Below are 55951 nucleotides of genomic sequence, written 5' to 3'. Positions count from 1 at the left end.
CTGGGGATCAAGACCGAGCACTTTCGTGAAGTGCTCGGTTCACAACCGGACATCGGTTTCTTCGAAGTCCACGCCGAAAACTACATGGTGGCCGGTGGCCCGTTTCATCATTACCTGGGGTTGATTCGCGAGCAGTATCCACTCTCACTGCATGGCGTGGGTCTGTCGATTGGCGGCGACGGTCCGCTGGACACTCAGCACCTCAAGCGCCTCGCCGCACTTATCGAGCGCTACCAACCCTGCGCCTTTTCCGAACACCTGGCCTGGTCAAGCCATGGTCCGGTGTTCCTGAATGACCTGTTGCCTCTGGCCTATGACAACGCAACGCTGAACCGCGTCTGCGAACACATCGATCAAGCTCAAAACACCCTTAAACGCCCAATGTTGCTAGAGAACCCGGCCACCTACCTGGCGTTCGAGCGCTCGACCATTGATGAAGCAGACTTCATCAGCGAAGTCATCCAGCGCACAGGCTGCGGGCTATTGCTGGATGTGAACAACGTCTATGTATCGTGCACCAATCATCGTCGTGATCCAGAAGCCTACATCGACGCCCTGCCCCTTCATGCCGTCGGCGAGATTCATCTGGCGGGTTTTTCCGAAGACACCGACAGCCTCGGTGACCGTCTGCTGATTGATGATCACGGCGCCCCCATCGATACCGCCGTCTGGTCGTTGTACCAGCGCGTGCTGGAGCGAACAGGCCCGATAGCCACCCTGATCGAACGCGACAATCAGTTGCCGGCCTTCAGCGTCTTGCAGGCCGAGGCGCGTCAGGCCGATGAGTTGCTACTTTTTCCGGGAGGTCGTCCTTGAGCACGCAAGCCGCTTTTTCCGCCGCCCTGCTTGATCCCCGATCGAGCTGCCCCGAGGGCTTGTTCAGTGCCAATGGCGCCGATCCCGCCAGCCGTTTCGCGGTGTATCGCAACAATGTACAGAGCTCGCTGATCAACGCGTTGGCCTACAGCTACCCCGTTGTCATGCAACTGGTCGGTGAGGAGTTCTTCCATGCCATGGCCAGCGTCTATTTGCTCAACAACGCGCCTCAGAGCACGTTGATCAAAGATTACGGCAACAACTTCCCGGGGTTTATCGAAGGCTTCAAACCGGCGAGCAGCGTGCCGTATCTGGCGGATGTCGCCAGACTCGAACGGTTGCGCACCACTGCTTATCACGCAGCCGACGCCCAACCGTCGAGCCATGAACAGATCAGCGAGCAGCTCGCTGATCCGCAAGCCCTGAGCGAGCTGACCGTCGGACTTCATCCCTCGCTGAACGTGCTGACCTCTACCTTCGCCGTGGTCTCGATCTGGGCGGCCCATCAGCAGGACGCAACGCTGGCCGGGATAGACCTGCACCGGGAGCAACACGCGCTGATCCTGCGTAACGGTCTGGATGTTGAAGTCTTCGTCATCGAACCCGGCGCCAGTGCCTTCATTCACAACCTGCAAAGCGGCCAGCCGCTGATTCAAGCCGCGCAAAACGCACCCGAGTTCGATCTCAGCCAGACCCTGGCCCTGTTGATCAGCCACAACGCCATTACTCACTTACGCCACAACAAGGTAGCGCCATGAACACACAGAACCCGATCAGCCGCGCCATCGCACTACTGGCGTTGATTCCACAGAGCCTGATCGCTTTTATTGCGCGATTCTCCATCGCGGCGGTGTTCTGGAAATCAGGGCAAACCAAAGTCGAAGGACTGGCCATCGACCTGATCGAGGGGACGTTCGAATTGGGTTGGCCGCGACTGGCCGATTCGACCATTCCATTGTTCAAGAGCGAGTACCCCGTGCCGTTGCTGTCGCCAGAGATCGCTGCGCACATGGCGGCGTTTGCCGAACACTTTTTCCCGGTGCTGATCCTGATTGGCTTTGCCACGCGTTTTTCGGCGCTGGCCTTGCTGGGCATGACCCTGACCATTCAACTGTTCGTGTACCCGGATGCCTACCCGACTCACGGCACATGGGTGGCGGTGTTGCTCTACCTGATGGCGACCGGGCCGGGGAAATTGTCCATAGACCACTTAATCGCCCGGCGTTACTCCCTCTAACTCAGATCCCCTGTAGCAGCTGGCGAAGCCTGCGTTCGAGCGCGAAGCGGTCGCCAAACCTGCGAACGCAGTTTACCTGTCAGACAACAGTGACTGGTTGTACGACTGTTGCGCAGCTGGACGCAGCCTCGCCAAGGCTCGACAGCTGCTACAGAGCCGAACGCAGCCTCGCAAGCTCGACAGCTACAGGGACCGTGCGAGGCTAAGCCGATCCAGCGCTTCACCACTGCGCTTGAACCAGCCGATCAGGTAATCCGCCAATACTTGCGTGCGTTTCGGCAGACCGCCCTGATAGGGGTGAACCAGGTACATTGGCATGCGCCGGGTCTGATAATCGCGCATGAGCCAGCGCAAGCGTCCATCCGCCAATTCTGCTTGCAGCAGATACGACGGCAGACGCGCAATGCCGGCCCCCGCCAATGCGGCTTTTTTCAGCAAGCTGTAATGGTTGCTGGCAAACGGACCCGAGACCCGCACCCGCAGCAACTCGTGTTGCTGGTGATAGAGCCATTCTTCGCGACCACTGTAATGGCTGTTGAGCAAGCAACGGTGATCGGCCAACGCCTGGGGTGTCTGCGGTTCGCCGAACCGTTCAAGATACGCCGGGCTGGCGCAGGTCATTTCGTGCCAGGCCAGCAACGGTCGGGCTACCAGACGCTCGTCCTTGCCCACCTCGGAGCGAATCGCCAGATCAAAGCCATCCCGTGACAGGTCGTGAAACTGGTTGTTGAGGTCCAGTTCGATCTGCACCTCGGGGTATTTGCCGGAAAATTCCAACAACAAACCGTCGAAGAAGGTTTCCCCCAGCGACACCGGGACGGTCATACGCACTGGCCCGGCCATGTCGTCCCTCAACCGCGCCAATGCCTGACGCGCCCGCTCGACTTGCACGACCAGCGCCTGAGCCTGGGGCAACAGCGCCGCACCCGCCGCCGTCAGACTTAAACGGCGGGTGGTGCGTTGCAGCAGGACCACGGAAAACCGCGTCTCCAGCAAGCTGATGCGCTTGGACAGCTGCCCCTTGCTGCAACCCAGTTGCTGCGCTGCCAGGGTAAAACTCCCCGCTTCGATCAATACCGCGAACGCCGCCAGGTCATCCATCTCGCTCATGGATTGTTTCCATTTGAAAACCAAAGGTTGCCTATTAGTGCGCTTATCAACAGAAAAAACCACTCTAGACTGAGACCTCATTCAACCAATCGAGGAACAGCACGATGAAAATCCTATTGATAGGCGCAGGCGGCACCATCGGTTCGGCTGTCGACAAGGAACTGTCCGAGCGTCACGAGATCATCCGCATCGGCCGCAGCAGTGGCGACTTGCAGGTGGATATCAGCGACGGCGCCTCGATCCGTAAGCTGTTCGAACAGACCGGCATGTTTGATGCGCTGATCTGCGCAGCGGGTAACGTGACCTTCGCGCCCCTGGATGAAATGACCGAAGCCAGCTTCGAGCTAGGTCTGAAAGACAAACTGATGGCCCAGGTCAATTTGCTGCTGATCGGCCGCGAGTTCGCCAACGACGGTGCCTCGTTCACCTTCACCACGGGCGTGCTCAGCCATGACCCGATTCGCAGCGGCGCCTCGGCAGCGCTGGTCAACGGCGCACTGGACAGCTTCGTGCGCGCCGCCGCCATCGAACTGCCTCGCGGCCTGCGCGTGAACTCGATCAGCCCCAATGTGCTGGTGGAAGCCATGGGCAAGTACGCGCCTTATTTCCGTGGTTTCAAACCGGTTCCGGCCGCCGATGTGGCATTGGCCTACGCCAAAAGCGTAGAAGGCTTGCAGACAGGTCAGACTTTTCATGTGGGCTGAGCCCTTGTGATGAACGGTCAGGCTGAGTAACGTGGCGGCACTTGTCTGGAGAGCCGAAGATGCGTGTTGCCCGTTCCTTAGTCGTTGTTGCCCTGCTGCCGCTATTTGCTGCCTGTCAGTTGTTTGATGGCCCGCGTGAAAGCGCCTCCCACGCGGGCCAGACCCGCATGCAAGGCCAGTTGACGGCGGTGGACGGCAAGCTGCTGTTCCAGCCGTGCAATGAAACACGCAGCTTTGTGGTCAACGACACCGGCAAAACCAGCGTGCTGCAACAGGCAGCGTCACTGGCCGATACCAAGGGCAAGTTGTTCGCCGACGTACGCGGGCGCATCGTCGACAGCCGTCTCGATCTTGAGCAGCTGTACCGCGTCGAGCGCTCGGGCACGGCATGCGACGATCCCGATTTCAAACTGCAGACGCTGCGCGCATCCGGTCACTCGCCTGAGTGGAGCGTCAAGGTCACCGGCAAAGGCATGGTGATTGTTCGCGCCGGTCAACCGCCTCTGGCCCTGCCGTACGTGGAAGAACAACTGGGCGATGGCCGTTTCAACCTCGGCACCGAAGCCAATAACCAGCACATCGAACTGTGGGTCACGCCGCAACGTTGCGTCGACAGCACCACCGGCAGCGTCCAGCACATGAGCGCCGAACTGCGTATCAATGGTCAGGTGCAGCGCGGTTGCGGGTATTTCGGCGGTTCGCGTAACGACTGATCGTTTAAGCCTCACGGGAATCCTCCTTTGGGGCTTATAATCGCCGGTTTCAAACGCCTTGGCGCAGTTGTGCGCCCCGCGAACCGGGTCCTGCCATGTTACGAATCACTGAACTCAAGTTGCCGATCGACCATCCCGAAGAAGACCTGCGCCCTGCCATCGTGCAGCGCCTGGGCATCGCCAGCGATGACCTGCTCGATTTCACCTTGTTCAAGCGCAGCTACGATGCGCGCAAAAAGTCCTCCGAACTGTGCTTCATCTACACCATCGACCTCACCGCCAAGGATGAGGCCGCGTTGCTGCACAAATTCGCCGATGACCGTAACGTCAACGTGGCGCCGGATGTCAGCTACAAAGTGGTCGGTCATGCACCGGCCGATCTGCAGCAACGTCCTGTGGTCGTGGGTTTCGGGCCGTGCGGGATTTTCGCCGGGTTGCTGCTCGCGCAAATGGGCTTCAAGCCCATCATCCTCGAGCGCGGCACCGAAGTGCGCCAGCGCACCAAGGACACGTGGGGCCTGTGGCGCAAAAGCGTGCTCAACCCCGAATCCAACGTGCAGTTCGGTGAGGGCGGTGCGGGGACTTTCTCCGACGGCAAGCTCTACAGCCAGATCAAGGACCCGAAATTCATCGGCCGCAAAGTCCTGCACGAGTTCGTCAAGGCCGGTGCGCCGGACGAAATTCTCTACGTCAGCAAACCGCACATCGGTACGTTCCGTCTGACCGGTGTGGTGGAAAACATGCGTGAACAGATTCGCGCCTTGGGCGGCGAAGTACGCTTCCAGCAACGTGTCACCGACGTGCTGATCGAAGACGGCCAATTGGTCGGCGTCGAACTCAATGGCGGCGAACAGATTCATTCCAGGCACGTGATTCTGGCCCTTGGCCACAGTGCCCGGGACACTTTCCGCATGCTCCACGGCCGTGGTGTGTTCATGGAAGCCAAACCGTTTTCCGTGGGTTTCCGCATTGAACACCCGCAGTCGCTGATCGACCGCGCGCGGTTGGGCAAGTACGCCGGCCACCCGAAACTCGGGGCTGCCGACTACAAACTGGTGCACCACGCCAAGAACGGTCGTTCGGTCTACAGCTTCTGCATGTGCCCGGGCGGCACCGTGGTTGCGGCCACATCCGAACCGAACCGCGTAGTCACCAACGGCATGAGCCAGTACTCGCGTAACGAACGCAACGCCAACTCCGGGATCGTCGTCGGGATCACCCCGGAAGTCGATTACCCGGGCGGCCCGCTGGCCGGCATTGAATTGCAGGAGCGCCTGGAATCCCACGCCTTTGTGCTGGGCGGCAGCAACTACGAAGCACCGGCGCAACTGGTCGGCGACTTCATTGCCGGCAAGCCATCCACTGAGCTGGGCAGCGTTGAACCGTCCTACAAACCAGGCGTGGCATTGGGTGATTTGGCGCTGGCCTTGCCAGCCTTTGCCATCGAAGCCATTCGTGAAGCGTTGCCAGCGTTCGAGAAGCAGATTCGCGGTTACTCGCTGCATGACGCCGTGTTGACCGGCATTGAGACGCGAACTTCGTCACCGCTGCGCATCACCCGTAACGAGTCGATGCAGAGCCTGAACGTGAAGGGCTTGTTCCCGGCGGGTGAAGGCGCGGGTTATGCGGGCGGGATTCTGTCGGCGGGTGTGGACGGGATTCGGATTGCCGAAGCGGTTGCCCGCGACATCCTGGGCCTGGAAGCCTGACCCGAGACCTGGATCGTTCCCACGCTCCGTGTGGGAATGCAGCCAGGGACGCTCCGCGTCCCAAAGCGGACGCAGAGCGTCCGGTGAGGCATTCCCACTCAGAGCGTGGGAACGATCAACACGTCAGATATTGGCGCGCAGCACGCTGGCCGGAAGTGCCTCACCGCGCTCGACACTCGCCGCCACCGTATTCATCAAGCCACCCAACTCATACCCCTGGCCCTTGAGCCAATCCTGATCGTAATAGGTGGTGGCATAGCGCTCGCCGCCATCACATAGAATCGCCACGATCGACCCCGACTCCCCCGCTGCCGCCATCTGCTGGGCCGCCATCAAAGCGCCGATCAGGTTGGTCCCGCTCGATCCGCCAACCCGTCGCCCCAGTCGTTGCGCCAAGTAGTGCATGGCCGCCAGGGACAACGCGTCCGGCACCTTGACCATGGCATCAATCACCTTGGGCAGGAACGACGCTTCCACCCGTGGCCGGCCAATCCCTTCAATCCGCGAACCACAGTCCAGGCGCAGGCTGGCATCGCCGGTCTGGTAGTAATCGAAAAACACCGAACGTTCGGCATCGGCGCACATTACGCGGGTGCAATGCTGGCGGTAACGCACGTAACGACCCAGCGTTGCGGTGGTGCCGCCCGTGCCGGGGCTGGAGATCAACCAGCTCGGCTCAGGGTGCTGTTCAAAACGCATTTGGTGGAAGATCGATTCGGCGATGTTGTTGTTCGCCCGCCAGTCGGTGGCGCGTTCGGCGTAGGTGAACTGATTGATGAAATGACCATCATGCTCGCGCGCCAGCCGTTCGGACTCGGCGTAGATCCGGGTCGGGTCGTCGACCAGATGACTCTTGCCACCGTAGAAAGCAATTTGCGCGATCTTCTCTTTGGAAGTGGTCGCCGGCATTACCGCAATGAACGGCAAGCCCAGCAAGCTGGCGAAGTACGCCTCGGAAATCGCCGTCGAGCCGCTGGACGCCTCGATCACTGGCGCGCCGGGTTTCAACCAGCCATTACACAGGGCATAGAGGAACAACGAGCGCGCCAGGCGGTGCTTCAGGCTGCCGGTGGGGTGACTGGATTCATCCTTGAAATACAACTCGATGCCCGGAAAACCGGGCAGCGGCAAGGGGATCAGGTGGGTATCGGCGCTGCGCTGGAAGTCCGCTTCGATAATCCGGATGGCTTCGCGGGCCCACTGTCGGTTGTCGCTCATGATGGCTTTCTCGTTGGGTCGGCCTTATTTATAAGGCTCAGCCTTCAAGCTTAGGAAAAAACCTACAACACGCACAGGTACAGCTGACGCTCAATACCGCCGGCAACTGCTAGGCTCAAGTCCGGTCCCGTCCTTCGCGCTGTAACGACATATAACAAAAAAGAATATAACTTTTGTTTTAACAACCAACGGTACGGGTTAGGGTGTGCCACCTTTTGAATTCATCGATGGAGAGCGACCTTGCCTCTGCGTAGCACTTTCACGCGTTTCTTTCAGTTGGAAGCTGCCAGCGGTCTGTTATTGATCGCCGCTGCAGCCCTGGCTTTAATCATCAACAACTCATCCCTGTCGTGGCTCTATAGCGGGCTGCTGGACACCCCTGTCGTCGCTCAGATCGGCGCGCTGAAAATCGCCAAGCCGTTGCTGCTGTGGATCAACGACGGCCTGATGGCGATGTTCTTCCTGTTGATCGGCCTGGAAGTGAAACGTGAAGTCCTCGACGGCCAACTGTCGAACCCCTCGCAAATCGTCCTGCCCGGTGCCGCAGCGATTGGCGGCATGGTCGTACCGGCGCTGGTCTACTGGTTTCTGAACCGTGAAGACCCGGCAGCCCTGGGTGGCTGGGCCATCCCGATGGCCACCGACATTGCCTTTGCCCTCGGCGTACTCGCCTTGCTGGGCAAACGGGTGCCGGTGTCGCTGAAGCTGTTCCTGATGACCCTGGCAATCATTGACGACCTGGGCGCGATCATCGTCATCGCCGTCTTCTATTCCGGGACGTTGTCGACGCTGTCGCTGGCGCTGGCGGCCGCCTGCATCATCGCGTTGATCGCCATGAACCGGCTCGGCGTGGTAAAGCTCGGGCCGTACATGATCGTCGGCTTGATCCTCTGGGTGTGCGTGCTCAAGAGCGGTGTCCACGCGACTCTCGCGGGTGTGACGCTGGCTTTCTGTATACCACTGCGCACCAAAAACGCCGAGTCTTCGCCGCTTCTGACCCTTGAACACGCCCTGCACCCGTGGGTCGCTTACGGCATCCTGCCGCTGTTCGCTTTCGCTAACGCCGGCCTGTCCCTGAGCGGCGTCACCGTTGAAAGCTTCACTCACCACGTACCGATGGGCATCGCGATTGGCCTGTTACTGGGTAAAACCGTTGGCGTGTTCGGCCTGACCTGGCTGGCCGTGAAAATCGGCATCGCCGCCCTGCCCCAAGGCGCTAACTGGGGCCAAGTGTTGGGTGTCGCGATCCTCTGCGGGATTGGTTTCACCATGAGCCTGTTTGTCGGCTCCCTGGCGTTTGAGCCAGGCGTCAGCGACTACGCCGGGATGGACCGGATGGGGATTTTGACCGGTTCGATTCTTGCGGCATTGATCGGTTATGCCGTGACGGCGATGGCAAGTCGCAAAAGCGCGATGCTGAAATCCTGAGCGATAGAGAACTCTCCTGGCAGCATTAAGGATTCGTCCTACAGCCACGATTAACCTCGTTCGTTAACGTCGCACAGCTCCTCTTCGGGGGCTGTCGACGGACGAACGCAAGGAAGATCAGTGGCTGGCAACAAGGAAGTCCCCAGGGTTGAAAACCCGCCCCCCGGTGACGGTCATCACGTCACCCATCGCGTCATGAACGCCACCGAACTGGCCGAGCGCGAGGCACGACAAAGCGCTTACGACGCCATGCTCGCCCGGCAGCAGGCATTTGAAGATCGTCTTCAGGTCTCGGCGAAAAAGCCTGAAATCGCTCGCGCGGGATGCGTTTTTGCCAAGTCCTGCAACCTGCCCAACGCCATCATTGATTACTCGAATCCTTCGGGCATGGTTCCGACTGACAGTCTCAAGGACTACGGCGAAATCGCCTGGCTTGGTGCTCGTAATGTAGACGAAGCCGGACTGCTGAATCTTGAAACCATCAGTGGCAGTACCGTCTCGCTCGGCATAGGTCGGCTTGCACTAAGCGCTCCTACTCTCGCAGCGTCTGTCTTGGCACTTGAAGCAGCAGCAGTCGCCACATTGGCCGGTGTCGTCGCCTTGTTCTGGACGTCGAGCCTGGGTGACAGCGCGCTCTATACCGAAGACCAACTGCGCGCCCTCAAGCAGGCCAGAACCCGCGTTCGTTTGCAGGTCGAGCAACAGGCTGACGGCAGTCTCAACGGCTACGGTTTCTACACTGGCAAAAACCGCGATTGGGAAATGGTCGATGTCGTGCAGTTCACGTTGCGCGGCAGTCAGCAGGTGGCCGATCTCGGGGATGGTGTTGAGCTTATCTGGACACCGGCTGTGGATGGCTCGGACATCCTCGGTATTCCAGCACTGGAAGCTGCGCCGCAAGCGCCACATATCTGGGTGTATCCACCGACGCCTGCGGCGGACCGCATTATCGTGAACCCGGTGTATCCGCCAGAGTACAAGGATTTCATTCTTGTGTTTCCGGCGGACTCGGGGGTGAAGCCGGTTTACATTGTGCTGAGTGTCACGGGAGATCTGAAGTACCACCCTGCGCCAACGGCGTTACCAGCTTTTCCAGATATAAAACCTGCGCCGATGAAAACTTCCGTGCGGGGCGGCGGAAAAAAGCGCAGACGCTGGAAGGATCCGTCAGGGAGAATTTATGAATGGGACTCACAACATGGCAAGGTTGAGTTGTACACGAAACAAGGAAAACATCTGGGAGAGTACAACCCGGAAACCGGAGAGCAGACAAAACCAGCCGATCCGGCAAGGAGAGTAGAAAAATGAAACATGTAATAGAGGTTTTCGACCGTCAGACGGAAGATCTGCTTCTTACCGTAGATGTACCTGCCAGTCGACGTAAAGCTTTGAGAGCTCTGATGAACTGGCAGCAACCGGACGATGAATTCGACGGTCACGACTTGTCTTCAGAACAAGTAAAGGTATTGGAAGACTGGACAGGAAAATCCCTCTTAGGTGCAAATAATGTCGTACAACTGGTATGCACAGAATGACGCGGAGCTATCCAGCGGTACGCCATGCAGTTGAAGCTTTTGATAAAAAAACAGAATTTTTAGTGTTTGAAGTGCCCATCCCCAAGGAGAATATTGAAGAACTGAGAATAATAATGAAGTGGAGCGAACCAGAAGACGAAATCTATGGTTACGATCTTGATAGTGCTCAGATAACGCAGTTGGAAGCTTTGATCGGCATTACGTTCTACGACCCGAAGTACGATTTTCAGCTCGGAAGTCATGCAAGCAAGTAATTTTCTACTCGTAAAAAACCCCGACCAGTCACCTGATCGGGGTTTTCCTTTACCCGTTTCCCGCTTAGTGCGAAACGCGGCTAGTCCCATCAACCGTAGCAATCCGTACCCGCTCACCCACGCGGAAAATTTCATTTTCCTGAACCTGCTGTACATAGGCGCGCATGCTGCCGTCGTCTTCGCGTACGGTGATTTCAACACCCTGGGTGCGGGTCAGGCCTTCTTCGGCTGCCGAGCCCAACAGGCCGCCGGCGACTGCGCCGATGACCGCGGCGACGATGCTGCCGTTGCCGCTACCGATGGAGCTTGCGCCTACACCGCCAACCACTGCGCCTGCAGCGCCGCCGATTGGGGTTTTGGTGCCTTCGATTTTCACTGGGCGCAGCGCTTCGATGGTGCCCATGCGAATCGTTTGCACACGACGCGCTTCATCACGGGAGTAGGAGTCACCGGTCAGGCTCGATTGGCAGCCGGTGAGCAACATCGCCATCGTGGAAAAGGAAGCAACCAACAAAACAGACTTACGCATAGCATCAACTCCAAAGGACAGGTATTCATTATAAACCCCGCACTTTGACGCGTGTCACGGCAACGCCCGGATAAAAGTGGTTTGATTCAGGCCCGGTACAGGCGCCTCGAATAACTCACCAACCGGTTAGCGGCAATTGCCGGAATCCACGCCGCACCAAGGATTTTTCATGGACTACTTCATCATTGTCGTCACGACCGTCGCGGGGCTGTACTTCCACGGGTGGCTGTACGTGCGGATAAAACGCTGGATGGTCCGAGACCTGGCGTTGGCCTTGGCGGGGGATGACGAGCTTAAAAAAGCGTTCATGCTCCAGCAGCTGGAAAACGCTCAAGCGCAGAAAATCAAGCGTCGAGACTTACAGCAGTGGCTTGAAGCCGCTGCTGCAAGGTATCCCGAACGGTAGACTGCCTAGGGTGCCAGACGTTCAAGAATCCAGTCGACGCCCTGTAGGCGGTAGTTGAGGCGATCATGCAAGCGGCTCGCGCGGCCTTGCCAGAACTCGATGCGCTCCGGCAACAAGCGATAACCGCCCCAGTGGTCCGGACAGTGTGGCGCGGTGTCACTGAAACGCTGCTCGGTGTTCTTGAGCAGCGCTTCCAGTTCCCCGCGATCAGCAATCACCCGGCTCTGCGGTGACGCCCAGGCACCGAGTCGGCTGCCCAGCGGACGAACCTGGAAATAGGCGTCGGACTCTTCAGGCGAGACTTTCACCACTCGACCCTCGATGCGCACCTGGCGCTCCAGGGCCGGCCAGAAAAAGGTCATGGCTGCGAACGGATTCGCTGCCAGATGCTGTCCCTTGGCACTTTCGTAGTTGGTGAAGAACGTAAAGCCCTGTGCGTCCAGACCTTTGAGCAACAGAATGCGGCAATGCGGCCGACCGTCCTGATCGACCGTCGCCAAGGTCATGGCGTTAGCCTCCACCGGCGCTTGCTCGGTTTTCACCGCGTCGGCAAACCACTGGTGGAACAGCCCGAACGGCTCTGCCGGGGCTTGAGCCTCGGTCAGGCCATCACGGGTGTAGTCACGACGCATATCAGCCAGGCGCTGGGTCATGGCGCAGTCCTTTTGGTTAACGAATCACTTCTTGGCGGTTTCAGTGGCGACGTCGACTTTCTTGGTGTCGGCAACTGCTTTGGCCGGTGCAGTCTTTTTCGCCGGAGTTGCGGTTTTAGCGGGCGTTTTCTTGGCGGTGGCTTTGCTGGCCGGGGCCTTTTTCGCGGCAGGTACAGCGGCTTTCTTCGCGGCAGGCGCCGGAGTGACCGGTGTCGTCGGGGTGGCGACTGGCTTGATGTCCTTGGCAGCGACCATGGTCACGGGCGCAGGGGCCGGCATGTTGTACTTGCTCAGCAGCGCCACCATGGTGTTTTGCGGGGTCACCAGCAATTCCACGCGACGGTTCAGGGCTCGACCTTCGACGCTGTCGTTGGCCGCACGCGGGGCGTCACCACCCATGCCACGAAGCATCAGGCGATCACGCTGCAAACCGCTGAGACGGAAGATTGCGGCCACCGATTGTGCACGTTCCTGACTCAGTTTCACATTGGCCGGTGCGGCACCCGAGGTATCACTGTGGCCCAGGACCAACACGGCCGTTTTCGGGTCGACTTCGAGGATCTTCGCGACACGAGTGAACGGGCCAAGGGTGACCGGCAACAGCATGGACGGACGATCCGGGTTGAACGAGCCTTCTACCGGCGCGATGATCACCAACACGTTTTCACGGCGTTCAAGCTGCAGCTTGCTGTCCTTGATCGCTTCGCGCAGGCGCGGCTCGTAGTCGTCAAGCCAGGCCTGGGTGACTTTTGGGTCTGGCATTGGCACGACTTTGGAGCCGCTCTGCTCCTTGCCGCCGAACGGCCACCACCATTGGTTACCCGAGTCTGCATCAGCCTTGGCCACTTGGGCCGGCTTGGCTGCAGGTTTTCCTGCAAGCTCTGCATTAGTCATTTCAGCGGCGCCATCGGAACCGAACGGCCAGTACCAAGGGCTGGCGCTTTCATTCTTGGCTACGGGTGCTGTGGCGGCGGGTTTCAGCGGGGCTGGGGCCGGGGTCGGTTCTTTAGCGGCGACTTTGTCGGACGAACCGAACGGCCACCAGCTGCTGCCCTCGGAATCACTTTGTGGGGTCTGTGCGCAACCGGTGATAGCGAAGCACAGGGCCAAGGCGAGTGTTGGTTTGGATGACATTGGATATCCACAAAATTGAAGTAATGAAAAGTCAGACCGGAGCGGCCCGCACAAACTGACGCTTTGAATCAAAAAGGGCTGCCGGGTTCCGTTCTGGAACCCGGCAGCCGTGTTTACAGACAAGTGGCCAGTACTCGCGCAAGGTTTTGCGCGCGTGGATCCATCAAGACGTACGGCCCCAGGGTATTTGTCACAAAACCGAAGGCCACATCGCGTTCCGGGTCAGCAAAACCGATGGAGCCGCCAGCGCCCGGATGACCAAACGCACGCGGGCCGAGGCCGTAAGTCGCGTTGGGTACATCCGGTTGATCGAGCATGCAACCCAGGCCGAATCGGGTCCGGGTCAATAAAGTCTTGTCGTCGCCGAGGCTGTGTTCGCGGGTCAGCTCATCGAGCATTTCGCTTTCCAGCAGGCTGCCGTCGAGCAGACCGGCGTAAAACCCGGCAAGGCTGCGCGCATTGCCATGGCCGTTGGCGGCGGGTTGCTGCATGCGCCGCCACTCGGGTTTGTTGGTGCTGGTCATGATCGACGGCGGATTGGTGAAGGCACGGGTGGTCATTGCAGTCGGATCACGCATCGTCACTTGCAGCAGACGTTGGGCCGCTGCGTCGCCGACGTTACCCTTGCCACGGGCGATGTGCGCCACACGATGAAATTCTTCATCGGCCAGGCCAACGTGGAAATCCAGCCCCAATGGCTTCGCAATCCGCGCCACGATGGACTCGCCCGGCCCACGACCGTCGGCGCGGCGCAGTAATTCGCCCACCAGCCAGCCGTACGTGATCGCGGCGTAGCCATGACCCTGACCCGGCGTCCACCACGGTGCTTCGGCCGCCAGGGCGTCGACCATGGTTTGCCAGTCGTAAAGCGCTTCTGGCGCCAGCAATTCACGCAACGCCGGCAAGCCGGCCTGATGGCAGAGCAACTGACGCAGGGTCACGGACTCTTTGCCGGCAGCGGCAAATTCGGGCCAGTAGCGTGCAACCGGCGCGTCCAGTTGCAGCTTGCCTTCAGCCACCAATTGCAGGGCCGTGACAGCTGTGAACGTCTTGGTGCAAGAGAACAGGTTGGCGATGGTGTCGCTGTGCCAGGCTTCGCTGCCGTCCTTGTCCGCGGTGCCGGACCAGAGGTCGAGGACAGTTTCGCCGCCGATCTGGATGCACAAGGCTGCGCCACGTTCCTGAGGATCGTCGAACAACGCTGCGAAGGCTTCGCGCACTGCTTCGAACTTAAGCTCGTAATGACCCTGAATCTGCACCCGCATTGCTCCCGGATAATCGCTATACAAACTGGCCCGCATTGTTCCAGCCCTTGAGGGTTTTGGGAATGGGGTCGGGTCGGGCGGTCGCCTGTTGAAATGACTCAGCACAACCCCTCGCCACAGGAAATCAGTGACCTTGGCCGGAGTGCCCACCGGCGCCCTTCCCCGGGCCTTTGCCGGCCTCGGCCTTTCTGCCGCCTTGGGCATCGTGGCTGGCTTTGTCTGCCTCAGCCGCCGCTTTCTCAGCGGCTTTTCCCAACTGGTCGACAGTCGCCAGGTTGCTCTTGCGCACAGACTCGACAAACCCCTGGAACGGCAGATCGGTGATGCCCACCAGACCAAAGTGCCCATTCTCACCGTCCAGCAACCGCCCGGTGACGGGTTGGTCCAGATACTGGAACCAGTGCACTCCGACAATCGAGGGTTCGCTCAGCGCTTGTTTAAGGAAGTTCGCGTAAGCCAACCCACGATCTTCTTCCTTTGCCACTTGTGTCACACCGCCCCAGAACGGGCCGCGATCCGCCGAGCCGAAGTTGAATTCGGTGATCAGCACCGGTTTGTCGAGGCTGCGCAGCTTGGCGAAGTCGTAGCCATCCTGCGGTTGCAGGGTGTACATGTTGAAGCTCAACACGTCGCAATATTGAGCGCAGGAGTCCACGGCTTCCGGGGTGCTGATGGCGAAACGACCGCCCAACAACAGCTGGTTCGGCGCATGCCACTTGAGCGAATCGGAAATGGTTTTGAAATAGGTGTCGGCGAAGACCTTCTGGAAGTATTTGAAGTCGGCTTCGATTTCCGGGTGGTCAACGCTGGGCAGCGGCGGTACGAACCCCGGGTCTTCCATCAATTCCCATGCCGGCAAGTCGATGCCCCAAGCTTTGGACAGACCGGCCTGATTGCGATATTTGTCCCGCAGTTGCTTGAGGAACGCGCGTTTGGCCGGCACGTCGGTGGTCATTTTCAAGGTGCCGTAAGCCAAGGCGTAACGGGCTTTCGGGTCATCACCGGGACCGGCCCAGGCTAATTCGTTGTCAGCGTAGTAGCCGATCAGCCACGGGTCATCGCGATGGTCGCGGGTGGCAATGGCCACGGCTCGTTCGGTGGCCATGGCGAAACGCGGATCGAACGGGTCGGGCATACCACCCCACCAGTCGGTGCCGGTGCTGATGCTGGCGTAATCGCCGACGATCGACAGCGGCAAGGTGTAAGGCACTCGATCAACATTGCCCAGCGACTCAGCGCTCCAGTTTCCGATGGTGTTGAAACCCCAGGCTTGCAGGCGATCCAGGGTGTGGCCGGTCCAGCGTTGTTCATCCACCACCGCTTTGCAGGGTTCGGCGGGAGTGTTCTCAGCCGCTTTCGCAACAGTCGCGTCAACGGCGCCGGTCTTGGCGGCTTCGGCAACGCCGGCTTCGGCGGTCGCCGGGATCACCGGTGGCTCGGCGGCCTTCTCGACCGTCGCTTCGACCGCGTCGGCCTTGGCCGCGGCGGCGACGCCGGCCTTGGTGTCGCTGCCCAATACACAAGGTTCGCCATACAAACGCTGCAAGTTGGCGCCGTAAAAGTCGTACCAGCGACCGGCGTCGTAGCTGCGCCCCTGATCCGCACCATTGCCGCCACGGTTGTTGCCTTCACCAAAATGATTAGCCAGCGCTTCATCGGGTTTTGGCAGGGATTCGAACATCCACTCGCGACTAGCGACGTAGGTCTGGTTAACGTCCGGGGTCACGGTATTGACCCCAAGCGAATAGAACGGATGCCCTTGCGGGGTCACCAGATACCAGCGACCGTCACGCTTTTCGGTACGGAAGTAACCGCTGGCGTTGAACGTCGGGCCTTTGGTCCAGCCACCGAAAGTGTCCAAGGAAGATTTTTCGCGCTCGGCCAGCCAGGTTTTCAGTTGCTGCTGTTCCTTGGCGGCGGCGCTTTTGAGTTGCTCATCGTTGTTGATTTTTTCCGGCCATTTGGCCCGGGTCGACTGACCGTAAGCATCCACCAATCCGCCATAAACGGCGTGGATCACCGCCTCGCCGTCCTGCACGCCAAAACGTTCGAGCAAAATGTTCTGGGCCACTTTCGGTTGATCCATCGACAAGGTCACCGACACCACCTGGCCGCGATCCAGTTGACCGGCGCTGCTGGCCAGCAAAATGCGCTGCCCGTCGACCGTCATCGGCATCGGCGGCCCGGCTTTCATGCCCTGGCTCAAGGGTGAGCTTGCCACCAACGGTACCAGCAAGGTCTGCGCAGGGCCGGCCGGCAAATCGACGCGACTGAACAGTGTCTTGCCGTCATTACTCTGGATTTTTACGTAAAGGGTCACGGCCCAGTCCATCGCACTCTGAATCCGCAGGCTCATCACACCCGACTGTGACCAGTCCCAGGCACCGGTTTGCGGCGTCAGTCGCAAACTCGGCTGGGCCACCGGATTGAAAGTGACCCGGCGCAACACTTCGCCTTCGGCTGTTTGCTCCGCATTGGATTGCGGCAGGCTGGCATCCTGAGTCGTCACCTGGACCACGTCGGCAGTGCGTACAAAGTTGAACAGCGTCTGTTGGCTGGCAGGGGCCGCCAGCAAAGGAGCTGCGAACATCAGGGCAAATACAGCGGGCAACGAACGGCGAATCATAGGAACGTGTTTCTCCCTAACGACCTTCAATGGTCAGTGGAAAAGCGATGGTAGAGAGATAGACAACGCGGTGGGCAAATGTGCCCACCGGTGAATCAGGAAATTTCGCGACGGAATGGCGGCAACGCATTGAGGATGGCTTTGCCGTAACGCTGGGTGACCAGACGTCGATCCAGCAAGGTGATGGTGCCGCGGTCTTCTTCGGTGCGCAGCAAGCGACCGCAGGCCTGGACCAGTTTCAGCGAGGCATCGGGCACGGAGATTTCCATGAATGGATTGCCGCCACGGGCTTCGATCCATTCCGCCAGCGCCGCTTCGACGGGATCGTCCGGCACCGAGAACGGAATCTTCGCGATGACTACGTGCTCGCAGTACGCGCCCGGCAAGTCGACGCCTTCGGCGAAACTCGCGAGGCCGAACAGCACACTGGAGTCCCCGCCATCGACGCGTGCCTTGTGCTTGTTCAACGTTTCCTGCTTCGACAGGTTGCCTTGAATGAACACTTGCTTGCGCCAGTCGCGGTCGAGGCCGTCGAACACGTCCTGCATCTGCTTGCGGGAAGAGAACAACACCAGCGTGCCCCGCGAGCCCTCAACCAGTTGCGGCAGATCCCGAATGATCGCGGCGGTGTGGGCCGGTGCATCACGCGGATCGGCTTTCAGATCCGGTACTCGCAGCACGCCGGCATCAGCATGATGGAACGGGCTCGGAACCACGGCGGTCACGGCTTTTTTCGGCAGCCCGGCACGCATGCGGAAACGGTCGAAGGTGCCCAGGGCCGTCAGCGTTGCCGAAGTCACCAGTGCGCCGTATGCGACGTTCCACAGATTGCGCCGGAGCATTTCCGCCGCGAGGATCGGGCTGGCGTTGACCTCGATGTCGAACAGCGAACCGCTTTCGGCCAGGGTCAACCAACGGGCCATGGGCGGGTTGTCTTCCGGGTCTTCGGCGGTGAACGCGCCCCACAATTCCCAATTGCCCGAGGAACGGGACAACAGGCTGCCAAACAGTGGATACCACTCTTCGGCTTGATTGCTGGCGATGCCGATGTTGACCTCGCCGTCCATGCCTTCCTTGAGCAACTCGGTGAGCCGGGTGAACAGGTCGGTCAAACGGGCAAAGCCCTTCTTCAACTCAATGCCCATCTCGCGCATGTGCTCGGGAATCACCCCGCCAACAAAGCGGTGGCGCGGCCGCTCGCGACCTTCGACGTCTTCGCCGGGTTTGAAATCGGCGGCCTGTTCACAGGCGGTGAACATGAATTGCTGCTGGGTCTTGATCTCGCGGGCCAGTTCCGGCACTTGCTCGATCAGCTTGCCGAGGTCACCCGGCAACGGATGTTGGGCCAGTAATTTGGTGAGGTTTTTCGCGGTGGTTTCCAGCCAGTCGGCGGTGGAGCGCAGACGCGTGTAATGGGCGAAATGGCCGATGGCCTTGTCTGGCAGGTGGTGACCTTCGTCGAATACGTAGATGGTGTCACGTGGATCCGGCAAAACAGCACCGCCGCCCAAGGCCAGGTCAGCCAGCACCATGTCGTGGTTGGTGACGATCACGTCGACCTTGCCCATGCCTTCGCGGGCCTTGTAAAAGGCGCACTGGCCAAAGTTCGGGCAATGGCGGTTGGTGCATTGGCTGTGATCGGTGGTCAGGCGCGCCCAGTCGGCGTCTTCCAGGGCCGTGGACCAACTGTCGCGGTCGCCGTCCCATTTATTGCCGGCGAGTTTTTCGATCATGCTGGTGAACAGCTTCTGACTGGCCTCGTCGACCTCGATCTTGAAGCCTTCTTCTTCGAACAACTGCGCGGTAGCGGTTTGTGCGTGGCCTTCCTGCAGCAGCATGTCGAGCTTGGACAGGCACATGTAGCGCCCGCGGCCCTTGGCCAACGCGAAGCTGAAATTCAGCCCGCTGTTGCGCATCAGGTCAGGCAAGTCCTTGTAGACGATCTGCTCTTGCAGGGCCACGGTGGCCGTGGCGATCACCAGGCGTTTGCCGGCAGCCTTGGCGGTCGGGATCGCCGCCAGGCTGTAGGCTACGGTTTTGCCAGTACCGGTGCCGGCTTCCACCGCAACAATCGCGGGGTCGCCACTGCGCCGGCCTTCGTCGTCGGTGTCAATGTCACCGAGGACTTTGGCAATTTCGGCGATCATCAGGCGTTGGCCGTAGCGCGGCTTGAGGCTCTTGGCTTCGAGAAAACGCGAGTAGGCGCCCTGGATCGTGGTTTTGAGTTCGGTGCTGATCATGGATTGTCGGGCGCAAAAAACGCTGGATAAATTTTCAGTGGTTCGGATCGCCGCTATCATACCCCGCTAATTAATCCCGCGCAGAACGGAGTGCCCCAATGACACCTTTTGGCATCGTTTATACCCTGCATGTCCTGTCCGCCCTCGTGTGGGTGGGCGGCATGTTTTTCGCCTGGATGGTCTTGCGCCCCGCCGCAGTGACAGCGCTGGAAGGCCCCGCCCGGTTGAAACTGTGGGTGGAAGTGTTTCAAGGATTTTTCCGCTGGGTGTGGGTCGCGGTGGTGTTGTTGCCGGTCAGCGGTGTCGGCATGATTCATCTGCAACACATCGGGTTCGAGACCGCGCCGCGGTATGTGCAGGTGATGATGGGCTTGTACGTGGTGATGACGGCGCTGTTTATCCGGATTCAGGCATTAATGTTGCCTGAGTTGCGCGCGGCGGTGACGGCGCAGGATTGGCCGGCAGGGGCGGCGGTGCTAGGGAGAATTCGGCGGTTGGTGGGGATTAATCTTCTGGTGGGCTTGTTGCTGGTGGCGATTGCCGCGGCCCGACCGATGTTTTAATGATCGTTCCCACGCTCTGCGTGGGAACGATCAATCAAAACTGCTTACAACCGCTGAACCGTCACCGACCCCGCCGCACCGGCAGGTCCTGGCTGACCATCAGCACCCGGTTGGCCACTCTTGCCGCCATCGGTGGTGTACACGAGACAGCCCTTGGCCTTGCCACCCGCTCCTGGTTTACCGCCAGGACCTGCAAGGCCACCGGCACCTCCCGCCACCTGCACCTTGATTTTATCCGTCGGAAAATCACGCGGCACCTCCAGCCTTACCTGCGCGCCCGAAGCACCCGGCTGACCATCGCTGCCATTGCTGCCATCCGCACCGCGACCGGCCTGCCCCCAGGTGCACCCCGGTGCCTGGCCATTGGCGCCATCAAGACCGAAAAACCCCGGAGCGCCCGCGCCGCCGCGAGCGTCAACCGACAATTGCGGGGCATTCAACGCATGGATCTGCAAGTTCAGGTTGCGCCCCGACCGTGCAGCTTTCTGGAAACTGCCCGGTGCGCCCCTCGCGGTGATCTGGCTGCCTTCAGACAATTCGGCGCGGCGCACTTTGAATGCCAGCGTTTGTTCACTTGGCACAATGGCAATTCGCGCTTCACGCCCCAAATGCAATTCGCCCACCGTCACTTCGGTCACATTCGAAGGAATCAGCAACGTGCCGTAATCAGCGACTTCCAGCCGCTCCAGTTGCAAGGTACTGGCCGTATTGGGCAGACGCATCAGTGAGTTGCTTTCGACGCTGACAACCTGAGCGCAAGCCAGTGGACTGATAAAAGCGGCGAGCAGACAGAGATTACGCATGGGAAGCCTTAGGTGCGGAGGGAGTCGGGAGGGTTTGCAGGTGAAACACGCCGAAAATGGCAATTTGAAGGCGATCACGCCAAGGATGCGCGCGGCCTCTGAGACTGCGGTTGCAGAACACCAACTCCAGAAGATGGAACAGTGCCAGCGCGCCACCGGCCAGCTCGACCAACGAGTGCAGGGGATAAACAAACGGCGCGAGCAGATTGACCAGCACCACCAACCAGAACAGCAGGGTCAACAACTTCCCCAGCCACCAAAACACCTTCATACGCCCCCCGCTGATCATTATTGTTTGCGAGCACAGTAGCGGCTTCCACGAGGAATATGCCAGAGGGCAACAGAAAAATCTTGATGAAGACTGCCGAATGGCCGTCGACCCACTGTGCGGGTGGTCGACGGCTCTAATTCGTGGCTCAGGTCACATTGATGTTCAAATCCACGCGACGGTTTTTCGCGCGCCCTTCTTCGGTATCGTTTTCAGCCACAGGCTCACTTTCGCCTTTACCTTCACTGCTGACTTTGTTCGGCGCCACGCCCTGACTCAACAGGTAGTCCGCCACGCTGTTGGCGCGACGTTCCGAAAGTGTCTGATTGTAGGCATCGGTACCGACGTTGTCGGTATGGCCGACCACTTTGATACTCGACACATCCGCGCCTTGCAACCTGGTCATCAAGGCATCCAGCTGACTCTTCGCTGCGGGGGTCAGGTCAGACTGGTTGGTGGCAAACAACACATCGCCCGCATCGCTGAGGGTGATGACTTCCGCTTGCACGACAGGTTCTGTCACACCGCCCGGGTATTGCGGCCGCGGACAACCATGATGTTCGACAGGCGTGTCGGCAGGGGTATCGGGGCAGCGATCACGTCGATCGAAGACACCATCGCTATCCTGATCGCCATCCTGAGCGTAACAGATCAAGCCACCGGTCAAGATTCCAAGCGCTGCGCCCCCGGCCGCCCAGGCACCACTTTCGATGGCGCCCAAACCTCCGCCCACCAGACCGCCAATGAGGCTGCAGATCGGCCAGGTTCGTTGATTGAGGGGGGCAGTACCATCACTGTGAGTTGCGCAACCGGTCAACAGGCTGCCAAGCAGCAGAACCGGCAAGACGGTCCTTGTGAGAACGCTCATATTAAAAGCTCCTGTGTTACCGGCTTAATACCGGTTACACAGGAGTAAAGACCCGCATCCGCGACTACACAAGCCGCGGAGCGGAAGGGACTTAACGGTTGATTTTGATTTCCGTGCGACGGTTCTGCGCGCGGCCGTCAGCGGTGCTGTTATCGGCGACCGGCTGGCTTTCACCCGCACCGACCACAGATACGAAGCTGCTGCGTGGCACACCTTCCTGGATGAGGTATTCAACCACCGAGTGAGCGCGTTTATCCGACAGTTTCTGGTTGTAGGCATCGCTGCCCACGCTATCGGTATGGCCGGTAACGGTCAATTGAGCGGAAGACGATTCCCCTTTCAAGCGCGTGGCAACCTTGTCGAGTACCTCTTTGTCGGACTCGGTGAGCGTAGCTTTGTCAAACTGGAAGTGAACATCGCGGATGACAATCGTTTCTTCCTTGACCACGACGGCCTCTTCGACCACAGGCGCAGGTGGAGGGCAACCGTTGGCATCGACCGTCACACCGTGAGGTGTGCCTGGGCACTTGTCGCGACTGTCCGGCACACCATCGCCATCTTCGTCGCCATCACCGTGTACCCAGCAATAGGCTGCGGCCGTACCGCCGACAAGCAGCGCACCATAGCCTGCCCATGCGGAGCTCTCGGTCGCGCCGAGACCCGCACCAATGACACCCCCGACAGCCGCACAGGTCGGCCAGTCGGTTTTCTGCAAACCTGCACAACCAGTCAACACACTGGTTAGCAGAACCAAGGGTAATGCTGTCCGAACTATGCTCATCTAGTTTTCTCCTGAGGGATCGGCTTAGAACCGATTCTGGTAGTAAAGACCCGAGTATTAATCTGCGCCAGCAAGAGGCCACGGCTGTTTTATCTGCGTTCACCACGCAATGTCGTATTTGCTGTAAACCTGCGCTAGGCCCGGACGTTTGGGCAGGCTAGTCTTGGCGCTCTGATTGAGGATCTTTGATGACTGCAGGTATTTCTTCGCGCACGCCGCAACAGGCGTTGGCGGCTTTGCTAGACCGTTACGCCCCCGCGCAGCTGTTGCTGATCGGTGCCAGTGAGTTCCCCGCGCTGGCAGCATTCAAACTTGCCCACCCGGATACGTGTGTGGCCCATGCGGCACCGGGGCCGTTGCCGGAGGACCTGGCGGCGCGCCGGTTTGACCTGGCGCTGGCAGTCGATTGCCTCGAACATTTGCCCAAGCGCGATGGCCTGAACCTGCTTGGCGGGATCCGCAACCTCAACGCCAGCCGCATTGCCGTGTTGGCGGACTTGTCGGCCAGTGGCTGGCAGGAGACGGATTTTTTCTCACTGGCCCTGCAAGCGAGCGAGCGCTTCCAGCGCGACGAACAAGTGTTGACGCTGTTTACCTATGATCTGCTTGAATACAAGCAAGTACCCGATTGGCTCAACTCACGCTTTTGGGCCAATCCGGAAAACTTCGGGAAATATTGGTGGTAATGCCATGAGTACATCCATTTGCCCTTGTGGCAGCGGCACCCTGCTCGATGCCTGTTGCGGTCATTACCATGCCGGGCATCCGGCGCCGTGTGCCGAAGCCTTGATGCGTTCGCGCTACAGCGCCTACGTGCTGGGGTTGATCGACTATCTGGTGGCGACCACCCTGCCTGCCCAGCAGGCTGGCCTGAATCGTCAGTCCATCAGCGACTGGAGTGCGCAAAGCACCTGGCTGGGTCTGGAAGTCGAAAGCTCCGAAGTCTTTGGCGGCCAGCCGGAACATGCCTTCGTGACCTTCACCGCGCGCTGGCACGATGGCAGCGGCGAACACAGCCACCGCGAGCGCTCGTCATTCGTACAGAATGCTGGCCACTGGTACTTCATCGACCCTACCGTGCAACTCAAGGCCGGGCGCAATGACGCTTGCCCATGCGCCAGCGGTCAAAAATTCAAGAAGTGTTGTGCAGGTTATTTCAGCAATTGAGTGACGCCTCGTAGCAGCTGCCGGAGGCTGCGTCCGACTGCGAAGCAGTCGCAAGACCAGGCGAAGCGTTGTTCAGTTGGATCGAGGTGACAGGAATACGACTGCTTCGCAGTCGGACGCAGCCTCCGGCAGCTGCTACAGGTTCAAGGGAGATACACGACCATGATCACCCGGCGACACGCACTTTATCTGCTCAGCCTGCTGCTGTTTTTGGGGCTCACCGGCTGTGCGTCCTGGTTCGTTGACGATGAGCCGGACCCCGTGGTGCATCTGGTCAAGGTTGAAGTCGTGCGGGCAAAACTGCTGGAACAGAAATTTCTCCTGCACTTTCGTATCGACAACCCCAATGACAGCGACTTGAACGTGCGCAGCCTCGAATACCGGATTCACTTGGGTGACATCCTTCTGACCGAAGGCGAGTACGACAACTGGTTCAGCATCGGACCCAAGCACAGCGCCTATGTAAAAGTGCCGATCCGTACCAACCTGTGGCCCAAGGTGCGAGACCTGGTGAAAATGCTGAAAAATCCCGATCAATCCATTCCCTATCGTCTGGAAGGTGAACTGAAAACCGGTTTATTCATCCCTCATGACGTGCACCTGGCGCGCAATGGCGTGATAATCCCCGCCGATTTAATTCCGGAGCACACCCAATGACCCAGCAACCTCACGTCCATGGCCCTGACTGCAACCACGATCATGACCATCACGACCACCATGATCACGACCATGGCCATGTTCACGGCCCGAACTGTGGCCACGCCCCTCAGGAACCGGTGCGCAACGCCCTGAAAGACGTCGGTCGCAACGACCCTTGCCCATGCGGCAACGGCAAGAAATTCAAGAAGTGCCACGGCGCTTGATGCTGCGGGTGAAAATATTTTTCGCCTGTTGAATCGCAATCGCGAGCAGGCTCACTCCCACAATAGATCTCCAGGGTTCACAAATAGTGTGTCCACAGCAGATCCCATGTGGGAGCGAGCCTGCTCGCGATGACTGACTCGAAGTCACCCTCGGCTCAGGATCTGCGCAGTGCTGACGACCGTCGCATACTCCCCGTGCAAATTCCCCAGCGACATCGCATGCACGTCTTCGGCCGAACGGGCATTACCAAAATAATCCGCCTTGTCGAAGGTAAAACACGCATCCTCCGCCACCCACGTTTCAAACCCCAGGTTTCCGGCCGTTCGCGCCGTGGACTCCACCGAGTTGTTCGTTGCCACACCAACAATCACCAATTGATCAATGCCCGCCTCGCGCAAACGCGCCTCCAGATCCGTTGCACAAAAAGCATCCGGCACTTGTTTCTGAATCAGCTGCTCGCCCGCCATTGGCTCAAACCGTTGCTGAAATTCCACGCCTGATTGCTGCGGCCAGAACACTGAATCCGGGGAGCGGGACAGGTGCTGCACATGAATCACCGGTCGCCCGGTTCGACGCCAAAACGCCAACAACTCAAGGATTCTTTCTTCGGCCTGTGGATTATTTCGGCGACCGAGTCGGGGATGCAGAATGCCTTTTTGTTGATCAATGATGATCAGCGCTGCGTGGGTCTTGAGCTCCATTGCGGTCGTTCTCATGCAAGGTCTTTGAGTTTCACGCACTTCAGCATCACCTCCTCTAACAGGCAAGTCATCGAACGCTGGAGGACTAATCGTTCCCACGCTCTGCGTGGGAATGCTGCCCGCCACGCTCCGCGTCCCATCCAAAGCCGAACGCGGAGCGTCCGTTGAGGCATTCCCACGCGGAGCGTGGGAACGATCTTCGGAAAGAAATAACCCGCCCGCCGCTTGCGCGCCCTCCTCCTGCTCACTAACGTAGCGCCTTTATTGCGCCTCTACCCCCGCAGGAGCTTTGCCATGGCCTCGCCAGCCCTTACACATTTTCTTCCCCGGTTCGGCGTTGCCGCAGCAGTGGCCAGTGTTTTGAGTCTGACCGGTTGTCAGACCATGAACGCTCAGGACACCCTCCCGCCGACCTCCGGTGTACAGCCGCTCAAGGGCTTGGCGCAGAACGTATCGGTGCGTCGCAATGCCATGGGCATGCCGTTGATCGAAGGCAACAGCTTCCACGACACGTTGTTCGCCCTGGGTTACGTTCACGCCAGCGACCGCATCACGCAAATGGTGACATTGCGCCTGTTGGCCGAAGGACGGCTGGCGGAGATGTCCGGCGCTGACTTGCTGGATGCTGACCGCTATATGCGTGCGGTCAACCTGAAGAAAAGCGCGGGCGAGCTGTATAAAGCTTCTTCGCCGCGCCTCAAACGCTTCTTCGAAGTCTATGCTCGCGGCGTCAACGCCTACCTGTTCCGCTACCGCGACAAGCTGCCGGCGGACCTCGCGGCCTCCGGTTACAAACCGGAATACTGGAAACCGGAAGATTCGGCGCTGATTTTCTGCCTGCTGAACTTCAGCCAATCGGCCAACCTGCCGGAAGAAATTTCCTCGTTGATGCTGGTTCAGACCGTCACCACCGACAAACTCGCCTGGCTGACGCCGTCCGCACCCGATGAAAAATTGCCGCTGGCTGAAGCCGAAAAATTGCAAGGGATCAAGCTCAACGGGGCTATCCCTGGGTTGGCCGAGATCAACAAAGCCACGGGCCAACTGTCCGACCTGAATCTGTTGGGCGCCAGTTCCTCGAACAACTGGGCGATTGGCCCGCAACGCAGCCGCAGTGGCAAAAGCCTGCTGGCCAGCGACAGTCATGGCTCGCTCGGCGTGCCGTCATTGTTCAGTTACGTGCAGATTCGCGCGCCGAAATATCAGGCCTCGGGCGTGACCATTGCCGGCCTGCCGATGGTGCTCGGTGGCTTCAACGGCAAAGTGGCCTGGAGCATGACCACGGTCATGGGCGACAACCAGGACCTGTTCCTGGAAAAAATCAAGCGTCAGGGCAACGGCCTCACGTACGAAGTGGGTGGCAAATGGCAGCCCGCCGTCGTGCGTAACGAAACCTTCTTCGTCAAAGGCCAGCGCCCCGTTCGCGAAGCCGTGTACGAAACCCGTCACGGTCCGCTGCTCAACAGTGCCCAAGGCATGACACTGGCGAACGGTTTCGGCCTGGCCCTGCAAATGCCGAACTTCACTGATGACAAAACCCTGGACGCGTTTTTCGACCTGTCCCGGGCCCAGACCGTAGAGAAAGCGTCGGACGCCAGTCGCGAAATCCGCGCCATCGCACTGAACATGGTCTTCGCTGACGTCAGTAACATCGCCTGGCAAGTGACCGGCCGTTACCCGAACCGTCGCGAAGGCGAAGGCCTGCTGCCATCGCCGGGCTGGGAAGGTCGTTACGATTGGGACGGTTACGCCGACCCGATGCTCCACCCTTACGATCAGGACCCGGCCCAAGGCTGGCTCGGCACTGCCAACCAGCGTGTCATCCCCCACGGCTACGGCATGCAATTGTCCAATTCCTGGGCGGCACCGGAGCGTGGCGAACGCCTGGCCGAACTGGCGGGCGCGGGCAAACACGACGCACGCAGCGTGATCGCCATGCAGTATGACCAGACCACCACCTTTGCCACCAAACTGAAGAAAATGTTTGAAGCCCCGGGCATGGCCCAGCCACTCAAGCAGGCCATTGAAGCGCTGCCGGTGGCAGAGCGTGGCATGGCGCGTGAGGCGTATACGCGCCTGATGGCGTTCGACGGCAAGCTCAGCGCAACCTCCGCTGATGCGGCGATGTATGAATTGTTTCTGCAAGAAAGCATGAAACAAATTTTCCTCGACGAACTCGGTCCGCAAAGCAGTCCGGCGTGGAAAGCCTTTGTCGCCAACGGCAAGCTGTCCTATGCCGCGCAGGCCGATCATCTGCTGGGGCGCGACGACAGCCCGTTCTGGGATGACGTGCGCACACCACAAAAAGAAGACAAGCCGGCGATCCTCGCTCGCAGTCTGGCAGCGGCGATCAGCGCAGGCGACAGTCAGTTGGGCGGCGATCACAAAGCCTGGCAGTGGGGCAAACTGCACCACTACGAGTGGAAAAACGCCAACGGCCAGATCGTTCGCGGGCCCGTCGCGGCGGGCGGAGACCACACTACGCTGAACACGGCGGCCTTCGCCTGGGGTCAGGACTTCAACACCACGCTGGCCCCGGCCATGCGCTTTATCGTCGACTTCAGCCAGGCCGAGCCGCTGATGGGTCAGAACAGCACCGGTCAGTCAGGCAACCCTGCCAGCCCGAACTACCTCAACAGCATCGAGCCTTGGCTCAAAGGGCAATACATGAGCTTGCCGATGCAGCCACAGAACTTTGACAAGGTGTATGGCAAGACGCAGTTGACCCTGGCACCTGGCAAGTAACCCCCCGATCCTGTGGGAGCGAGCCTGCTCGCGAATCGGCCCTGTCAGCCAACATTTCAGGTGACTGACACTCCGCTTTCGCGAGCAGGCTCGCTCCCACATGGAAATGTGATTGCTCAATAGAATTCAGATAGAACTTCTGGCTTCACGCCTACCTCATACCTAACAAGTCCCTCCATCCTGGCAACAACATGGATCTTGTTATCGCGCGTCCTGAAGGATTGTATTGCCCGGCCGGGGATTTCTACATCGACCCGTGGCGGCCCGTCGAACGTTCGGTCATCACCCACGCTCACAGCGACCATGCCCGTAGCGGCAATCAACACTACTTGGCCGCGTCAGCCGGCGAAGGCATCTTGCGTGCTCGCCTCGGTGCAGATATCAACCTGCAAACCCTGCCGTACGGCCAGCCCCTCAAACATCATGGCGTCACCCTCAGTTTTCACCCCGCCGGCCACGTGCTCGGCTCGGCCCAGGTGCGACTGGAATACGGCGGCGAAGTCTGGGTCGCCTCGGGGGATTACAAGACCGAAGCCGACGGCACCTGTGCGCCCTTCGAACCGGTGCGTTGCCACACCTTCATTACCGAGTCGACCTTCGGCCTGCCGATCTATCGCTGGCAACCTCAGACTCAGGTGTTTGCCGAGATTAATCAGTGGTGGCAGGCCAACGCCGCCGCCGACATGGCCAGCGTGCTGTTCTGCTACTCCTTCGGCAAAGCGCAGCGAATTCTTCACGGTATCGACGCCAGCCTCGGCCCCATTCTGGTGCACGGCGCCGTAGAACCACTCAACCAGGTGTATCGCCAAAGCGGCGTTTATCTGCCGCCAACGATCTATGCCGGCGCGGTTCAAAAGAGTGACCCGATGATGCGCAAAGCGCTGGTCATCGCGCCGCCATCAGCGGGCGGCAGCACCTGGATGCGTCGTTTCGGCGAGTACGGCGACGGCTTCGCCAGCGGCTGGATGCGCTTGCGCGGGACCCGCCGCCGACGCGGTGTCGACCGGGGGTTTGTGCTGTCCGACCATGCCGATTGGCCGGGGCTGCTCTGGGCCATTGAACAAACCGGCGCCGAGCGGGTAATGGTGACCCACGGTTCGGTCGCCGTACTGGTGCGCCATCTGCGTGAACAGGGTCTTGATGCACAGAGCTTCAACACCGAGTACGGCGACGACGAAGAAGAAAACGCCGTGGTCGACCCTGAGCAAGACAAGGCATTGCCATGAAGGCCTTTGCCGAGTTGTATGCCGAACTCGACGCCACCACGTCGAGCAACGCCAAACTGGCTGCCATGCAACATTACTTTGCACAGGCTGCACCGCAAGATGCCGCGTGGGCGGTTTATTTTTTGTCCGGCGGGCGCCCCCGGCAATTGGTGCCCGTGCGTGTGCTGCGAGAACTGGCCGTAGAATTTTCCGGCCTTCAACCCTGGCTGTTCGAAGAAAGTTATCAAGCGGTTGGCGATATGGCAGAAACCATCTCCCTGGTACTGCCCGAATCGCCACACCGTTCCAGCGACGGATTGGCGGTATGGATTGAAGACAAGCTGCTGCCCTTGCGTGGCGAATCCACCGAAGTGCTCGCCGTACAATTGCCCGCACTCTGGTCGCAACTGGACCGCACCAGTCTGATGCTCTGCATCAAACTGATCACCGGCAGTTTTCGTGTAGGCGTCTCCAAGCTGCTGGTGACCCGCGCCCTCGCGGCCATGGCCGGCCTCGACAGCAAGCGCGTGGCCCAGCGAATGGTTGGTTACACCGACCTGTCCCATCGACCCAGCGCTGCCAGTTACCTGAAATTGATCGCGGCTGAATCCAGTGATGAACACGCTCAGCGTGGGGGGCAGCCTTATCCGTTTTTCCTGGCCCATGCGATGTCGCAACCGGTGGAGCAATTCGAAGCGTTGCTCGGCCCCGCGAGCCAATGGCTGGTGGAATGGAAATGGGATGGCATCCGCGCCCAGGTGGTCAAGCGCGACGGGCGTCTGTGGGTCTGGTCGCGTGGAGAAGAATTGGTCACCGAGCGCTTCCCCGAATTTGAGCATCTGGTGCACGGTTTACCCGACGGCACCGTGATCGACGGCGAAATCGTTGCGTGGAAAACTGCAAGCCCCGGCACCGAGGATGCCTTTGACCCCGCCTCGCTCGCCCCTCCCGCCGTGCAACCGTTCGCCCTGCTGCAACAACGAATCGGACGCAAAGTCCTCAGCAAAAAAATCCTCGACGAGGTGCCCGTGGTGGTCCTCGCTTACGACCTGCTGGAATGGCAAGGCGCCGACTGGCGCAATCAGACACAGGCCACGCGTCGCACTCAGCTGGAAACACTCGTCGCCACCTGTCACAGCCCGGCGTTACTCGTCTCACCGGTATTGACCGGCGACAACTGGTTCGACCTCGCCCGCCAAAGGGAAGCGTCCCGCCGTCTCGGCGTCGAAGGCATGATGCTCAAGGCGCGGGATGCGCTGTACGGCGTTGGTCGAACCAAGGACATGGGCGTGTGGTGGAAATGGAAAGTCGACCCGTTCAGCGTTGACGCGGTGCTGATCTATGCACAACGAGGCCACGGACGCCGGGCGAACCTCTTTAGTGATTACACCTTCGCGGTCTGGGATGGCCCACCCGACTCCAGCGAACGCACGCTGGTGCCCTTCGCCAAAGCCTATTCAGGGCTGACCGATGAAGAAATGCGCCAGGTCGACAGCATCGTGCGCAAAACCACCGTGGAGAAATTCGGACCGGTGAGCAGTGTGAAACCGAGCCTGGTCTTTGAACTGGGATTCGAAGGCATCGCCCTGTCGAAGCGACACAAGAGCGGAATCGCCGTGCGTTTTCCGAGGATGCTGCGCTGGCGCCAGGACAAGTCGGTTGAAGAAGCTGACGACCTCGGCACGTTGCAGAATTTATTAAGCTGACCCCATCCCGGTGGGAGCGAACTTGCTCGCGATGAGGCCGTGTCATTCATCGTGTTTGTGACTGATACACCGCTATCGCGATCAAGCTCGCTCCCACAGGGATTTGTGCCAACCCGAACCAACTTGGTGCAGTAGTTCCACGACGCCCGTTTTCGTGCACAATCCCTGCGCCGTCATTTCTTGTATGACCTTTTAAAACGCTTGTTCGGGACTCTGGTTCGGAAATTGCTACTTTCATCGGGTCTTACGCTTTCCAGTAACAATAATTCTGCGCCACAAGCGCTCATATTGGTTCTTAGGGATTGAATAATGAAAAAAGCATTGCTGACCTTTTCTGCACTCGCATTGTGCATGGCTGCGGGTTCCGCACTGGCCAAGGAATACAAAGAATTGCGTTTTGGCGTTGACCCTTCCTACGCACCTTTCGAGTCCAAAGCGGCCGACGGTAGCCTGGTAGGTTTCGACATCGATCTGGGGAACGCGATTTGCGCTGAGCTGAAGGTCAAGTGCAAATGGGTCGAAAGCGATTTCGACGGCATGATTCCGGGCCTCAAGGCCAATAAATTCGACGGTGTGATCTCTTCGATGACCGTCACCGAAGCCCGCGAAAAAGTCATCGACTTCTCCAGCGAACTGTTCTCCGGCCCGACCGCCTACGTGTTCAAAAAAGGTTCTGGCGTGACTGAAGACGTCGCCTCGCTCAAGGGCAAGACCGTCGGCTACGAACAAGGCACTATCCAGGAGGCCTATGCCAAAGCCGTACTGGACAAGGCCGGCGTTAAAACCCAGGCCTACGCCAACCAGGACCAGGTCTATGCCGACTTGACTTCCGGGCGTCTCGACGCAGGGATTCAGGACATGCTGCAAGCCGAACTGGGCTTCCTGAAGTCGCCACAGGGTGCCGATTACGATGTCAGCAAGCCAGTCGACAACGCTTTGCTGCCGGCCAAAACGGCTGTCGGTATTAAGAAAGGTAACACCGAGCTGAAAGCGCTTTTGGATAAAGGTATCAAAGCGTTACACGATGACGGCAAATACGCCGAGATTCAAAAGAAACACTTTGGCGATCTGAACCTGTACAGCGGCAAATAATGCCCGGCGCCCATCTCGCGATGGGCGCTTTTTTTATCCGATCAGGTTGCTGATTTATGTTCGAAAACCTATTACAAAATCTGGGGCTCTCTGCCTTCAGCCTCAAGGGCTTCGGTCCGTTGCTGATGGAAGGCACCTGGATGACCATCAAATTATCGGCGTTGTCGCTCTTGGTGGCCGTCTTGCTCGGCTTGCTGGGCGCCAGTGCCAAACTGTCCAAAGTCAAACTGGTGCGCGTGCCGGCGCAGGTCTACACCACGCTGATTCGCGGCGTGCCGGACCTGGTGCTGATGCTGTTGATCTTCTACAGCCTGCAAACCTGGCTGACGTCGTTCACCGACTTCATGGAATGGGAATACATCGAGATCAACCCGTTCAGCGCCGGGGTCATCACCCTGGGCTTCATCTATGGCGCGTACTTCACCGAGACCTTCCGTGGCGCGATCCTCGCAGTCCCGCGTGGCCAGGTCGAAGCCGCAACCGCTTATGGCCTCAAGCGTGGCCAGCGTTTCTGGATCGTGGTGTTCCCGCAAATGATGCGCTTTGCCCTGCCGGGTATCGGCAATAACTGGATGGTGATGCTCAAGGCCACTGCGCTGGTGTCGATCATCGGCCTCGCCGACCTGGTCAAGGCCGCTCAGGACGCCGGCAAAAGCACCTATCAACTGTTCTATTTCCTGGTGGTGGCCGCGGTGATTTACCTGCTGATTACCAGCGCCTCCAACTTCGTCTTGCGCTGGCTTGAACGCCGTTACGCCGCCGGTTCCCGGGAGGCCGTACGATGATCGAACTCTTGCAGGAGTACTGGAAACCCTTCCTTTATACCGACGGCAACAACATCACCGGCCTGGCCATGACCCTGTGGCTCCTGACCGCCTCGATCGTCATCGGTTTCCTGGTGTCGATCCCGCTGTCCATCGCTCGGGTGTCGCCGCACTTCTACATCCGTTGGCCGGTGCAGTTCTACACCTATCTGTTTCGGGGTACGCCGCTCTATATTCAGCTGCTGATTTGCTACACCGGGATTTATAGCCTGGCGGCCATTCGCGCCCAACCGGTGCTGGATGCGTTCTTTCGCGATGCGATGAACTGCACCATCCTCGCCTTCGCCCTGAACACCTGCGCCTACACCACGGAGATTTTCGCCGGGGCGATTCGCAGCATGAACCACGGTGAAGTCGAAGCCGCCAAGGCGTATGGCCTGACCGGCTGGAAGCTGTATGCCTACGTCATCATGCCGTCGGCCCTGCGTCGCTCGTTGCCGTATTACAGCAACGAAGTGATTCTGATGCTGCACTCGACCACCGTAGCGTTCACCGCGACCATTCCGGACGTCTTGAAAGTCGCTCGGGACGCCAACTCGGCGACCTTCCTGACCTTTCAGTCGTTCGGCATTGCCGCACTGATCTACCTGACTGTGACCTTTGCGCTGGTCGGCCTGTTCCGTCTCGCCGAACGGCGATGGCTGGCCTTCCTCGGGCCGACTCACTAGGACCCGCTTTAGGAATAAAGAAACATGCGCCACCAGATTCATGACCTGCTGGCCCCACTGCCGGGGACCGCACGACAAATTCACAGCTTCCACTTCGGCCCGACATCGGCCAACGGCAAGATTTACATCCAGTCGTCCCTGCACGCCGATGAAATGCCCGGCATGCTGGTGGCCTGGCACCTCAAGCAGCGCCTGGCCGAACTCGAAGCCGCCGGCCGGCTGCGCAGCGAAATCGTGCTGGTGCCGGTCGCCAACCCGGTGGGCCTGGAACAAGTGCTGCTGGAGGTCCCGCTGGGTCGCTTCGAGCTCGAAAGCGGCCAAAACTTCAATCGCTGGTTCGTCGATGTGAGCGAAGCGGTCGGCAATGAGATCGAAGGCCAACTCAGTGACGATCCACAACACAACCTCGGGCTGATCCGCGACAGTTTGCGCAATGCCCTGGCCAGGCAAACCGCCAGCACCCAACTGCAATCCCTGCGCCTGACCCTGCAACGCCTGGCCTGCGATGCGGACATGGTGCTGGACCTGCATTGCGATTTCGAAGCCGTCGCGCACCTTTACACCACGCCGCAAGCCTGGCCACAGGTCGAGCCCTTGGCGCGATACATCGGTGCCGAGGCGAGCTTGCTGGCTACCGACTCCGGCGGCCAATCATTTGATGAATGCTTCACCCTGCTGTGGTGGCAGTTGAAGGAACGCTTCGGCGAACACTTCGACATACCGCTGGGCAGTTTTTCAGTGACGGTCGAATTACGCGGCCAGGGTGACGTCAATCATCCGCTGGCCAGCCTCGATTGCCAGGCGATGATCGATTACCTGATTCACTTCGGCGCCATTGCCGGCGCACCGGCTCCGCTGCCCGACCTGCCCTACCCGGCCACGCCGCTGGCGGGTGTAGAGCCTGTGGCGACACCGGTCGGCGGGCTGCTGGTGTTCAACGCGCTGCCGGGGGAGTACCTGGAAGCCGGACAACTGATCGCCGAAATCATTGACCCGATCAACGATCGCGTCACCCCTGTTCATTGCACCGCCGCCGGGCTGATGTACGCCCGCTCGCTACGGCGCATGGCCACTGCCGGCATGGTGATCGCGCACGTCGCGGGCGCCGAAGCCTATCGCAGCGGCTACCTACTTTCGCCTTGAGGATGCATGCCCCATGTACAAACTGACCATCGAAGGCCTGCATAAAAGCTATGGCGATCATGAAGTTCTCAAAGGCGTTTCGCTCAAGGCCAATACCGGTGACGTCATCAGCCTGATCGGCGCCAGCGGCTCGGGCAAAAGTACGTTCCTGCGCTGCATCAACTTTCTTGAACAGCCCAACGACGGCGCCATGAGCCTCGACGGGCAGAACATCCGCATGATCAAGGATCGTCACGGCATGCACGTGGCCGATGCCAATGAGCTGCAACGGATCCGCACCCGCCTGGCCATGGTGTTCCAGCACTTCAACCTGTGGAGCCACATGACCGTGCTGGAAAACATCACCATGGCCCCGCGCCGGGTGTTGGGCTGCAGCAAGGAAGAGGCCGAAGACCGAGCCCGGCGCTATCTGGACAAGGTTGGCCTGGCCGCGCGCGTTGCCGACCAGTACCCGGCGTTTCTGTCTGGCGGTCAGCAACAGCGGGTCGCCATTGCCCGGGCGCTGGCCATGGAACCGGAAGTCATGCTGTTTGACGAACCGACATCGGCACTCGACCCGGAACTGGTGGGTGAAGTATTGCGAGTGATCCAGGGCCTGGCCGAAGAAGGCCGGACCATGATCATGGTGACGCATGAAATGAGCTTCGCCCGCAAAGTCTCCAACCAGGTGCTGTTCCTGCACCAAGGGCTGGTAGAGGAAGAAGGCGCGCCGGAAGACGTACTGGGCAACCCGAAGAGTGAACGGTTGAAGCAATTCCTCAGCGGCAACCTGAAGTAACACCGCAAAACCTGTGGGAGCGAGCCTGCTCGCGTTGGAATCCTTGAGACCGCCATCGCCGGCAAGCCGTGCTCCTACGCGATCGCGTTGTTGCATTAAACCTTTCGCATCCCTGCGCGGTCACTGAAAGAAGACGTTCAGAGCGCACACCGCCGGCATGGGAACCTCCCCCGACTACGCAAAACAATGGTTTACCGATCGCGGCTGGAAACCTTTCGCCTTTCAAAAACAGGTGTGGGCGGCGGTTAAACGCGGCCAGTCCGGGTTACTGCATGCCAGCACCGGCGCCGGTAAAACCTATGCGGTCTGGTTTGCAGCGCTCAATCGCTTTGCCACGTCTGTCACACCCGCTGCCCCCCCTCGTATACGAAAACCGGTCGCCCAACCACTGACGGTGCTGTGGATAACCCCCATGCGCGCACTGGCGGCCGACACTGCTCGTGCGCTGGAAACGACACTGCTGGATTTACCCATTCCATGGAGCGTCGGCCTGCGCACCGGTGACACCAGCAGCAGTGAACGTGCTCGCCAGAGTCGGCGATTACCCACCACCCTGATCACCACGCCGGAAAGTCTGACCCTGCTGCTCGCCCATGCCGATGCGCAAACAGCGCTGGCGACTTTGCGCATGGTAATAGTCGACGAATGGCATGAACTGCTTGGCAATAAACGCGGCGTGCAATTGCAGCTCGCGCTCGCCCGCCTGCGTTGCTGGCATCCGGAGCTGATTGTATGGGGTGTTTCCGCCACCCTCGGCAATCAGTCCCACGCCGAACAGGTATTGCTCCCTCAAGGTGGTGGTGTCAGCGTCCAGGGTCAAACGTCCAAGGTGCTGGAGGTCGACACCTTGTTACCCCCGGCCATCGAACGATTTCCATGGGCCGGACATATTGGTTTGAAGATGTTGCCTCAGGTCCTCGCGGAGCTGGAGACCAGCCCCAGCAGCCTGGTCTTCACCAACACCCGCGCCCAATCCGAGATTTGGTATCAGGCCTTGTTGGAGGCACGCCCCGATTGGGCCGGGGTGATTGCCTTGCATCACAGCTCCCTGTCACGAGACACCCGCGACTGGGTCGAACGCGCACTGAAGGAAGGTCTACTCAAGGCGGTGGTCTGTACTTCAAGCCTGGACTTGGGCGTGGATTTTCTGCCGGTGGAGCGCGTGCTGCAAATCGGCTCGGCCAAAGGCGTGGCGCGATTGATGCAGCGGGCGGGCCGTTCCGGGCACGCGCCAGGACGGGTTTCGCGGGTGACGCTGGTGCCGACCCACAGTCTGGAATTGATCGAGGCGGCTGCCGCGCAAGTTGCCGTGGCGCAACGACGTATCGAACCCCGCGAGTCGCCCGAAAAACCTCTGGATGTGCTGGTTCAGCATCTGGTCAGCATGGCCCTGGGCGGTGGGTTTTTACCTGATCAGTTGTACGAAGAAGTACGCAGTGCGTGGGCTTATCGCGACCTCACCTTGGCGGACTGGACCTGGGCACTGGCATTCGTACGCCATGGCGGACTATCTCTCACAGCCTATCCGGATTACCGCCGGGTCGAACCGGATGAACACGGTGTCTGGCGCGTGCCGGATGCGCGCCTCGCCCGACGACATCGCATGAGCATCGGCACCATCGTCAGCGATGCGAGCATCCAGCTGAAGTTCTGGAGCAAGGGTGGCGGCGGCAAACAGCTGGGCAGTGTCGAGGAAGGGTTTATCGCGCGGCTCAAGCCGGGTGACGGCTTTCTGTTTGCCGGGCGTTTGCTGGAATTGGTCCGGGTGGAAAACATGACCGCTTATGTCAAACGCAGTGCCGCGAAAAAAGCCGCTGTGCCACGTTGGAATGGCGGACGGATGCCGCTATCCAACGAATTGGCCGAAGCGGTGATCGAGCAATTCAGTGCGGCGGCGCGGGGCGAGTTCATTGGTCTCGAAATGCAGGCATTACGGCCATTGCTGGAGGTGCAACAGCGCTGGTCCGGATTGCCGACCTCAGACTCCTTGCTCGCCGAAGCGCTGAAATCCCGCGAAGGCTGGCACCTGTTTCTTTATCCCTTTGCCGGGCGCCAGGTGCATCTGGGGCTTGCGAGTCTGCTGGCGTGGCGCGTCAGTCAACTGCAGACGGTGACGTTTTCCATCGCGGTAAATGACTACGGGCTGGAGTTGCTCAGCGCCACGCGCGTGGATTGGTCGCAGATCCTGAACGGCGAATTTTTGAGTCCCAATCATTTGTTGGAAGATGTGCTCGCCAGTCTGAATGCCGGCGAACTTGCTCTGCGACGCTTTCGTGAAATCGCGCGGATCGCCGGGCTGGTGTTTGCCGGCTATCCCGGCGCGCCGAAAAGTACACGTCAGGTTCAGGCGTCGAGCGGGTTGTTCTTCGAAGTATTCAAACAGTACGACGCCGGGAATCTGCTGCTGGCCCAGGCCGGGGAAGAAGTCCTACGCAATGAACTGGATATTCATCGACTGGAACAGACGTTGGAGCGGGTTACTCGGTTGAAAATGGACCTGCATCAGATCAAACGCCCCACACCGCTGGCCTTTCCACTATGGGTGGAACGCATGCGCGAAAGCATGAGTTCGGAAAAACTCGCGGACCGTATCCGACGCATGGTCAGTGATCTTGAGAAATCCGCCGCTAACGGGAAAACAGGATGAGTACGCCCTATCCCGTGAACCTGGCTGGCGAGGAATTGTGGCTGCTGCCGGAAAAAGCTATCTATTGGCCAAAGCAACAAGCCCTGCTGATCGCCGATGTGCATTTCGGTAAAGCTGCTGCGTATCGAAGCCTTGGTCAGCCGGTGCCTCATGGCACCACCGCCAGCAATATCGCTGTATTGGAAAGGTTGCTGGCGGCCCTACCCTGTCGGCAGCTGATTTTCCTCGGCGACTTTCTTCACGGGCCTGGCTCTCATGCAATGGCCACGTTGAGCGCATTGACCGAATGGCGAGCGGGGCATCCTGATTTGCCAATGACACTGATCCGCGGCAACCACGATAAACGAGCGGGCGACCCACCTGCCTCGTTAAACATTCGTGTGGTGCCTGAACCGTTGCTGCTGGGGCCGTTCGCCTTGCAGCATGAACCGCATCCTCATCCTGATCGGCCTGTACTCGCCGGGCACGTACATCCCGTATATCGCCTAAGAGGCAGAGGTCGACAATGCTTGCGATTGGCGTGTTTCAGGTTGGGAGAAGCCATCAGCCTGCTGCCGGCCTTCGGCGTGTTTACCGGCGGGTATCAGATCGAGCGGGACGACAACTGCAGGATCTTTGTCATTGGCGACAACGAAATATGGCCAGTCAGCTGAAGTCTTTACGGACATCAGCTGACTGGCCATTCTTTTCGACAGCAGATCAGGCTACCGGCGCGGGAGGCGGCTCATCCGGCAAGGTGGGTTCACCGGGTTCTGTCGGCTGTTCATTCGGGGTATCGGGGTCTGGCTGACCGGGGATGCCCCCCGCCATGCTGACGGGCGGATGTGCCAACAAGGACCAGGCCAAAACGCCAATCTGATTGGGCTCAAGCCTTGCCAGTTCGGCACTTATTCGCGGATCGATCTTCATAAAGCACTCCTGAGCGAAGGCCCCGTCCGCTGTGCGCGAACCGGGCAGTACACCCCATAGAGTGTCTACCCGCTCAAGAATTCCCGCTGATTGACCAGATGAACGGATCAGGTGCGCGGCAGGGTGACGCCGAGCTGGCCCTGATACTTGCCGCCACGGTCCTTATAGGACACTTCGCACTCTTCGTCGGATTCGAAGAACAGCATCTGTGCGACGCCTTCGTTGGCGTAGATTTTCGCCGGCAGCGTCGTGGTGTTGGAGAACTCCAGCGTCACATGCCCTTCCCACTCAGGCTCAAGCGGCGTCACGTTGACGATAATGCCGCAGCGCGCGTAGGTGCTTTTACCCAGGCAGATGGTCAGCACGTTGCGTGGAATGCGGAAGAATTCCACGGTACGGGCCAGGGCAAAGGAGTTGGGTGGAATGATGCAAACATCGCTTTTAACGTCGACGAAGCTCTTCTCGTCGAAATTCTTCGGATCAACGGTGGCCGAATTGATGTTGGTGAACACCTTGAATTCATCGGCGCAGCGCACATCGTAGCCATAGCTCGAAACACCGTAGGAAATCACGCGCTCGGCACCTTCGCCGCGCACCTGGCGCTCAACGAAGGGTTCGATCATGCCGTGCTCTTGCGCCATGCGGCGAATCCACTTGTCCGATTTGATGCTCATGGCGGGTGTCCTGAATAGCGAGGTGGAAAAATTCTGTCCGGCATCTTACCGGGCGCGCGCTCCGGGTTCAAAGTCCGAGGCGCAATTCTCGCGGATCCCCCGTGAATTCGGGGCCTTTCCCAAAATCCGATAGACCGTCAGTCCTGAATTCAGAGAAACCTTCGCAAGAAGCATTGGCACGTTCGGGAAAAAGGGTTAAGGTGGCGCCACTGTGCTGCTTGTGTCACTGAGAATCTCTACACGATATGTTGAATTTCGATCCAACCATCTACAAGAATTTTTCCTGCTCTTTGCACTCAGTCTCGGCCAGGGTTCTTCCTGAGTCGCAGTTATCTTTGTTCAAGGAGTTACACCATGTCTAATCGCCAAACCGGTACCGTTAAGTGGTTCAACGATGAAAAAGGCTTCGGCTTCATCACTCCACAATCCGGTGACGACCTGTTCGTTCACTTCAAAGCTATCCAATCCGACGGCTTCAAAAGCCTGAAAGAAGGCCAACAGGTTTCTTTCATCGCTACCCGCGGTCAGAAAGGCATGCAAGCTGAAGAAGTTCAAGTTATCTAACTTGTACTTGCTTTAGTAAAAAGCCCCGCCCTCAAAAGCGGGGCTTTTTTGTGCCTGACTGTTTTACAGGTACAAAAAAATCGCAGCCCATGACTGCGATTTTTTTTGCCTTACCAGGCTACGCCAAACCCTGCGGTGTAGCGAATCTGGTCCTGATCAGCGTCTTCGGTACCGCTGACGACGTCTCGCTCGGCCTTCAGGTTAAGCGACGCCCATTCGGTCACCTTGTAGCGCAAGCCCAATTCCGCATCGAGCGCATTATTGGCCACGTCTGACAACGGCTTGCCCACTTCGCCATTGGTGAAGAGTTCCACCTTCTTGCCGATCAGGTAACGGTTGTAATCCCACGTCATTGCCAAGGCATAGAAGTCGTCCTTGCCGCCGTCCGTGAACTCATAGTCCGTGCGGTTGACCAGCGAGCCCAAGGAGAATGCGCCCAATTCGTCATCCCAGAACTGGTAACCCGGACCGGTACCGAGGGTGCGCTGACGGGAAAGGTTTTCGACTTTATCGCGCTTATAGACTGCCCGACCCTGCCAGAACCATTTCTCTGTCAGGAAGCGGTCGAGCGAGTATTCGCCCCGCCAGTTGTCAGTCGTAACAACGTCATCCTGGAATTCGCGGTTGTACTCACCTTCCGCCGTGTGCCGCCATTTGCCATGGCGCGCCGTCGTCTTGAAGTCGATACTGTAATCGTCGGTGTTGTTTTCCGCCCGCTGGTAATCCAGCGCCGCGTCGATATTCCCTTTCCACACCAGATCTTCGACCACCGGCTTGGGCTTGAGAATCTGCTGAATACTGGCCAGCTCTACCGTCTTGGGAGCCTCGCCGTTTTCCAGCGTTACCTTGCCGTCGCCTGCCGCATGCAGCGACTTGGTTTTCTCGCCTGTGTACGCATCCTGCTTGACCAGCACCTCCTGATCGCTTTCCAGGGTTTTGACCTGTTTCCAGTCGATCGCGATCGAACCAGCGTACTCGGTCTGGATCACCAATTTTCCGCCATCGAATAACGTGATCTTGCCACTCAACTTGTCACCGTTTTTCAACCAGACGGTATCGGCTAGTAAAGGTGTGGAAGCACTCAGGACAGCGAGGCAAAGCAGTGTTCTGGACAACATAAGCAAAAACAGACTCAAGTTTGCGAAAAACGTCGGCATTATCCTCAGGAATAAGACCCTAGCAAGGAATGACCCGACTATTTCTATTGAGTTCATTTCTCAAACAGTGATCCGGGACTTACTCTACAAACGGCAATGCGACCTTTTTTCTGGAATTGCGCACGTGATCGAACCAACCTCGGAAACCGAAAGTGCGGCGCAGATCCGACGCACGGCGCTCTACCTGACCCTGGCCCAAGTGCCTGAAGGCAAAGTGGTGAGCTATGGTCAACTCGCGGAGCTGGCCGGACTCGGTCGCGCTGCCCGCTGGGTCGGACGCACGTTGAGCCAATTGCCGGGCGATACCAAATTACCCTGGCATCGGGTTCTCGGTGCCGGCGGTCGGATCAGCCTGCCTGTGGGCAGCCCTTCGGGGGATGAACAGCGCGCGCGATTGCGCTCGGAAGGTGTCAGCATCCAGAATAATCGTGTTGATATTCAGCGCCATGGCTGGCGCCCGGTAGAGCACAGCGGTTAGAGTGCGCCCTTTGTTTCCGTAATTCTTGAGGCAGACTCCAGCCCATGCCCCGTAAAACCTGGCGCGCCGCGCTCGCCGCCTATGCCAGCCCCTCGACGCTTGTGTTGTTGCTGCTTGGTTTCGCCGCCGGCCTGCCCTACATGCTGGTGTTTTCGACGCTTTCCGTCTGGCTCCGCGAGGCAGGTGTAGCTCGCGAGACCATTGGTTATGCAAGTCTCATCGGCTTGGCCTACGCCTTTAAATGGGTCTGGTCCCCCCTGCTCGACCAATGGCGCCTGCCATTTCTCGGCAAGCTGGGGCGACGACGCTCGTGGCTGGTGCTGTCGCAGGCGCTGGTGATCCTCGGTCTGGTAGGCATGGGTTTTTGCGACCCACAAAAGCATTTGTCCTGGCTGATCGCCATCGCAGTGGTCGTCGCCTTCGCCTCGGCGACGCAGGACATTGCGGTCGACGCCTATCGTCTGGAAATCGCCGAGGACAGTCGTCAGGCGGCACTCGCCGCCAGCTACATGTCGGGTTATCGGATCGCCGCGCTGTTGGCGACGGCCGGCGCATTGTTCTTCGCTGAAGGCTTCGGATCCACCGGTTTCAATTATCAGCATTCGGCCTGGGCGGGTACCTACATACTGTTCGGCGCGCTGATGCTTCCGGCATTGATCACCTCACTGTTCATGCGCGAACCACCTGTGCCACTGCGCACTCAGCTTCAGGCCGGCCGTTACAGTTTTGCGCATCAACTGGCGTCCGTGTTTGTGCTGATCGTGCTGCTGGTGTCCGTGCCCGCCATGTTCACCCAGCTCTACAACACCGACTTCGCCAGCGTGCTATTCGAAGGCGTGAGCCTGCTCGACCTGGTACTCGAAGACCGGGCGCTCCTGCGGGCGATCCTCTACATCATGCTGACAGCCATGTGCCTGTCGGCCATGGGCCGCCGCGGTCTGGCGCCGGTGCTGACGCCGGTCAATGACTTCATCACGCGGTATCGCTGGCAAGCGTTGCTACTGCTCGGCTTGATCGCCACCTACCGCATGTCCGATACGGTCATGGGCGTGATGGCCAACGTGTTCTATATCGATCAGGGATTCACCAAGGATCAGATAGCCGGGGTCAGTAAAGTCTTCGGCCTAATCATGACCCTGGTCGGCGCCGGCATGGGCGGCTTGCTGATTGTGCGTTTCGGTATCTTGCCGATTCTGCTGATCGGCGGCATTTCGTCGGCCGGCACCAACCTGCTGTTCCTGATGCTCGCCGACATGGGCGCCAACCTGAACATGCTGATCCTCACCATTTCCCTGGACAACTTCAGCTCGGGCCTGGCGACATCGGCGTTTGTTGCGTACCTGTCGAGCCTCACCAACCTCAAGTTCTCCGCCACCCAGTACGCCCTGCTCAGTTCGATCATGCTGCTGCTGCCACGCCTGATCGGCGGCTACTCGGGAGTCATGGTCGAAAAATTCGGCTATCACAATTTCTTCTTGATCACCGCCCTGCTCGGCGTTCCGACACTGCTGCTGATCGCCCTCCACTGGTACCAGGAGAGCCGTCGGGCAGGTCCGACGCCGACGCCAGAGCCGGCTCCGACCCAGATCGTGGAAGAATCGTAGGAATCTTCGCAAAGGACGGTGTGATTCCCGCCCTCCTGCCACGCCACCGACCGCACGCCTGTACGCCAGCGGATCTCGCCCGTACAATGCTCCGTCATTTCTCGTCATCAGCAACCGACAACGGCCAACCATGCGCACCAGTCAATTTTTGCTCGCCACACAGAAAGAAACGCCTTCCGATGCGGTCGTGATCAGCCATCAGCTGATGCTGCGCGCCGGCATGATCCGCAAACTCGCCTCGGGCCTCTATACCTGGCTGCCGATGGGCTTGCGAGTCATGCGCAAGGTCGAAGCCGTCGTTCGTGAAGAAATGAACGCCGCGGGCTCTCTTGAAGTGTTGATGCCGAGCACACAACCGGCTGAGCTGTGGCAGGAATCCGGTCGCTGGGAAGAGTACGGCCCTGAATTGCTGCGCTTCAAGGATCGCCATGGTCGTGATTTCTGCGCAGGCCCGACCCACGAAGAAGTGATCACCGATCTGATGCGCAACGAGTTGAGCAGCTACAAACAGCTGCCGATCAACCTGTACCAGATCCAGACCAAGTTCCGCGATGAAATCCGCCCACGCTTCGGTTTGATGCGCGGTCGTGAATTCATCATGAAGGATGCCTATTCGTTCCACGCTGACCAGCCTTCGCTGCAAGTCACCTACGACCGCATGCACCAGGCTTACTGCAACGTGTTCACCCGTCTGGGCCTGAAGTTCCGTCCTGTAGAAGCCGACAACGGCTCCATCGGCGGTGCTGGCTCTCACGAATTCCACGTACTGGCCGAATCCGGCGAAGACGACATCGTCTTCAGCAACGGCTCCGACTACGCGGCGAACATCGAGAAAGCCGAAGCGGTACCACGGGAAACTTCCCGCGCGCTGCCTGCCGAAGAGCTGCGTCTGGTCGACACCCCGAACGCCAAGACCATTGCGCAACTGGTCGAAGGCTTCAACCTGCCGATCGAAAAGACCATCAAGACCCTGGTGGTTCACGCTGAAGAGCCAGGCAAGCTGATTGCCCTGATCATCCGTGGCGACCACGAACTGAACGAAATCAAGGCCGCCAACCAGCCAGGCGTTGCCAGCCCGCTGGTCATGGCGTCCGAAAGCGAACTGCGTGACGCCATTGGCGCCGGCGCTGGCTCTCTGGGCCCGCTGAACCTGCCACTGCCAATCATCATCGACCGTTCCGTCGAACTGATGAGCGACTTCGGCATTGGTGCCAACATCGACGACAAACACTACTTCGGCGTGAACTGGGAGCGTGATCTGCCTGTTCCGACCGTTGCCGACCTGCGCAACGTGGTGGCCGGCGACCCAAGCCCTGATGGCAAGGGCACGCTGGAAATCAAACGTGGCATTGAAGTCGGGCACATCTTCCAGCTGGGCAACAAATACAGCAAAGCGATGAAATGCGAAGTGCTGGGCGAGAACGGCAAGCCGGTCACCCTGGAAATGGGTTGCTACGGCATCGGCGTTTCCCGCGTGGTGGCGGCCGCCATCGAGCAGAACAACGACGCCAACGGGATCATCTGGAGCGACACGCTTGCGCCGTTCCAGGTGGCTCTGGTGCCATTGCGCTACGAAACCGAACAGGTTCGCGAAGCGACCGACAAGCTGTATGCAGAACTGACCGCAGCCGGCTTCGAAGTACTGCTGGACGACCGCGACAAAAAGACCAGCCCGGGCATCAAGTTCGCGGACATGGAGCTGATCGGCATTCCTCACCGGATCGTGGTCAGTGACCGCGGCCTTGCCGAAGGCAATCTGGAATACAAGAGCCGCACCGAACCTGACGCGCAAGCGCTGCCGGTCGCTGACGTGTTGTCTTTCCTCCAGGCCCGTATCCGCCGCTGACACCAGATAGAGAAGTCATGTTCAAGCGAAACACCTTAGGCCTCGGTGGTGCTGCCCTGTGCGGCACCCTGCTGGTCAGCGGCTGTGCCAATCAGATGTCGCAACGCAGCGAGCACGAGGAACGTGTCGAGCGCAAATTGCTCGATCACAGCCTGCAGATCGATGTGGGTGATCCCAAGGTGCTTGATCTGCCGCAACGTCGGGTGAAAATCCACGAGCAGAAGACGTTCGAAGTCACCGAATTCGAAGTCACGCGCCACTATGATCGCTACACACCTTACCAACCCTGGCGGGAGGTCTATGAGATCCCGCTGGGCGCGGTGGCGGTAGTGGCCGGTGCTGGCGCGAACGTCGTCAACGTGTTGACCCTCGGTAATCTGCCGGACAGCGCGACCAAGGATTGGCTGAGCTACGGTTTCGCCGGACTCAACCCGTTCATGAACGTGCAGTCTCACGGCCGAGCCCAGCAAAACCTGGCCGGCATCGATGAGGTTCAGCTCGACAAGCGCACTGAATACTCGAGTCTGCCCTGGAGCGAACGTCCGGTAGAGGTCAAGGCTGGCAAGGAAACGTTCGATCTGAGCACCGACAAAAACGGCGTTTTGCGCGTGAACCTGCTGGACAGCCCGTTTGCCGAACATGACATCAATCATCTGAGCCGCCTGCTGATCAGCGTCGAAGATGGCAACGACGATGTGCACACCAACACATCCCTGGAAGTCAGCAGTTCTTTGCGTGGCAAGCTGCTCGAAGCCCACGGGCTGATTTATGACGACCTTGAAGATGACGAAGTGAGCCAGTGGGTACACCGAGTCAAGCGCCTGTCGGAACTGGGTCTGGAGGAAGAAGCCAGCGAGCTTGAGCAAAGCCTGATCGAACTGACACGCAACGACCCCGAGTTGCAGAGCGAATTCCTCAAGTCGTTGACCAAGGATGCCGGGCGTTTGGTGGCGGATCCGGGACCGAATTAAGGCTTAAAAGCATCGTCGGAACGCCGCCCGGAGCAGGCCTGCTCCCACAGAGGCCTGTGGCGCTCCCAAATCCAATGTGGGAGCGAGCCTGCTCGCGATGAGGCCCTCAAACTCACTAAAAAACTACCGCTCAAACAACTCCATCTGTTCAAACCCTCTCCGCAAATCCTCAAGCCTGACCCCAACCCCCAACAACCGCACCGGTTTCCCGCCGCGATTGAACGCCTGGGTCAGCAGCAACTGATAACTCCCCAAATCCCGCCCTGCGCCCGCCTGCTCCAGCGTGGTCTGGGTAAAGTCATGGAATTTCACTTTCACGAACGGCTTGCCGGGCCGATAGCTGCTGTCGATTCGCGCCATGCGCCCCGCCAGGGTTTCCAATAGCTCGGGAAGTTTATCCAGACAGCTCACCAGATCCGGCAGGTCCACGTCATAGGTGTTTTCGACGCTGATCGACTGTCGACGACTGTCGTTGTGGACCAAACGCTCATCAATTCCCCGGGCCAGGCTCCAGAGTCGTTCGCCGAAACTGCCGAATTCGCGCACCAGCGCCAATTTGTCCCACTCGCGCAAATGCGAGCAATCGACGATGCCAAGCCTTCCCAGCTTATCGGCAGTGACTTTGCCCACACCGTGCAACTTGCTCACCGGCAAGCCACTGACAAAGTCTTCCACTTGATCCGGTGTGATGACAAACAAGCCATTGGGCTTCTTCCAGTCACTGGCGATCTTGGCCAGAAACTTGTTCGGCGCCACACCGGCCGACACGGTGATGTGCAATTGATTGGACACTCGCCGACGAATGTCTTGGGCGATACGCGTAGCGCTGCCGCCGAAATGCGCGCTGTCCGACACGTCGAGATAGGCCTCATCGAGGGACAGTGGCTCGATCATGTCAGTGTAATCGCGAAAGATCGTGTGAATTTCCTTCGAGGCTTCTCTATAAGCGTCCATGCGCGGCTTGACGATGGTCAGGTCCGGGCACAGCTTCAACGCATGCCCGGAAGACATGGCCGACCGTACACCATAGGCCCGCGCCTCATAGTTGCAGGTCGCAATCACTCCCCGTCGATCCGCCGAACCACCCACTGCCAATGGCTTACCGGCCAGGCGCGGGTCATCACGCATCTCGATGGCGGCGTAGAAGCAGTCACAGTCGACGTGGATGATTTTTCGCTGGGTCATATAAAAGCGCAGTTCATGACGAAGAAATGGAGCATTGGGGTGTCGGACAAGCAGTATCTCACCGACACCTGTATATAGCACCAGTACTCGGAATGTTCTTTTTCACACGTAGGAAAGTACTCTGTGCATTTATTTTTTCAATCGAATGCAACCTGCCAATAGAGCTACAGGCCTTGCCACGTCTACCTCACAGCCACCAACCCTATCTTGATTTCAGGCTAAGCGGTTGAACAGGAAGAGGTTTTTCAGATATTGAAGGTTGACACCCCAGCGATCCTCTGTAGAATGCCGACACACAGACGCGGGATGGAGCAGTCTGGTAGCTCGTCGGGCTCATAACCCGAAGGTCGTCGGTTCAAATCCGGCTCCCGCAACCAAACATCAAAAAAGGCTACTCGAAAGAGTGGCCTTTTTTGTGCGCGTCTGTTTTGTAGGCTCCCCCGAAAAATGCGGCTGTTACGCTTATGCGACCTGAAATGAGAAATCGTTCTGATTCCGAAACTTAGGCCTCCCCTGCGACCGTTTGCCGCTCATTTGCGCTTATTTGACCTATCTTGGGATTAACGGTTGACACCCCGCCGTTCGCCTGTAGAATGCCGCCACACAGACGCGGGATGGAGCAGTCTGGTAGCTCGTCGGGCTCATAACCCGAAGGTCGTCGGTTCAAATCCGGCTCCCGCAACCAAACATCAAAAAAGGCTACTCGAAAGAGTGGCCTTTTTTGTATCTGTCGAAAAAGTCCTTTCGCAACAAAGATCTCTCACTGTGTGGTTTAGCGTCAGGGATCATCAAAATGCCGGTTTCACATTTTGCCGGAGCTCAGGCAGCCCCCCTCTTCGACTCATGACGTGCCATCGCCGCAACCCGGTGAGAGGCGTTAATATTCGTGATTATTTTTTACTACAGGGATTGGTAACTTGGCTCGATACCTCCATCCTGTCGCGCACGATTCAAGAGGTGATTGATGCGCGCCAACTCGTCTGCCCCACAAGACACCGTCACAGCGACACAACCGATCAAGACCGAGCGTTTGCGCCTGCTCGATCAGATCAGCAAATATCGCCAGCCCATCGGCCTGGCGGTCACTCTGCTGTTGTTCGCTATCGCGCTGATCGCCTGTCGTCACTTGCTGAGCGAACTCGACCTGTACGCTTTGCACGACTCGATTCTGGAAGTTCCGAAACCGGCACTGCTGGGCGCCTTGGGTGCGACCGTGGCCGGCTTCATTATTCTGTTGGGTTACGAGTGGTCGGCCAGCCGCTATGCGGGTGTGACGCTGGCGCCTCGAATATTGGCGCTCGGCGGGTTCACGGCCTTTGCGATCGGGAATGCCATCGGCCTTTCGATGCTCTCCGGGGGATCGGTTCGTTACCGTTTATATGCACGTCATGGCCTGGGGGCTTCAGAAGTCGCTCATATGACGTTGTTTGCCAGCTTGTCGCTCGGTTGCGCCCTGCCACCGCTGGCTGCCCTGGCAACCCTCAGCAACCTGCCTGCCGCTTCTGTTGCCTTGGGGTTGTCGCAGACATTGCTCGGCACGATTGCCGCGGCAGTCCTGCTGCTCTTCAGCGTCCTGGCCATCGGTATCTACCGCCGTCGCCTGCCGGAACAACCTTCACCAGACAACCTCCTGGTCAAAGTCGGCCGCCGCACCTTGCGCCTGCCCGGCCGCCGCCTGACCTTCCTGCAACTGATCATCACCGCCCTGGACGTGGCAGCCGCCGCGACCGTGCTCTATCTATTGTTGCCCGAGGCACCGCCCTTTGGCGCTTTCCTGCTGGTGTACCTGCTGGCATTGGCCGCGGGCGTGCTCAGCCACGTGCCGGGCGGGGTTGGTGTATTCGAAGCGATCCTGCTGGCCGCCTTTGCCGATTCACTGGGCGCGGCACCACTGGCCGCCGCCTTGCTGTTGTATCGACTGATCTATGTGGTGCTGCCCCTGCTGGTGGCTTGCCTGTTCCTGCTGATCAACGAAGGCCAGCGCCTGTTTCAGTCGCGTCAGTCCCTGCGGGCAGCGTCGGGCCTGGCGGCACCGATTCTGGCGGTTTTGGTGTTCCTGTCCGGTGTGGTCCTGCTGTTTTCCGGCGTGACCCCGGAAATCGACACCCGCCTGGAACACATCGGTTTTCTGATCCCCCATCGCCTGGTCGACGCCTCACACTTCGGCGCGAGCCTGATCGGCGTGCTGTGCCTGTTGCTGGCTCAAGGCCTGCGTCGACGCCTCTCTGCCGCCTGGATGCTGACCACCATTTTGCTGCTGGTCGGCGCCCTGCTTTCCCTGCTCAAGGGTTTTGACTGGGAAGAAGCCTGCCTGATGACCCTTACCGCCAGCTTGCTGGGGGTATTCCGCAGCTCCTTCTATCGCCCTAGCCGCCTGACCGAACTGCCATTTTCACCGCTGTATCTGGTGTCCAGCCTCTGCGTGCTGGGCGCCTCGATCTGGTTGCTGCTGTTTGCGTATCAGGACGTTCCGTACAGCCATCAACTCTGGTGGCAGTTCACCCTTGATGCCGATGCGCCGCGTGGCTTGCGCTCGCTGCTGGGCGCTGCTGTGCTATTGGTCGTGGTGTCGCTGACGTGGCTGCTGCGCACCGCTCGCCCGGTCATTCACCTGCCCACGCAGGATGAACTCGACCGCGCAGTAAAAATCCTCATGGTTTCCGCCCAACCGGATGGCGGCCTGGCCCTGACCGGTGACAAGGCGCTGCTGTTCCACCCTGACGACGAGGCGTTTCTGATGTACGCCCGCCGTGGGCGCAGCCTCGTGGCGTTGTACGACCCGATCGGCCCGACGCAGCAACGAGCGGAAATGATCTGGCAGTTCCGCGACCTCTGCGACGTCCACCACGCCCGCCCGGTGTTCTATCAAGTGCGCGCCGAGAACCTGCCGTACTACATGGACATCGGCCTGACCGCGATCAAACTGGGCGAAGAAGCCCGCGTCGATCTGCATCGCTTTGATCTCGAAGCCAAGGGCAAAGAGATGAAAGACCTGCGCTACACCTGGAACCGTGGCACCCGCGATGGCCTGTCACTGGAAATCCACGAGCCGGGCCAGGCCCCCATGGATGAGCTCAAGGTGATTTCCGATGCCTGGCTGACCGGCAAGAATGTCCGCGAGAAAGGCTTCTCGCTCGGCCGTTTCAGCGATGATTACCTCAGGCACTTCCGCATTGCGGTGATCCGCTTTGAAGGTCGCCCGGTAGCCTTCGCCAACCTGCTCGAGACCTACGGCCATGACTTGGCCAGCCTCGACCTGATGCGTGCGCACCCGGACGCGCCGAAGCTGACCATGGAGTTCATGATGGTCGGCCTGATTCAACATTATAAAAATCATGGATACGCGCGTTTCAGCCTGGGCATGGTGCCGTTGTCGGGGTTGCAACCCCGTCGGGGCGCACCACTGACCCAGCGTCTGGGCTCGATGGTGTTCCGCCGTGGTGAGCAGCTCTACAACTTCCAAGGCTTACGCCGCTTCAAAGACAAGTTCCAGCCTGACTGGGAACCCCGTTATATGGCCGTGCCCGCCGGACTCGATCCGCTGGTGGCCCTGGCCGATACTGCTGCCCTGATTGCGGGCGGCTTGACTGGATTGGTGAAACGCTGATGATTCAACGCTCCTTGCGGTACGTACTGGCCACACTAGTAGTGCTGGCCCTGATTCTCGGTGGCGGTTTCTGGTACCTGAAACGCCCGGCACCGGCACCAACCCTCGAACTGTTGACGCCCGCCGATGGCGCCGCGATGACCCGCGTGATTCCCGGCACCACGCCGAAGGCTCAGGTGCTGGTGGCGGTCAATGAAGACCAGAAGCTCAGCGATCAACAACTGATCACCCTGAGCCGCTCCGGTTCGGCGCAGATTGTTCAAGTGATTCTGCCTAAAGACTGCCTGCTGCAAAGCCGCGCACTGCAATCTGGCCTGAGAGAACTCAAAGGCCCGGCGACCCTGGTCAGCGGTATCGGCCCTGGCGCTGTGTTGGCCTGGCGCTGGTTGTCCGAACAGAAGAATGACAAGGCTCAGGCCATCTCCGTCGACCTGGCCCTGGAAAAACCGGGCTGCACTCACCTGCTGCCGAAAACCGCTGCTCACGGCCACTGGCTGGTGGCGTGGAACGACAACCCGGACGACACCAGCGCCGGCTTCGTACGCGACCAACCCAACGCCGAAACCAGCATCAGCGACTACGACATCAACCTGCCGCAAGTGCTGAACAACGAACTGCGCAAAATCCTCGTCGGCGGCGACAAAGCCGCCGGTGGCTTGCAGATTCCGGTGGTCGAAGTACCAGCCGGCCAAGCCAAGGACACCGTCACCCTGTTCCTCTCCGGCGACGGCGGCTGGCGTGACCTGGACCGTGACGTCGCGGGCGAAATGGCCAAACTCGGTTATCCGGTGGTCGGCATCGACACCCTGCGCTACTACTGGCAGCACAAGAGCCCGGAGCAAAGCGCCCTGGACCTCGCTGAACTGATGCAGCACTACCGGCAGAAATGGGGCACCAAGCGCTTCATCCTGACCGGCTACTCGTTCGGCGCCGACGTCCTCCCGGCGATCTACAACCGCCTTCCAGAATCGGAACAGCAACGCGTCGACGCCATCATCCTCTTGGCCTTCGCCCGCACCGGCAGCTTCGAAATCGAAGTCGAAGGCTGGCTCGGCAACGCTGGCAAAGAAGCCGCCACAGGCCCGGAAATGGCCAAGCTGCCACCAGAGAAAGTGGTGTGCATCTACGGTGAAGAAGAAGTCGACGAAAGCGGCTGCACCGACAAGACCGCCGTGGGCGAAACGATGAAACTGCCTGGCGGCCATCACTTTGATGAGAATTACCCGGCATTGGCCAAGCGCTTGGTGGACATCATCGAGAAGCGGCAAGCCAAGGAAGAGGCGACGGCGCAGGAGTGATCTGAGCGTCGCCACGAAAAAGCCCCCGCAGCTGTTTGGTTGCGGGGGCTTTTTTACATGTGCGGACGTGAAGTGCTTCCAGGTTAAAGCTGGACATCTATCCACGTTACGTCATCTTCAACAGCGATAAAGTCTCTATCCGGTGCTGCCAACAAGCTGCTTTGCTGCGACTCCGTTAACTCTGCCCAGAAGCCATCGGTTACGAACACCAGTCGCTCACCCACAGCCAATGGGTGAAAAACAAATTCAGGGTCCGGAGCACGACTAACCTTCAGGCATCGGGTTACCCGGTTTCGAGCAGGGTCTTGCGCCAACTCAAGGTGCGAACGGTCGCGCCTCCAATTGGCCTTGCAGTGGGGCGGCGTAATCCACTCGATTGTGCCTGCCGATGTCACTACTCCGCACGAACAGTCACCTTCATACGCAAGCGTGAGCTTCCCATGAGCAGCGAAACCGATCAGGTAACACGTGGTCCCTGTCTGATCCGCAAACAAAATGGGGTGAAGCTCCGCCAGCACTGAACCAAGTAACTGCCCAACTGCTCCGTGCTCGGTGATTTCGCCCCTCTGATCCATGTGTTTCGGGTAGGCCGCTAAAACACCTTTTACGAAGCATTCAGCCAGTTGCCCACTCCCGGGCTTCGACGTACCGTCCGTAATGACGAACAGCCCTCTGCCGCCGTCGCAAAGAGCGCCAGCGGAGTCATGATTGGCTTTCCTGGTCCGTCCTGTCACCGATCTGGTGATGTATCTCATGCGTTGCTCAGGTTTTTCATGCGCATGTAAATGATTCGACCTCTATCCGGATTGGCCTGCACTGAGCCCGAACTTTCAATCACGTAGTCGATACCACTGAGCCCCATGAGTTCTCGAATTCCAGACGTGATGAACTCCTTAAGCTCAGGTTCAGCCTGGCGAACCTCTTCCAAAAGCTCTGTACGACCATCAATCAAGATGAGGATGTCTTCGACATCTTTGTGGTAAGGGTCACCCCACCCCGACCGCTAAATGCCTCTAGTTTCGTCGCTAGAAAGTAAGTCGGTTTAAATATCTGGATGACGGTACCGCTGGGTAACGCAAACTTATCGGCCCTCGCCAGCCCCTCTACGAACCAACGGTTGGCATACCCGAGAACAGCAGAGTCAGAAGGCATCACATCTACGACGACGTCGTTGAAACGGAAACGACAGTTGACTTCATCTTCACCGGTAATTTTGAAGTCCTTCGCCGCCACCGCTCTATGAGGTGTTGCCAGGCGCTAATGCCTGCCAGCTCGATCACCAAGTCAACATCATCGGTGAAACGAATGTCGTCGAGCACGGCAGCATCAGTGACCAGCATGGCAGTGGTGCAACCGCCGACAAAAGCAATCTCAGTGAGAAACGCCGCTCCCAAGCCGTCTGCAACAAATTCTATGAGCTCGTAGTTGTGATCAGCGTTTGAAGACATGTTATTTCAGGCCCATCCCTGCTTTTAAAATGTTAACCGCGACACCGCACTCTCGCGGACCACCAAGACGGATCGCATCAGCCAGCGCAAGATAGTGATAAAGGATCCTGTCCCGCTTCACCGCTTCCGGAACTGTCTTGTAGAGCGGTTCTATCGCCTGGCCACGCTCAGTTCCGAGAGCATCAGGCCAAACCGGAATCAACCCGCCAGCGCTCTTGATGCTTTTGGATAGCGCGGGGGCAGCGAAGCCTGTTGGAATCCCGCGAACCATCGCGCCCGGCTTCACGGGGAAAAAATATTTCAGAGCGTGCTCGGTAATTTTCAGCAGCTCTCGCCGATTAACTTTCGGGAGCCCGGTGTCGTAGTCATTGGAGAGCAATCCGGACTCACGGCACCTGGCTATAGCGTTTGAAACCTCGCTTTTGCTTAGCCCAAGAGACGCAGACAACGCACGCAACGAGTAGCCTTCACTCCAACTCGCCAGCGATGCAGAAGGCACAGGCTCCGACCACCCTTCCCAGCCATCCTCATCACCCATGGATGAGTCGAACGCCTTGCGGTTGAATACAATTTCTTCACCCTCAGCGGGGTAGGTGATTAGCGACTGTCCCACTCGCCCCCCTGCCGTCATTCGATTTATCTGCTGGGGCTTCAACAACTCCTCAACCGTGTTCGAATTCGACTCAAACTCCATCTTCCCAACGAGGTTTTCCTCTTGGGCGTGCAGGCTGGCCATTTTGAACAAAAGCAAAATGTCTTGACTCTTCATGAAGCCATGAACTCCAAGTGTCCACATTCCATAAAACGTGGACACTTGTCTCATTGGAAATATTGAGCCGTCAAGATCTTTCGATATTTGCAACAACGCGAAATCTCCCGCGACTTGTCAAATTCCTCACCGCGTTTAGTTTCGTTTACTTTGAGGGGTCGCAATATCGGATGACGCCCGCAGACCTTGTAGGCAAACTCCGAATCGTACGTTTGGGCACTTTGATGCCTTGTTGCGCTTTTCTTCGACGGGGTAGTCTCCGGACGTCGCTGACCATTCAGCGATCGGGCTTGGAAACCCGTCGGATACTAGCCGCAACAGTGCCCCTCATGATCGCATGCGTTTTTTGTGATCATGAGTTATGGCAGCTGTGCGTGGGACGCCCTCGGGCGTGCCGGTTTCCTAGTTCCCGGTTTCCAACCTGCGTACAGCTGCCACCCATTCGCTTGGAAACGAGTGGGTTAGCTCCTCAACTAGGAAATTGACTATGACCAAAACAGATGCTTCCGCGATTTCAGATTTAAAAACCATTGGCTTCACCCCCCTCATCTACTGCTCCGATCAGGCGCTATTCAACGTCCGCGCCGGCGTCCCCATCGTCGAAGCACTGTCACAAGCCGCCGACCTTCTATTCCTCGGCAAATCATTCGCCGAAGATGCTGCCTACGCAAAAGACACCGACCGCCACGCCTGGGCCGCGCATTATCTGACGGCAATGGGTAAGGCTGTGATTGATGATGTGCTGAAAGTGCTGACCCCACGACCAGCCCGGACAAAGACCGAATCCGAAGAAGATCTGCCTGAAAGCAAGTAAGTGCACAGATACGAAAAAGCCGCGTAACCACGCGGCTTTATCATTCCAGCAGACACCGCAATTCCCCTGTGGGAGCGAGCCTGCTCGCGAAAGCAGGCTGACATTCACCATTGATGTATCTGATAGACCGCTTTCGCGAGCAGGCTCGCTTGTATGTTTAGACTTGAAGGGGTGGGCGGGACTAAAAGCTCGATTCCGACTCTAGCCAGTACGGACCGTGGGAGACT

General features: G+C 58.9%; 53 protein-coding genes, 2 tRNA genes and 1 pseudogene (1 of these 56 cut by a window edge). 36 read left to right on the top strand and 20 right to left on the bottom strand.

Features of this window, described 5'->3' with window-relative positions:
* The 3 genes in view from J2Y56_RS25330 to J2Y56_RS25320 are tightly spaced (each overlapping or abutting the next) and all read left to right on the top strand, a layout consistent with a single transcriptional unit that may run on beyond the window.
* A protein-coding gene (locus J2Y56_RS25330) for a DUF692 domain-containing protein (RefSeq protein ID WP_310353388.1) crosses the window boundary here: on the top strand, nt 1-816 show its 3' portion. Its footprint begins 39 nt before the window's first position; 816 of the gene's 855 nt are visible here — the last part of the coding sequence; its start codon lies beyond the left edge, outside the window; the stop codon is at nt 814-816.
* The gene (locus J2Y56_RS25325) at nt 813-1574 is read left to right on the top strand and encodes a DNA-binding domain-containing protein (protein WP_007947254.1); all 762 of its coding nucleotides are present in this window, start codon (nt 813-815) and stop codon (nt 1572-1574) included. The genes J2Y56_RS25330 and J2Y56_RS25325 overlap by 4 nt, the downstream gene beginning before the upstream one ends.
* Nucleotides 1571-2053 carry a DoxX family protein gene (locus J2Y56_RS25320; protein WP_310353384.1) on the top strand — a complete coding sequence of 161 codons (483 nt, stop codon included), beginning with the start codon at nt 1571-1573 and terminating at the stop codon, nt 2051-2053. The genes J2Y56_RS25325 and J2Y56_RS25320 overlap by 4 nt, the downstream gene beginning before the upstream one ends.
* A 183-nt stretch (nt 2054-2236) precedes the next feature.
* Here J2Y56_RS25320 and J2Y56_RS25315 read toward each other — a convergent pair whose 3' ends face one another.
* Nucleotides 2237-3163: a LysR family transcriptional regulator gene (locus J2Y56_RS25315; RefSeq protein WP_007947252.1), complete on the bottom strand. Its 927-nt coding sequence runs from the start codon at nt 3161-3163 to the stop codon at nt 2237-2239.
* A 104-nt stretch (nt 3164-3267) separates the two neighbouring features.
* On the opposite strand from J2Y56_RS25315, the gene J2Y56_RS25310 reads away from it, so the two are divergent.
* From J2Y56_RS25310 to J2Y56_RS25300, 3 genes are all read left to right on the top strand, one after another.
* On the top strand, nt 3268-3867 hold the full coding sequence (locus J2Y56_RS25310) for a short chain dehydrogenase (protein ID WP_310353380.1): 600 nt from the start codon (nt 3268-3270) through the stop codon (nt 3865-3867).
* A gap of 59 nt (nt 3868-3926) precedes the next feature.
* Nucleotides 3927-4580: a hypothetical protein gene (locus tag J2Y56_RS25305; RefSeq protein WP_310353377.1), complete on the top strand. Its 654-nt coding sequence runs from the start codon at nt 3927-3929 to the stop codon at nt 4578-4580.
* A gap of 95 nt (nt 4581-4675) precedes the next feature.
* Entirely contained in the window at nt 4676-6289 is a 1614-nt protein-coding gene (locus J2Y56_RS25300) for an NAD(P)/FAD-dependent oxidoreductase (protein ID WP_007947249.1), read from the top strand.
* Nucleotides 6290-6412: 123 nt separating this feature from the next.
* Here J2Y56_RS25300 and J2Y56_RS25295 read toward each other — a convergent pair whose 3' ends face one another.
* Nucleotides 6413-7510: a PLP-dependent cysteine synthase family protein gene (locus J2Y56_RS25295; RefSeq protein ID WP_310353398.1), complete on the bottom strand. Its 1098-nt coding sequence runs from the start codon at nt 7508-7510 to the stop codon at nt 6413-6415.
* A gap of 237 nt (nt 7511-7747) precedes the next feature.
* Between J2Y56_RS25295 and nhaA the strand changes: the two genes are divergently transcribed.
* From nhaA to J2Y56_RS25275, 4 genes are all read left to right on the top strand, one after another.
* Nucleotides 7748-8935, top strand: a complete 1188-nt coding sequence (nhaA, locus tag J2Y56_RS25290) for a Na+/H+ antiporter NhaA (RefSeq protein ID WP_007947247.1) — start codon at nt 7748-7750, stop codon at nt 8933-8935.
* 120 nt (nt 8936-9055) lie between these two features.
* A complete protein-coding gene (locus J2Y56_RS25285) occupies nt 9056-10243 on the top strand; it encodes a colicin E3/pyocin S6 family cytotoxin (protein WP_310353374.1) in 1188 nt (395 codons plus the stop codon).
* A complete protein-coding gene (locus J2Y56_RS25280) occupies nt 10240-10470 on the top strand; it encodes a hypothetical protein (RefSeq protein WP_007947244.1) in 231 nt (76 codons plus the stop codon). Before J2Y56_RS25285 ends, J2Y56_RS25280 begins: the two co-directional genes overlap by 4 nt.
* Nucleotides 10467-10724 carry a hypothetical protein gene (locus J2Y56_RS25275; RefSeq protein WP_007947243.1) on the top strand — a complete coding sequence of 86 codons (258 nt, stop codon included), beginning with the start codon at nt 10467-10469 and terminating at the stop codon, nt 10722-10724. Before J2Y56_RS25280 ends, J2Y56_RS25275 begins: the two co-directional genes overlap by 4 nt.
* A gap of 64 nt (nt 10725-10788) precedes the next feature.
* Here J2Y56_RS25275 and J2Y56_RS25270 read toward each other — a convergent pair whose 3' ends face one another.
* Nucleotides 10789-11253 carry a glycine zipper 2TM domain-containing protein gene (locus tag J2Y56_RS25270; protein WP_007947242.1) on the bottom strand — a complete coding sequence of 155 codons (465 nt, stop codon included), beginning with the start codon at nt 11251-11253 and terminating at the stop codon, nt 10789-10791.
* A gap of 169 nt (nt 11254-11422) precedes the next feature.
* On the opposite strand from J2Y56_RS25270, the gene J2Y56_RS25265 reads away from it, so the two are divergent.
* A complete protein-coding gene (locus J2Y56_RS25265; RefSeq protein ID WP_310353371.1) occupies nt 11423-11659 on the top strand; it encodes a hypothetical protein in 237 nt (78 codons plus the stop codon).
* A gap of 5 nt (nt 11660-11664) precedes the next feature.
* On the opposite strand, the gene pdxH is transcribed toward J2Y56_RS25265, so the two are convergent.
* The 5 genes from pdxH to dinG form a co-directional block, all read right to left on the bottom strand.
* Entirely contained in the window at nt 11665-12312 is a 648-nt protein-coding gene (gene pdxH, locus J2Y56_RS25260; protein WP_007947239.1) for a pyridoxamine 5'-phosphate oxidase, read from the bottom strand.
* Between the two features lie 24 nt (nt 12313-12336).
* Entirely contained in the window at nt 12337-13446 is a 1110-nt protein-coding gene (locus J2Y56_RS25255) for an OmpA family protein (protein WP_310337652.1), read from the bottom strand.
* A gap of 113 nt (nt 13447-13559) precedes the next feature.
* Nucleotides 13560-14705 carry an EstA family serine hydrolase gene (locus J2Y56_RS25250; protein ID WP_033049469.1) on the bottom strand — a complete coding sequence of 382 codons (1146 nt, stop codon included), beginning with the start codon at nt 14703-14705 and terminating at the stop codon, nt 13560-13562.
* 130 nt (nt 14706-14835) lie between these two features.
* On the bottom strand, nt 14836-17337 hold the full coding sequence (locus J2Y56_RS25245; RefSeq protein WP_310353368.1) for a beta-agarase: 2502 nt from the start codon (nt 17335-17337) through the stop codon (nt 14836-14838).
* Between the two features lie 95 nt (nt 17338-17432).
* Nucleotides 17433-19577 (bottom strand): ATP-dependent DNA helicase DinG, encoded by a 2145-nt coding sequence (dinG, locus tag J2Y56_RS25240; RefSeq protein ID WP_007947234.1) that lies wholly within the window; start codon nt 19575-19577, stop codon nt 17433-17435.
* 98 nt (nt 19578-19675) lie between these two features.
* Between dinG and J2Y56_RS25235 the strand changes: the two genes are divergently transcribed.
* Complete coding sequence (locus J2Y56_RS25235; RefSeq protein WP_007947233.1) at nt 19676-20140, top strand: CopD family protein; 465 nt, start codon at nt 19676-19678, stop codon at nt 20138-20140.
* Nucleotides 20141-20184: 44 nt separating this feature from the next.
* On the opposite strand, the gene J2Y56_RS25230 is transcribed toward J2Y56_RS25235, so the two are convergent.
* The 4 genes from J2Y56_RS25230 to J2Y56_RS25215 all read right to left on the bottom strand — a co-directional run bounded on the left by J2Y56_RS25230 (nt 20185) and on the right by J2Y56_RS25215 (nt 22860).
* Nucleotides 20185-20943 carry a collagen-like protein gene (locus tag J2Y56_RS25230; protein WP_310337648.1) on the bottom strand — a complete coding sequence of 253 codons (759 nt, stop codon included), beginning with the start codon at nt 20941-20943 and terminating at the stop codon, nt 20185-20187.
* Nucleotides 20936-21214, bottom strand: a complete 279-nt coding sequence (locus J2Y56_RS25225; RefSeq protein ID WP_033049463.1) for a DUF1145 domain-containing protein — start codon at nt 21212-21214, stop codon at nt 20936-20938. Before J2Y56_RS25225 ends, J2Y56_RS25230 begins: the two co-directional genes overlap by 8 nt.
* Nucleotides 21215-21359: 145 nt before the next feature.
* Nucleotides 21360-22079 (bottom strand): OmpA family protein, encoded by a 720-nt coding sequence (locus J2Y56_RS25220; protein ID WP_310353363.1) that lies wholly within the window; start codon nt 22077-22079, stop codon nt 21360-21362.
* Between the two features lie 91 nt (nt 22080-22170).
* Nucleotides 22171-22860, bottom strand: coding sequence for an OmpA family protein (locus tag J2Y56_RS25215; RefSeq protein ID WP_007947228.1), 690 nt, complete (start codon nt 22858-22860; stop codon nt 22171-22173).
* Nucleotides 22861-23048: 188 nt separating this feature from the next.
* On the opposite strand from J2Y56_RS25215, the gene J2Y56_RS25210 reads away from it, so the two are divergent.
* The 4 genes from J2Y56_RS25210 to J2Y56_RS25195 all read left to right on the top strand — a co-directional run bounded on the left by J2Y56_RS25210 (nt 23049) and on the right by J2Y56_RS25195 (nt 24890).
* Nucleotides 23049-23546, top strand: coding sequence for a DUF6231 family protein (locus J2Y56_RS25210; protein WP_007947227.1), 498 nt, complete (start codon nt 23049-23051; stop codon nt 23544-23546).
* Between the two features lie 4 nt (nt 23547-23550).
* Nucleotides 23551-24027, top strand: coding sequence for a YchJ family protein (locus J2Y56_RS25205; protein ID WP_007947225.1), 477 nt, complete (start codon nt 23551-23553; stop codon nt 24025-24027).
* 162 nt (nt 24028-24189) lie between these two features.
* Complete coding sequence (locus J2Y56_RS25200; RefSeq protein ID WP_007947224.1) at nt 24190-24684, top strand: LEA type 2 family protein; 495 nt, start codon at nt 24190-24192, stop codon at nt 24682-24684.
* Entirely contained in the window at nt 24681-24890 is a 210-nt protein-coding gene (locus tag J2Y56_RS25195; protein ID WP_150780435.1) for an SEC-C metal-binding domain-containing protein, read from the top strand. The genes J2Y56_RS25200 and J2Y56_RS25195 overlap by 4 nt, the downstream gene beginning before the upstream one ends.
* A gap of 144 nt (nt 24891-25034) precedes the next feature.
* Here J2Y56_RS25195 and J2Y56_RS25190 read toward each other — a convergent pair whose 3' ends face one another.
* Nucleotides 25035-25592: a cysteine hydrolase family protein gene (locus tag J2Y56_RS25190; RefSeq protein WP_310353395.1), complete on the bottom strand. Its 558-nt coding sequence runs from the start codon at nt 25590-25592 to the stop codon at nt 25035-25037.
* Nucleotides 25593-25886: 294 nt separating this feature from the next.
* Here J2Y56_RS25190 and J2Y56_RS25185 point away from each other — a divergent pair, with 294 nt between their 5' ends.
* The 10 genes from J2Y56_RS25185 (at nt 25887) to pdeM (ending at nt 39053) form a co-directional block, all read left to right on the top strand.
* Nucleotides 25887-28337 (top strand): penicillin acylase family protein, encoded by a 2451-nt coding sequence (locus J2Y56_RS25185; RefSeq protein WP_310353358.1) that lies wholly within the window; start codon nt 25887-25889, stop codon nt 28335-28337.
* A gap of 191 nt (nt 28338-28528) precedes the next feature.
* Nucleotides 28529-29563: a ligase-associated DNA damage response exonuclease gene (locus tag J2Y56_RS25180; RefSeq protein ID WP_310353357.1), complete on the top strand. Its 1035-nt coding sequence runs from the start codon at nt 28529-28531 to the stop codon at nt 29561-29563.
* Nucleotides 29560-31248: an ATP-dependent DNA ligase gene (locus J2Y56_RS25175; protein ID WP_310353355.1), complete on the top strand. Its 1689-nt coding sequence runs from the start codon at nt 29560-29562 to the stop codon at nt 31246-31248. The genes J2Y56_RS25180 and J2Y56_RS25175 overlap by 4 nt, the downstream gene beginning before the upstream one ends.
* A 309-nt stretch (nt 31249-31557) precedes the next feature.
* A complete protein-coding gene (locus J2Y56_RS25170) occupies nt 31558-32340 on the top strand; it encodes a transporter substrate-binding domain-containing protein (protein ID WP_007947217.1) in 783 nt (260 codons plus the stop codon).
* Between the two features lie 56 nt (nt 32341-32396).
* Nucleotides 32397-33125: an ABC transporter permease gene (locus tag J2Y56_RS25165; protein ID WP_007947215.1), complete on the top strand. Its 729-nt coding sequence runs from the start codon at nt 32397-32399 to the stop codon at nt 33123-33125.
* Nucleotides 33122-33832: an ABC transporter permease gene (locus J2Y56_RS25160; protein ID WP_007947214.1), complete on the top strand. Its 711-nt coding sequence runs from the start codon at nt 33122-33124 to the stop codon at nt 33830-33832. Before J2Y56_RS25165 ends, J2Y56_RS25160 begins: the two co-directional genes overlap by 4 nt.
* A 24-nt stretch (nt 33833-33856) precedes the next feature.
* Nucleotides 33857-34975: a M14 family metallopeptidase gene (locus tag J2Y56_RS25155; protein WP_310353350.1), complete on the top strand. Its 1119-nt coding sequence runs from the start codon at nt 33857-33859 to the stop codon at nt 34973-34975.
* A 13-nt stretch (nt 34976-34988) separates the two neighbouring features.
* Nucleotides 34989-35753: an ABC transporter ATP-binding protein gene (locus tag J2Y56_RS25150; RefSeq protein ID WP_007947212.1), complete on the top strand. Its 765-nt coding sequence runs from the start codon at nt 34989-34991 to the stop codon at nt 35751-35753.
* Nucleotides 35754-35910: 157 nt separating this feature from the next.
* Nucleotides 35911-38400 (top strand): ligase-associated DNA damage response DEXH box helicase, encoded by a 2490-nt coding sequence (locus J2Y56_RS25145; RefSeq protein ID WP_310353348.1) that lies wholly within the window; start codon nt 35911-35913, stop codon nt 38398-38400.
* Entirely contained in the window at nt 38397-39053 is a 657-nt protein-coding gene (pdeM, locus tag J2Y56_RS25140; protein ID WP_007947210.1) for a ligase-associated DNA damage response endonuclease PdeM, read from the top strand. Before J2Y56_RS25145 ends, pdeM begins: the two co-directional genes overlap by 4 nt.
* Before the next feature lie 46 nt (nt 39054-39099).
* Here pdeM and J2Y56_RS25135 read toward each other — a convergent pair whose 3' ends face one another.
* Nucleotides 39100-39309, bottom strand: a complete 210-nt coding sequence (locus J2Y56_RS25135; protein ID WP_007947208.1) for a hypothetical protein — start codon at nt 39307-39309, stop codon at nt 39100-39102.
* Between the two features lie 107 nt (nt 39310-39416).
* On the bottom strand, nt 39417-39983 hold the full coding sequence (dcd, locus tag J2Y56_RS25130; RefSeq protein ID WP_007947207.1) for a dCTP deaminase: 567 nt from the start codon (nt 39981-39983) through the stop codon (nt 39417-39419).
* 354 nt (nt 39984-40337) lie between these two features.
* Here dcd and J2Y56_RS25125 point away from each other — a divergent pair, with 354 nt between their 5' ends.
* A complete protein-coding gene (locus tag J2Y56_RS25125) occupies nt 40338-40547 on the top strand; it encodes a cold-shock protein (protein ID WP_002554837.1) in 210 nt (69 codons plus the stop codon).
* 110 nt (nt 40548-40657) lie between these two features.
* Here J2Y56_RS25125 and J2Y56_RS25120 read toward each other — a convergent pair whose 3' ends face one another.
* Entirely contained in the window at nt 40658-41665 is a 1008-nt protein-coding gene (locus tag J2Y56_RS25120) for a DUF481 domain-containing protein (protein WP_310353345.1), read from the bottom strand.
* 163 nt (nt 41666-41828) lie between these two features.
* Between J2Y56_RS25120 and J2Y56_RS25115 the strand changes: the two genes are divergently transcribed.
* The 4 genes from J2Y56_RS25115 to J2Y56_RS25100 all read left to right on the top strand — a co-directional run bounded on the left by J2Y56_RS25115 (nt 41829) and on the right by J2Y56_RS25100 (nt 46603).
* Nucleotides 41829-42182, top strand: a complete 354-nt coding sequence (locus tag J2Y56_RS25115) for an MGMT family protein (RefSeq protein ID WP_007947205.1) — start codon at nt 41829-41831, stop codon at nt 42180-42182.
* 44 nt (nt 42183-42226) lie between these two features.
* Complete coding sequence (locus tag J2Y56_RS25110) at nt 42227-43786, top strand: AmpG family muropeptide MFS transporter (RefSeq protein WP_007947204.1); 1560 nt, start codon at nt 42227-42229, stop codon at nt 43784-43786.
* A gap of 130 nt (nt 43787-43916) precedes the next feature.
* Entirely contained in the window at nt 43917-45632 is a 1716-nt protein-coding gene (locus J2Y56_RS25105; RefSeq protein WP_007947202.1) for a proline--tRNA ligase, read from the top strand.
* A gap of 17 nt (nt 45633-45649) precedes the next feature.
* Nucleotides 45650-46603 carry a hypothetical protein gene (locus J2Y56_RS25100; RefSeq protein WP_007947201.1) on the top strand — a complete coding sequence of 318 codons (954 nt, stop codon included), beginning with the start codon at nt 45650-45652 and terminating at the stop codon, nt 46601-46603.
* Between the two features lie 123 nt (nt 46604-46726).
* Here J2Y56_RS25100 and dinB read toward each other — a convergent pair whose 3' ends face one another.
* Complete coding sequence (dinB, locus tag J2Y56_RS25095; RefSeq protein ID WP_007947200.1) at nt 46727-47788, bottom strand: DNA polymerase IV; 1062 nt, start codon at nt 47786-47788, stop codon at nt 46727-46729.
* Between the two features lie 300 nt (nt 47789-48088).
* On the opposite strand from dinB, the gene J2Y56_RS25090 reads away from it, so the two are divergent.
* The 4 genes from J2Y56_RS25090 (at nt 48089) to J2Y56_RS25075 (ending at nt 52693) form a co-directional block, all read left to right on the top strand.
* A tRNA-Met gene (locus tag J2Y56_RS25090) sits at nt 48089-48165 on the top strand.
* A 231-nt stretch (nt 48166-48396) separates the two neighbouring features.
* A tRNA-Met gene (locus J2Y56_RS25085) sits at nt 48397-48473 on the top strand.
* A 279-nt stretch (nt 48474-48752) separates the two neighbouring features.
* Nucleotides 48753-51395, top strand: coding sequence for a bifunctional lysylphosphatidylglycerol flippase/synthetase MprF (mprF, locus tag J2Y56_RS25080; RefSeq protein WP_310353339.1), 2643 nt, complete (start codon nt 48753-48755; stop codon nt 51393-51395).
* On the top strand, nt 51395-52693 hold the full coding sequence (locus tag J2Y56_RS25075; protein ID WP_310353336.1) for an AcvB/VirJ family lysyl-phosphatidylglycerol hydrolase: 1299 nt from the start codon (nt 51395-51397) through the stop codon (nt 52691-52693). The genes mprF and J2Y56_RS25075 overlap by 1 nt, the downstream gene beginning before the upstream one ends.
* A gap of 83 nt (nt 52694-52776) precedes the next feature.
* On the opposite strand, the gene J2Y56_RS25070 is transcribed toward J2Y56_RS25075, so the two are convergent.
* The 3 genes and pseudogenes from J2Y56_RS25070 to J2Y56_RS25060 all read right to left on the bottom strand — a co-directional run bounded on the left by J2Y56_RS25070 (nt 52777) and on the right by J2Y56_RS25060 (nt 54910).
* Complete coding sequence (locus J2Y56_RS25070; RefSeq protein ID WP_007947197.1) at nt 52777-53448, bottom strand: PP2C family serine/threonine-protein phosphatase; 672 nt, start codon at nt 53446-53448, stop codon at nt 52777-52779.
* A pseudogene (locus J2Y56_RS25065) lies at nt 53445-54141 on the bottom strand (hypothetical protein). Before J2Y56_RS25065 ends, J2Y56_RS25070 begins: the two are co-directional and overlap by 4 nt.
* 1 nt (nt 54142) lies before the next feature.
* Nucleotides 54143-54910: a hypothetical protein gene (locus J2Y56_RS25060; RefSeq protein ID WP_007947195.1), complete on the bottom strand. Its 768-nt coding sequence runs from the start codon at nt 54908-54910 to the stop codon at nt 54143-54145.
* A gap of 487 nt (nt 54911-55397) precedes the next feature.
* Here J2Y56_RS25060 and J2Y56_RS25055 point away from each other — a divergent pair, with 487 nt between their 5' ends.
* Entirely contained in the window at nt 55398-55724 is a 327-nt protein-coding gene (locus tag J2Y56_RS25055) for a DUF3077 domain-containing protein (protein ID WP_310353333.1), read from the top strand.
* Nucleotides 55725-55951 lie beyond the last annotated feature (227 nt).

It is taken from the genome of Pseudomonas sp. BE134 (genome assembly GCF_031456105.1).
Lineage (GTDB): Bacteria > Pseudomonadota > Gammaproteobacteria > Pseudomonadales > Pseudomonadaceae > Aquipseudomonas.
The sequence above is the reverse complement of the archived record's forward strand: the minus strand, read 5'-3'. Positions and strand labels throughout refer to the sequence as shown.

Excerpts from the sequence above, each read along its gene's own strand:
- J2Y56_RS25320 (WP_310353384.1), top strand. The coding sequence starts at position 1,571 with ATGAACACACAGAACCCGATCAGCCGCGCCATCGCACTACTGGCGTTG.
- J2Y56_RS25315 (WP_007947252.1), bottom strand. The coding sequence starts at position 3,163 with ATGAGCGAGATGGATGACCTGGCGGCGTTCGCGGTATTGATCGAAGCG.
- J2Y56_RS25310 (WP_310353380.1), top strand. The coding sequence starts at position 3,268 with ATGAAAATCCTATTGATAGGCGCAGGCGGCACCATCGGTTCGGCTGTC.
- J2Y56_RS25305 (WP_310353377.1), top strand. The coding sequence starts at position 3,927 with ATGCGTGTTGCCCGTTCCTTAGTCGTTGTTGCCCTGCTGCCGCTATTT.
- J2Y56_RS25300 (WP_007947249.1), top strand. The coding sequence starts at position 4,676 with ATGTTACGAATCACTGAACTCAAGTTGCCGATCGACCATCCCGAAGAA.
- J2Y56_RS25280 (WP_007947244.1), top strand. The coding sequence starts at position 10,240 with ATGAAACATGTAATAGAGGTTTTCGACCGTCAGACGGAAGATCTGCTT.
- J2Y56_RS25275 (WP_007947243.1), top strand. The coding sequence starts at position 10,467 with ATGACGCGGAGCTATCCAGCGGTACGCCATGCAGTTGAAGCTTTTGAT.
- J2Y56_RS25270 (WP_007947242.1), bottom strand. The coding sequence starts at position 11,253 with ATGCGTAAGTCTGTTTTGTTGGTTGCTTCCTTTTCCACGATGGCGATG.
- J2Y56_RS25265 (WP_310353371.1), top strand. The coding sequence starts at position 11,423 with ATGGACTACTTCATCATTGTCGTCACGACCGTCGCGGGGCTGTACTTC.
- pdxH (WP_007947239.1), bottom strand. The coding sequence starts at position 12,312 with ATGACCCAGCGCCTGGCTGATATGCGTCGTGACTACACCCGTGATGGC.
- J2Y56_RS25255 (WP_310337652.1), bottom strand. The coding sequence starts at position 13,446 with ATGTCATCCAAACCAACACTCGCCTTGGCCCTGTGCTTCGCTATCACC.
- J2Y56_RS25245 (WP_310353368.1), bottom strand. The coding sequence starts at position 17,337 with ATGATTCGCCGTTCGTTGCCCGCTGTATTTGCCCTGATGTTCGCAGCT.
- dinG (WP_007947234.1), bottom strand. The coding sequence starts at position 19,577 with ATGATCAGCACCGAACTCAAAACCACGATCCAGGGCGCCTACTCGCGT.
- J2Y56_RS25235 (WP_007947233.1), top strand. The coding sequence starts at position 19,676 with ATGACACCTTTTGGCATCGTTTATACCCTGCATGTCCTGTCCGCCCTC.
- J2Y56_RS25230 (WP_310337648.1), bottom strand. The coding sequence starts at position 20,943 with ATGCGTAATCTCTGTCTGCTCGCCGCTTTTATCAGTCCACTGGCTTGC.
- J2Y56_RS25225 (WP_033049463.1), bottom strand. The coding sequence starts at position 21,214 with ATGAAGGTGTTTTGGTGGCTGGGGAAGTTGTTGACCCTGCTGTTCTGG.
- J2Y56_RS25220 (WP_310353363.1), bottom strand. The coding sequence starts at position 22,079 with ATGAGCGTTCTCACAAGGACCGTCTTGCCGGTTCTGCTGCTTGGCAGC.
- J2Y56_RS25215 (WP_007947228.1), bottom strand. The coding sequence starts at position 22,860 with ATGAGCATAGTTCGGACAGCATTACCCTTGGTTCTGCTAACCAGTGTG.
- J2Y56_RS25210 (WP_007947227.1), top strand. The coding sequence starts at position 23,049 with ATGACTGCAGGTATTTCTTCGCGCACGCCGCAACAGGCGTTGGCGGCT.
- J2Y56_RS25205 (WP_007947225.1), top strand. The coding sequence starts at position 23,551 with ATGAGTACATCCATTTGCCCTTGTGGCAGCGGCACCCTGCTCGATGCC.
- J2Y56_RS25200 (WP_007947224.1), top strand. The coding sequence starts at position 24,190 with ATGATCACCCGGCGACACGCACTTTATCTGCTCAGCCTGCTGCTGTTT.
- J2Y56_RS25195 (WP_150780435.1), top strand. The coding sequence starts at position 24,681 with ATGACCCAGCAACCTCACGTCCATGGCCCTGACTGCAACCACGATCAT.
- J2Y56_RS25190 (WP_310353395.1), bottom strand. The coding sequence starts at position 25,592 with ATGGAGCTCAAGACCCACGCAGCGCTGATCATCATTGATCAACAAAAA.
- J2Y56_RS25185 (WP_310353358.1), top strand. The coding sequence starts at position 25,887 with ATGGCCTCGCCAGCCCTTACACATTTTCTTCCCCGGTTCGGCGTTGCC.
- J2Y56_RS25180 (WP_310353357.1), top strand. The coding sequence starts at position 28,529 with ATGGATCTTGTTATCGCGCGTCCTGAAGGATTGTATTGCCCGGCCGGG.
- J2Y56_RS25175 (WP_310353355.1), top strand. The coding sequence starts at position 29,560 with ATGAAGGCCTTTGCCGAGTTGTATGCCGAACTCGACGCCACCACGTCG.
- J2Y56_RS25170 (WP_007947217.1), top strand. The coding sequence starts at position 31,558 with ATGAAAAAAGCATTGCTGACCTTTTCTGCACTCGCATTGTGCATGGCT.
- J2Y56_RS25165 (WP_007947215.1), top strand. The coding sequence starts at position 32,397 with ATGTTCGAAAACCTATTACAAAATCTGGGGCTCTCTGCCTTCAGCCTC.
- J2Y56_RS25160 (WP_007947214.1), top strand. The coding sequence starts at position 33,122 with ATGATCGAACTCTTGCAGGAGTACTGGAAACCCTTCCTTTATACCGAC.
- J2Y56_RS25155 (WP_310353350.1), top strand. The coding sequence starts at position 33,857 with ATGCGCCACCAGATTCATGACCTGCTGGCCCCACTGCCGGGGACCGCA.
- J2Y56_RS25150 (WP_007947212.1), top strand. The coding sequence starts at position 34,989 with ATGTACAAACTGACCATCGAAGGCCTGCATAAAAGCTATGGCGATCAT.
- J2Y56_RS25145 (WP_310353348.1), top strand. The coding sequence starts at position 35,911 with ATGGGAACCTCCCCCGACTACGCAAAACAATGGTTTACCGATCGCGGC.
- pdeM (WP_007947210.1), top strand. The coding sequence starts at position 38,397 with ATGAGTACGCCCTATCCCGTGAACCTGGCTGGCGAGGAATTGTGGCTG.
- J2Y56_RS25135 (WP_007947208.1), bottom strand. The coding sequence starts at position 39,309 with ATGAAGATCGATCCGCGAATAAGTGCCGAACTGGCAAGGCTTGAGCCC.
- dcd (WP_007947207.1), bottom strand. The coding sequence starts at position 39,983 with ATGAGCATCAAATCGGACAAGTGGATTCGCCGCATGGCGCAAGAGCAC.
- J2Y56_RS25125 (WP_002554837.1), top strand. The coding sequence starts at position 40,338 with ATGTCTAATCGCCAAACCGGTACCGTTAAGTGGTTCAACGATGAAAAA.
- J2Y56_RS25120 (WP_310353345.1), bottom strand. The coding sequence starts at position 41,665 with ATGTTGTCCAGAACACTGCTTTGCCTCGCTGTCCTGAGTGCTTCCACA.
- J2Y56_RS25110 (WP_007947204.1), top strand. The coding sequence starts at position 42,227 with ATGCCCCGTAAAACCTGGCGCGCCGCGCTCGCCGCCTATGCCAGCCCC.
- J2Y56_RS25105 (WP_007947202.1), top strand. The coding sequence starts at position 43,917 with ATGCGCACCAGTCAATTTTTGCTCGCCACACAGAAAGAAACGCCTTCC.
- J2Y56_RS25100 (WP_007947201.1), top strand. The coding sequence starts at position 45,650 with ATGTTCAAGCGAAACACCTTAGGCCTCGGTGGTGCTGCCCTGTGCGGC.
- dinB (WP_007947200.1), bottom strand. The coding sequence starts at position 47,788 with ATGACCCAGCGAAAAATCATCCACGTCGACTGTGACTGCTTCTACGCC.
- mprF (WP_310353339.1), top strand. The coding sequence starts at position 48,753 with ATGCGCGCCAACTCGTCTGCCCCACAAGACACCGTCACAGCGACACAA.
- J2Y56_RS25075 (WP_310353336.1), top strand. The coding sequence starts at position 51,395 with ATGATTCAACGCTCCTTGCGGTACGTACTGGCCACACTAGTAGTGCTG.
- J2Y56_RS25070 (WP_007947197.1), bottom strand. The coding sequence starts at position 53,448 with ATGAGATACATCACCAGATCGGTGACAGGACGGACCAGGAAAGCCAAT.
- J2Y56_RS25060 (WP_007947195.1), bottom strand. The coding sequence starts at position 54,910 with ATGAAGAGTCAAGACATTTTGCTTTTGTTCAAAATGGCCAGCCTGCAC.
- J2Y56_RS25055 (WP_310353333.1), top strand. The coding sequence starts at position 55,398 with ATGACCAAAACAGATGCTTCCGCGATTTCAGATTTAAAAACCATTGGC.